At 46.1% G+C, this 57,671-nt stretch carries 48 protein-coding genes (1 of these 48 running past the window's edge); 7 read left to right on the plus strand and 41 right to left on the minus strand.

From position 1 onward, the window contains the following. Positions 1–326 precede the first annotated feature (326 nt). Positions 327–611, minus strand: coding sequence for a hypothetical protein (locus NV381_RS18955; RefSeq protein WP_258214843.1), 285 nt, complete (start codon positions 609–611; stop codon positions 327–329). Positions 612–1,005: 394 nt separating this feature from the next. Between NV381_RS18955 and NV381_RS18960 the strand changes: the two genes are divergently transcribed. The 4 genes from NV381_RS18960 to NV381_RS18975 all read left to right on the plus strand — a co-directional run bounded on the left by NV381_RS18960 (position 1,006) and on the right by NV381_RS18975 (position 7,257). After that, the gene (locus NV381_RS18960) at positions 1,006–2,703 is read left to right on the plus strand and encodes an efflux RND transporter periplasmic adaptor subunit (RefSeq protein ID WP_258214844.1); all 1,698 of its coding nucleotides are present in this window, start codon (positions 1,006–1,008) and stop codon (positions 2,701–2,703) included. 29 nt (positions 2,704–2,732) lie between these two features. After that, positions 2,733–3,449 (plus strand): ABC transporter ATP-binding protein, encoded by a 717-nt coding sequence (locus NV381_RS18965; RefSeq protein ID WP_308862032.1) that lies wholly within the window; start codon positions 2,733–2,735, stop codon positions 3,447–3,449. After that, positions 3,446–4,624 carry an ABC transporter permease gene (locus tag NV381_RS18970; RefSeq protein ID WP_258214845.1) on the plus strand — a complete coding sequence of 393 codons (1,179 nt, stop codon included), beginning with the start codon at positions 3,446–3,448 and terminating at the stop codon, positions 4,622–4,624. Before NV381_RS18965 ends, NV381_RS18970 begins: the two co-directional genes overlap by 4 nt. A gap of 227 nt (positions 4,625–4,851) precedes the next feature. Further along, a complete protein-coding gene (locus NV381_RS18975) occupies positions 4,852–7,257 on the plus strand; it encodes a hypothetical protein (RefSeq protein WP_258214846.1) in 2,406 nt (801 codons plus the stop codon). Between the two features lie 86 nt (positions 7,258–7,343). Here the strand turns inward: NV381_RS18975 and NV381_RS18980 are convergent, their stop codons facing one another. The 17 genes from NV381_RS18980 to NV381_RS19060 form a co-directional block, all read right to left on the minus strand. Further along, the gene (locus NV381_RS18980) at positions 7,344–10,523 is read right to left on the minus strand and encodes an alpha-mannosidase (RefSeq protein ID WP_258214847.1); all 3,180 of its coding nucleotides are present in this window, start codon (positions 10,521–10,523) and stop codon (positions 7,344–7,346) included. Between the two features lie 53 nt (positions 10,524–10,576). After that, a complete protein-coding gene (locus NV381_RS18985) occupies positions 10,577–11,602 on the minus strand; it encodes a LacI family DNA-binding transcriptional regulator (protein WP_258214848.1) in 1,026 nt (341 codons plus the stop codon). Positions 11,603–11,810: 208 nt separating this feature from the next. Beyond that, a complete protein-coding gene (locus NV381_RS18990) occupies positions 11,811–12,932 on the minus strand; it encodes a YheC/YheD family protein (RefSeq protein ID WP_258214849.1) in 1,122 nt (373 codons plus the stop codon). 201 nt (positions 12,933–13,133) lie between these two features. Beyond that, positions 13,134–14,291 (minus strand): chorismate synthase, encoded by a 1,158-nt coding sequence (gene aroC / locus NV381_RS18995; protein WP_258214850.1) that lies wholly within the window; start codon positions 14,289–14,291, stop codon positions 13,134–13,136. 197 nt (positions 14,292–14,488) lie between these two features. Beyond that, positions 14,489–15,079, minus strand: a complete 591-nt coding sequence (locus tag NV381_RS19000) for a hypothetical protein (protein WP_258214851.1) — start codon at positions 15,077–15,079, stop codon at positions 14,489–14,491. A gap of 279 nt (positions 15,080–15,358) precedes the next feature. Beyond that, on the minus strand, positions 15,359–15,565 hold the full coding sequence (locus NV381_RS19005; protein ID WP_258214852.1) for a hypothetical protein: 207 nt from the start codon (positions 15,563–15,565) through the stop codon (positions 15,359–15,361). A gap of 57 nt (positions 15,566–15,622) precedes the next feature. Next, entirely contained in the window at positions 15,623–16,417 is a 795-nt protein-coding gene (locus NV381_RS19010) for an SDR family NAD(P)-dependent oxidoreductase (RefSeq protein ID WP_258214853.1), read from the minus strand. Positions 16,418–16,478: 61 nt separating this feature from the next. After that, complete coding sequence (locus tag NV381_RS19015) at positions 16,479–17,639, minus strand: UxaA family hydrolase (protein ID WP_258214854.1); 1,161 nt, start codon at positions 17,637–17,639, stop codon at positions 16,479–16,481. Positions 17,640–17,712: 73 nt separating this feature from the next. Further along, positions 17,713–18,033, minus strand: coding sequence for a UxaA family hydrolase (locus NV381_RS19020; protein ID WP_258214855.1), 321 nt, complete (start codon positions 18,031–18,033; stop codon positions 17,713–17,715). A 36-nt stretch (positions 18,034–18,069) separates the two neighbouring features. Continuing rightward, on the minus strand, positions 18,070–18,996 hold the full coding sequence (locus tag NV381_RS19025; protein ID WP_258214856.1) for a fumarylacetoacetate hydrolase family protein: 927 nt from the start codon (positions 18,994–18,996) through the stop codon (positions 18,070–18,072). Between the two features lie 35 nt (positions 18,997–19,031). After that, complete coding sequence (locus tag NV381_RS19030) at positions 19,032–19,805, minus strand: SDR family NAD(P)-dependent oxidoreductase (protein WP_258214857.1); 774 nt, start codon at positions 19,803–19,805, stop codon at positions 19,032–19,034. Positions 19,806–19,833: 28 nt separating this feature from the next. After that, positions 19,834–20,589 (minus strand): IclR family transcriptional regulator, encoded by a 756-nt coding sequence (locus NV381_RS19035; protein WP_258214858.1) that lies wholly within the window; start codon positions 20,587–20,589, stop codon positions 19,834–19,836. Between the two features lie 252 nt (positions 20,590–20,841). Continuing rightward, entirely contained in the window at positions 20,842–21,933 is a 1,092-nt protein-coding gene (locus tag NV381_RS19040; RefSeq protein WP_258214859.1) for a mandelate racemase/muconate lactonizing enzyme family protein, read from the minus strand. A gap of 50 nt (positions 21,934–21,983) precedes the next feature. Then, positions 21,984–23,522, minus strand: a complete 1,539-nt coding sequence (locus tag NV381_RS19045) for an extracellular solute-binding protein (RefSeq protein ID WP_258214860.1) — start codon at positions 23,520–23,522, stop codon at positions 21,984–21,986. Positions 23,523–23,587: 65 nt separating this feature from the next. Beyond that, positions 23,588–24,499, minus strand: coding sequence for a hypothetical protein (locus NV381_RS19050; RefSeq protein ID WP_258214861.1), 912 nt, complete (start codon positions 24,497–24,499; stop codon positions 23,588–23,590). A 152-nt stretch (positions 24,500–24,651) separates the two neighbouring features. Beyond that, entirely contained in the window at positions 24,652–25,533 is an 882-nt protein-coding gene (locus tag NV381_RS19055; RefSeq protein WP_258214862.1) for a carbohydrate ABC transporter permease, read from the minus strand. Between the two features lie 56 nt (positions 25,534–25,589). After that, on the minus strand, positions 25,590–26,447 hold the full coding sequence (locus NV381_RS19060) for an ABC transporter permease (RefSeq protein WP_419182283.1): 858 nt from the start codon (positions 26,445–26,447) through the stop codon (positions 25,590–25,592). Positions 26,448–26,863: 416 nt separating this feature from the next. Between NV381_RS19060 and NV381_RS19065 the strand changes: the two genes are divergently transcribed. Next, positions 26,864–29,194, plus strand: coding sequence for a helix-turn-helix domain-containing protein (locus NV381_RS19065; protein WP_258214864.1), 2,331 nt, complete (start codon positions 26,864–26,866; stop codon positions 29,192–29,194). A 1,094-nt stretch (positions 29,195–30,288) separates the two neighbouring features. On the opposite strand, the gene NV381_RS19070 is transcribed toward NV381_RS19065, so the two are convergent. The 4 genes from NV381_RS19070 to NV381_RS19085 form a co-directional block, all read right to left on the minus strand. Next, positions 30,289–31,080: a LutC/YkgG family protein gene (locus NV381_RS19070; RefSeq protein WP_258214865.1), complete on the minus strand. Its 792-nt coding sequence runs from the start codon at positions 31,078–31,080 to the stop codon at positions 30,289–30,291. Then, on the minus strand, positions 31,077–32,579 hold the full coding sequence (locus tag NV381_RS19075; protein WP_258214866.1) for a LutB/LldF family L-lactate oxidation iron-sulfur protein: 1,503 nt from the start codon (positions 32,577–32,579) through the stop codon (positions 31,077–31,079). Before NV381_RS19075 ends, NV381_RS19070 begins: the two co-directional genes overlap by 4 nt. After that, on the minus strand, positions 32,560–33,306 hold the full coding sequence (locus tag NV381_RS19080) for a (Fe-S)-binding protein (RefSeq protein WP_258214867.1): 747 nt from the start codon (positions 33,304–33,306) through the stop codon (positions 32,560–32,562). Before NV381_RS19080 ends, NV381_RS19075 begins: the two co-directional genes overlap by 20 nt. Positions 33,307–34,172: 866 nt before the next feature. Beyond that, positions 34,173–34,886 carry a FadR/GntR family transcriptional regulator gene (locus NV381_RS19085; protein WP_258214868.1) on the minus strand — a complete coding sequence of 238 codons (714 nt, stop codon included), beginning with the start codon at positions 34,884–34,886 and terminating at the stop codon, positions 34,173–34,175. 266 nt (positions 34,887–35,152) lie between these two features. Between NV381_RS19085 and NV381_RS19090 the strand changes: the two genes are divergently transcribed. Beyond that, entirely contained in the window at positions 35,153–35,806 is a 654-nt protein-coding gene (locus NV381_RS19090; RefSeq protein WP_258214869.1) for an HAD family hydrolase, read from the plus strand. A 231-nt stretch (positions 35,807–36,037) separates the two neighbouring features. Here the strand turns inward: NV381_RS19090 and NV381_RS19095 are convergent, their stop codons facing one another. Together NV381_RS19095 and NV381_RS19100 are read right to left on the minus strand one after the other, a co-directional pair. Continuing rightward, on the minus strand, positions 36,038–36,340 hold the full coding sequence (locus tag NV381_RS19095) for a YunC family protein (protein ID WP_258214870.1): 303 nt from the start codon (positions 36,338–36,340) through the stop codon (positions 36,038–36,040). A gap of 285 nt (positions 36,341–36,625) precedes the next feature. Beyond that, complete coding sequence (locus NV381_RS19100) at positions 36,626–36,814, minus strand: YqaE/Pmp3 family membrane protein (RefSeq protein WP_258214871.1); 189 nt, start codon at positions 36,812–36,814, stop codon at positions 36,626–36,628. A gap of 335 nt (positions 36,815–37,149) precedes the next feature. Between NV381_RS19100 and NV381_RS19105 the strand changes: the two genes are divergently transcribed. Continuing rightward, positions 37,150–37,638 (plus strand): hypothetical protein, encoded by a 489-nt coding sequence (locus tag NV381_RS19105; RefSeq protein WP_258214872.1) that lies wholly within the window; start codon positions 37,150–37,152, stop codon positions 37,636–37,638. A 161-nt stretch (positions 37,639–37,799) separates the two neighbouring features. Here the strand turns inward: NV381_RS19105 and NV381_RS19110 are convergent, their stop codons facing one another. From NV381_RS19110 to NV381_RS19190, 17 genes are all read right to left on the minus strand, one after another. Next, positions 37,800–39,731 carry a putative bifunctional diguanylate cyclase/phosphodiesterase gene (locus NV381_RS19110; protein ID WP_258214873.1) on the minus strand — a complete coding sequence of 644 codons (1,932 nt, stop codon included), beginning with the start codon at positions 39,729–39,731 and terminating at the stop codon, positions 37,800–37,802. 189 nt (positions 39,732–39,920) lie between these two features. Then, the gene (locus NV381_RS19115) at positions 39,921–40,301 is read right to left on the minus strand and encodes a DUF423 domain-containing protein (protein ID WP_258214874.1); all 381 of its coding nucleotides are present in this window, start codon (positions 40,299–40,301) and stop codon (positions 39,921–39,923) included. Between the two features lie 160 nt (positions 40,302–40,461). Then, positions 40,462–40,764, minus strand: a complete 303-nt coding sequence (locus NV381_RS19120; RefSeq protein WP_258214875.1) for a hypothetical protein — start codon at positions 40,762–40,764, stop codon at positions 40,462–40,464. Between the two features lie 116 nt (positions 40,765–40,880). Continuing rightward, the gene (locus tag NV381_RS19125) at positions 40,881–41,897 is read right to left on the minus strand and encodes an HD-GYP domain-containing protein (protein ID WP_258214876.1); all 1,017 of its coding nucleotides are present in this window, start codon (positions 41,895–41,897) and stop codon (positions 40,881–40,883) included. A gap of 161 nt (positions 41,898–42,058) precedes the next feature. Further along, entirely contained in the window at positions 42,059–44,425 is a 2,367-nt protein-coding gene (locus NV381_RS19130; RefSeq protein ID WP_258214877.1) for a glycoside hydrolase family 95 protein, read from the minus strand. 279 nt (positions 44,426–44,704) lie between these two features. Next, on the minus strand, positions 44,705–44,896 hold the full coding sequence (locus NV381_RS19135) for a PIN domain-containing protein (protein WP_258214878.1): 192 nt from the start codon (positions 44,894–44,896) through the stop codon (positions 44,705–44,707). Then, positions 44,889–45,143 (minus strand): hypothetical protein, encoded by a 255-nt coding sequence (locus tag NV381_RS19140; protein ID WP_258214879.1) that lies wholly within the window; start codon positions 45,141–45,143, stop codon positions 44,889–44,891. The genes NV381_RS19135 and NV381_RS19140 overlap by 8 nt, the downstream gene beginning before the upstream one ends. A 256-nt stretch (positions 45,144–45,399) precedes the next feature. Continuing rightward, the gene (locus NV381_RS19145; RefSeq protein ID WP_258214880.1) at positions 45,400–46,434 is read right to left on the minus strand and encodes a zinc-dependent alcohol dehydrogenase; all 1,035 of its coding nucleotides are present in this window, start codon (positions 46,432–46,434) and stop codon (positions 45,400–45,402) included. Positions 46,435–46,542: 108 nt separating this feature from the next. Next, complete coding sequence (locus tag NV381_RS19150; RefSeq protein WP_258214881.1) at positions 46,543–47,991, minus strand: CoA-acylating methylmalonate-semialdehyde dehydrogenase; 1,449 nt, start codon at positions 47,989–47,991, stop codon at positions 46,543–46,545. Next, the gene (locus NV381_RS19155; RefSeq protein ID WP_258214882.1) at positions 47,988–48,833 is read right to left on the minus strand and encodes a class II fructose-bisphosphate aldolase; all 846 of its coding nucleotides are present in this window, start codon (positions 48,831–48,833) and stop codon (positions 47,988–47,990) included. Before NV381_RS19155 ends, NV381_RS19150 begins: the two co-directional genes overlap by 4 nt. A gap of 48 nt (positions 48,834–48,881) precedes the next feature. After that, positions 48,882–49,877 carry a 5-dehydro-2-deoxygluconokinase gene (gene iolC / locus NV381_RS19160; protein WP_258214883.1) on the minus strand — a complete coding sequence of 332 codons (996 nt, stop codon included), beginning with the start codon at positions 49,875–49,877 and terminating at the stop codon, positions 48,882–48,884. A gap of 57 nt (positions 49,878–49,934) precedes the next feature. Then, positions 49,935–50,759, minus strand: coding sequence for a 5-deoxy-glucuronate isomerase (gene iolB, locus NV381_RS19165; RefSeq protein ID WP_258214884.1), 825 nt, complete (start codon positions 50,757–50,759; stop codon positions 49,935–49,937). Positions 50,760–50,784: 25 nt separating this feature from the next. Next, a complete protein-coding gene (gene iolG, locus NV381_RS19170; protein ID WP_258214885.1) occupies positions 50,785–51,795 on the minus strand; it encodes an inositol 2-dehydrogenase in 1,011 nt (336 codons plus the stop codon). Positions 51,796–51,876: 81 nt separating this feature from the next. Continuing rightward, positions 51,877–52,758, minus strand: a complete 882-nt coding sequence (gene iolE, locus NV381_RS19175) for a myo-inosose-2 dehydratase (protein ID WP_258214886.1) — start codon at positions 52,756–52,758, stop codon at positions 51,877–51,879. A gap of 48 nt (positions 52,759–52,806) precedes the next feature. After that, positions 52,807–54,669 (minus strand): 3D-(3,5/4)-trihydroxycyclohexane-1,2-dione acylhydrolase (decyclizing), encoded by a 1,863-nt coding sequence (gene iolD, locus NV381_RS19180; protein ID WP_258214887.1) that lies wholly within the window; start codon positions 54,667–54,669, stop codon positions 52,807–52,809. Between the two features lie 1,695 nt (positions 54,670–56,364). Further along, positions 56,365–57,372 (minus strand): LacI family DNA-binding transcriptional regulator, encoded by a 1,008-nt coding sequence (locus NV381_RS19185; protein WP_258214888.1) that lies wholly within the window; start codon positions 57,370–57,372, stop codon positions 56,365–56,367. A gap of 36 nt (positions 57,373–57,408) precedes the next feature. Beyond that, positions 57,409–57,671, minus strand: partial view of an MgtC/SapB family protein gene (locus NV381_RS19190; protein ID WP_258214889.1) — the 3' end only. The gene runs 421 nt beyond the window's last position; only the last 263 of its 684 coding nucleotides appear in the window; its start codon lies beyond the right edge, outside the window; the stop codon is at positions 57,409–57,411.

Below are 57,671 nucleotides of genomic sequence, written 5' to 3' on the forward strand. Positions count from 1 at the left end.
CAGCTCCCGCGCCTTCGCTTGGGCTGCACCCTCACCCTTTATAACGTCTGAATATTCAAACAACTAACTTTTCTTATCCATCGTCCCGATGGATAAACCTACCTTACACAAACTTCTTGACGCTACCCCTAAATGTGCTATATCGACCTAAATAGAGGTAGTTTTTCCAGCTAAATGATCGATTTCGAGAATAGAGACAAAATTAGCGTGATGTTTTCCAGTTAGTGGTGCTAGCTACCATACTAGAGTTCAGTTTATACACTAAAGTCAAGTTCAAATTTTGGGGTCGAGCCTTATATAATGTTTTTTAGTAACATACTCGTTCTCTAATTCTTGGTTTGTCCTTCTTGGTTTGTCCTTCTTGCTTTGTCCTTCTTGCTTTGTCCTTCTTGCTTTGTCCTTCTTGCTTTGTCCTTCTTGCTTTGTCCTTCTTGCTTTGTCCTTCTTGCTTTGTCCTTCTTGCTTTGTCCTTCTTGCTTTGTCCTTCTTGCTTTGTCCTTCTTGCTTTGTCCTTCTTGCTTTGTCCTTCTTGCTTTGTCCTTCTCGGTTTGTCGTTCTTTATTTCTTCTATTGGTTTGTCCTTCCCGTTCTCTCCTACCTTGGTTTATCATTCTCGCTCCCTCCCGCCCCTATCTCGCCCACGCGCTTAGAATCCCGGTCTCGCCTAAGTGTTTCATCACACTTGTCCTGTCATCCTAGCTCTCTCCTACCCGCTTCAGATCTTTCTCTCCTACATGTTTCGTTTCCAATCTCCCCTACGCATCAACTCCCCCCTTATCTCCGAGGTGTTTGCAATCTCTCACGAGCTTTTTACACAGCTGCCTTTCTCCTTGTGACATACATGGATTTCAGTGGATAACTTTTCATCCTGATGTATTTTCGATTTTTTTTTACACTTTTCGATCATCAATCATGGGGAGATTCACACTTCTTTCACAAAGCATTGATAAAGTAAATGGAAATAATACAATAAATGTTGAAAGCGCTTTGAAAGGAGAAGCTTAAATGGCATTGCAGCGCAATAAAAAATGGATCCTTATAATAATTGGATTGGCCGTGGTTGGAGCAGGCACTTATCTTTACATGAACAAAAATACTAAACAACAAGCCTCCGCTCCTCAAGAAAAAATCACTGAAATCAAAAAGGGTACCATTCGTTCCACTGTGTCCGGTACATCCCAATTTGAAGCAAGAGATATTCAGAATGTGATCGCTCCAGCCGATGGCACTATCAAAAGAATGAACCTGACCCGGAATCAAGCCGTTAAAAAAGGCGATGTATTATTGGAAATCTCTGATCTTACCCAAGAAATAACCTTGCAGGAAGCTCAAGTCAATCTCCAACAGCTGGAAAATGATCTGAACGATTTGCTCACCCAGCAAAGCAACATGAAAATCTACACTCCAAGAAGCGGAATATTGACGCTTGGAAGCAATCTAGAGACGGGCTCTAGTGTAAATAAGACAAGCAGGATAGCTACTATATCCGATCAAACGATTTTGAGTGCCAAGCTGCCTTTTTTATTAGATGACGCAACTCAATTCTCCATCGGTGATTCCATCGATTTGACGGTGGACGGATTTAACTTGACCAAAACCGCTACTGTAGACTCGATAAGCAATCAAATCAAATCCGATCCTAGCGGCGGAAAGCTGCTCGAGGTTGAAATTAAGGTAAAAAATGATGGAACCCTGACATCTGGCATGAAGGTGAAGGGAAAAGCAAAGCTCGGTAGCAGAACCGTAGAATCAACCGATAGGGGAACGTTGGACTATGTAGATGTTGAAACTGTGCTGGCTAATACAAGCGGAACGATCAAAGAACTGAAGCTGAAGAACGGAAATTACATAACCAAAGGCGATTTAATTGTGACTGTCGTGAATGATACGCTGCAAAAAGATATTAATACCAAGCAAGCAGCCGTTGACCGTCAGAAAAATACAATAAACAGTCTCCAGGAGAAATTTAATAAGCTTACAATTACCGCGCCTTTTGACGGCGTGTTTTCTACGGATTTTGCCAATAAGAAAAGCAATGTGCTTGCCAGCTATCCTGTAGGATCAACAGTGGAGGTCAATACGTTGTTTGGTGCCGTTGCCAGTCTTGATTATATGCAATTGCCTATTCAGGTAGATGAGCTCGATCTTCCGAATGTCAAAACAGGTCTGAAAGCGACAGTAAAGGTTGATTCCTTGCCCAATAAAATTTTTGAAGGCGAGGTCATACAGGTTTCAACTGTAGGTACAACTACCAACGGTGTAACCTTCTTCGATGTGGTCATTTCGGTAAAAAACACCAGTGAGCTGCGGTACGGCATGACAGCTACTTCTGAAATTATTTTTCAGGATAAAAAAGATATTATTACTCTACCAATCGAAGCCCTTCAGCAGCAGCAAGGAAAACGGTATGTAACGCTGCAAAATCCTGACGGTACAAGAGAAGATAAGCACGAGGTAAAAATAGGCATTCGCAATAAAACCGATATTGAAATTACCGATGGCTTGAAGGCTGGCGATAAGGTAGTTATTCCACTCCGTCAGCAAAAAACGCAAAATGCCAGCCAAGCGGATATTGACCGAATAAGACAGCAATTTCAGCAAAGCGGCGCTGCAGGTGGTCAGGCTGGTCCTGGTGGCGGTGCAGGGAATCCTCCTGGCGCTGGTGGTGGCGGCACACAGAGATCAGGTGGAGGCGGACGGTAAGGAAATGTGCGGAAAGGAAGGACTCCGGAATGGCTGAAATGATTGAATTGCAGAACATCACGAAGGTGTATGAACGAGGCGCGGAAAAGCTGCACATCTTAAACGATCTCTCCTTGTCTGTAGCAAAGGGCGATTTTGTGGCTATTGTCGGGCCTAGCGGATCGGGGAAATCCACACTTATGAATATGATCGGTTTGTTGGATGTACCTACTTCAGGAGCCTACACACTGGATGGCGTGGCAACCGAAAACATGAATGATAATAGCCTTGCAGAGCTTAGAAACAAGAAAATCGGCTTTATTTTTCAACAATTTAATTTGCTTCCCCGCCTTAATGCATTGGAGAATGTGGAGCTGCCCATGATTTATTCCGGTCTAAATAAAAAGGCTCGCAGGGAAAGAGCACAGCAAATGCTGGAGCTGCTCGGCATGGGTCAACGCGGACATCATAAGCCAAGCGAACTGTCAGGCGGTCAGCAGCAGCGGGTTGCTATCGCAAGGGCCTTATCGATCGGGCCGTCACTGCTTCTAGCGGATGAGCCGACAGGCGCTCTCGATTCAAAGACCGGCAACGAAGTGCTGGAGCTGGTTATGCGGCTTAATGAGGAAGGCAATACTATCGTGCTCATTACCCACGACTCCCATATAGCGGATCATGCGAGAAGGGTCATTTCAATCCGTGATGGGGCGATTGTAGGAGATCAACGATTATTGGAAATTCCTGCAGCACCAGAGGTGACATTATGAATCCAATCGAGCTTGTCTCAATGGCGCTTCGGACCATCGCTTCCAGTCCTATGCGGACATTGCTCACCATGCTAGGTGTCATTATCGGTGTGAGCTCTGTAATCACTTTGGTTTCCATAGGGCAAGGTACTTCAGCGCAAATTGAAAAGCAATACGAAAGCCTAGGTACAAATCTGCTGGTTGTGAATGTGCTAGGTAATGGCCGTGCCACTCAGCTGGATTATAATGATTTAATGCAGCTCGAGCAGCTGCCCGAAATCAACTCCATTGCTCCGACAATGGTCAAAAGCGGCTCCAATATTAAATATGACCGCAGGCAGGAAAAGTACACGGTCGTCGGTACTAATGACCGGTATTTACCGCTCATGAAAGGCGAGCTGTCGGCAGGCCGATTTGTAATAGACGCGGATATGGAATTCCGCAATCCTGTAGCTATATTCGGCAGCACAGTGGCCAAAGATTATTTTGGTTCGCTCGACCCAATAGGTGAGGATATCAACATCGATGGCATCGTGTTTACTATAGTTGGTGTCCTCAAGGAAAAAGGCTCCTCCATAAGCGGGGTATCCTTGGACAACTCCGTGTTTGTTCCTTTGGAAACGGCACGTAGAGCGTTCAAGCTCGGGAACATCCGTACAACGTACCTGGAGGCTCCAACCAAGGACCAACTGTCTATGACTCAGAGTACGATAACCCAGTATTTGACTTATAAATTCAAAAGCAGCTCCGGCTTTCAAATTATGAATCAAGACGAATTAATGAAAGCGCGTGTGGAAGCAGCCAGCACACTTACGAATCAATTGATCGCAGTAGCCTGTATCTCGCTTTTGGTTGGCGGTATCGGGATTATGAATATTATGCTCGTTACTGTCAGCGAACGGACTAGAGAAATCGGCATCCGCAAATCGATAGGCGCCAAACGTCGCAATATCCTAATGCAATTTTTAATAGAGGCTACAGTAATTAGCGGTCTTGGCGGAATTATCGGACTGCTGCTTGGAAGCGGCTTGTCGCTCGCATGGCCCATGATTAATCCAAAGCAACCTACACAGCTTTCATTGGAGGTCGGCTTGTATGCATTTCTGTTTTCGGTAGGAGTCGGAATGATTTTTGGATTGTATCCGGCCAACAAAGCTTCCAAGCTTCGGCCCATTGATGCTCTTCGTTCCGATTAGCGCTTGATCATAGCCATATATTTAATAAATGATTTGCCAACATAAACGTCAGTAAATTTTTAAGAGGCAGGTTTTCCAAACGGATCGCTTTTAACATATGCTTACGAAATTGGCTTTCCAATCGGATTGCAACAGCATTTGCTTACCAGGCTGCCCTTCGAAATGGATTGCACCGCATATGCTTACGAAGCTTGCTTCCTTCGGAAAGCCTTTAGGAGGAGATCAAATTGAAACGCCAACTGCTACATTCAATAAAATCAGGAAAAAAAGGATTGCTTTACGCTCTAATTGCAGGCTCTACTTGCTTGCTCGCCTATATGCCCTCGGCCTATGCCGGCAAGGAAGGGGTATTTCTGGCTAATGATACTTACTTTACGCTGGAGAATGCTGCCTTTTCAGCTGGCGTAGATACTTCTACTATGCAGTTTACACTTAATTTGCATAACGGTGGAGAAAGCGACATTGACTTCAATAATTATGGAGTTCTCCTTGTGGATGACCAAGGCAACCGTTACCCTGCCAAGCTAACGAGCAAGCAAACAGCCCGTGTTATACCTGGACATGATCAGCAATTCCGCTTTTTGTCCGAGGTTGTTTCTAATGTGACACCTGAGCAGCTGAAGGTGAATCTTTATAAATGGGATGCCAGTCAGTCCGATTCCTCGGCAAGCTTAGGAGAACTATCGGTGGCGGCCGTATCTGCGACAACAGAACTCGTACCTTCAGAGCCGGGAGCTTCCGATCAGCTGCTAATCTCTTTGCATGATATCAGCTCCTCTTACTCTCAGGAATCCATAGTTTCGTTAAGAATAGGCAGCAGCTATGAGGTTGCGGAGAGTGGAAGCTCATATCTCTACACAGATCTATATGTACAAAATGGGGGAAGTTCCAGCGTTCAGCTTCCCTCCGGTCTTCAGCTGCGATTGAAAGGCAAGGATTCTAGCACCTACTCCGGCTCAATTGTTGGCGGCAGCTCAGCTACGCTGCTTCCCAAAAAGATGACCAAGCTATCGCTTCGAACTTTGATTCCGAATACATTCGATGCACATCAATACACACTTGAGTCACTATATGAAGTTTCCTCCGAAGAGCGGATACTGGGAAGCTTCCCTATTTCCGGGACGCTAGCTTCTTTGCCAATCGGCAAAGAGCAGCCGTACGCGTTATACGACACAGGTAATGGTCTTACAGTTAAAGCTGATAAAGCAGTGGCTATTAAGCAGGCGGATGGGTATCTGGTACAAACAACCGTTAAAATCCGAAACAGCAGCGCTAAAATAGCAACACTCCCTACCCTAAGTGCCGCTTATCAAATTGGTACGGAGAGCATCAACGCCGCAGGACAGGATCAATCGATTCGAAGCGGTTTTCTTTCTCCTGAGCAAACCGCATCCTATCGCTATGCAGTAGTATTACCGGAAGGAGTTGATCCTGCTGCTGTGAAATTTACGCTTTTTGAACAAAAGTCGAATGCAGCAAGCTCAGAATCAACCTCCAGCTCCACCAATAATAATTCTGGCAGCAATACTAACAACAACCAGAATCAAACAGCAACCACTACCAACAATACAAGCAGCAACACGAATTTGAACTCGGGTTCCAGCAATGGCTCCAATACTAATTCCAATTCCAATTCAACAACCGGTTCCAGCTCGGCTTCCGGCAATAATAACAGTACTAACACAAGCTCTAACACAAATAGCTCCAATACTAATTCCAATTCCAATACGACTAATAGTTCGACCAACTCATCTACAAATTCTAGCAACAACAAGTCCAGCTTATCTGACAAAAATCCTGTCATGCTTGTTTCTTTAAGCAATATCGATCAGACGGACAACATGATCAGACAAGCATTGTCTTATCAATTTGGAACGCCGTTTTCTTTTGCACCTAATGGTTTGATTGATAAAAATCTGGAAATATCGCTTGTTGAGCTGCATATGCATGAAAACAGCGATTTCGGGTACAAAACAGCCGTCGCCAAATACAAGCTGACAAATCGTGGTCTCTCTACTCTGCCATTGCCCAATCTAGGGACTGAGCTTATTAACGGTCAGGGCCTTGCATTTGCAGGAGAACGACAAACCTCGGCAGCCGATAAGCTTGCGCCCAATACAAGCTATGTTGTTAGCTATTCCTACTTATTACCGTCCGCTGAGGATGGCAAACAGCTTGCATTGAATTTCACAGATCCGAAAGCATCCGCATCTGGTAAGCTGTCGATTGGCACTTATCAAGCGTCCGTTCAGCCGGAATCCAACGATGAACGCATCAGCTTCTTCCCGTTTGAAGTCAGCTTCGATGATTACAGAATTAATACTTCCTACAGCAGCTCAAATTACACATACCGACTGGATCTTACGCTTACTGTAAATATGAAAGAACCTGTCATTGTGGATCAAAGCTTTTCGCAAATGGAATTCGAGCTGGTTGACGGTTTGAAGCGAGTTCTTGGCTCACAAACGATGGCTTTCACAGGCACGCAAAAATTAATAAGCGGACTGCAAAAAATTTCATTCTCCAATATTAAAACCGAGCAGTTCGAAACCGGTCTGCTCATCAATGTATACGAAACGATCAACACACCGTCAGGCCCAGCCAAACGTCTTGTTAAGCAGCTAAAGCAGTAGCTTTAGCAGTGCAATAAACAAACTTAACCCGCCAGTTTCCTATAAGGGTACTGGCAGGTCTATTATCATTTCAGCTATTATTGGATTCAACCAGCACTTACGATCTCGATCAGCAGCGTTTTGATCTCATAAGGCTTGACCGCAAGACGAATTACGGCATCGCTGCTAACCTCACCGATAGGTCGCTCCATCAGGTCGCTCTCCTGCCAGCTCAGGATTTGATAGTCGCTTGACAACTCTACCCATCCGCGTTGACCGGCAAATTCGTGGAAACGCAAAACGATGAGGCTGCTGTCCTCCGCTTTTTTCACAGCATCGATATGCACATGCTCGGACGATAACCGGAAGAGCGATGCTCTCGTTTGAACTGCCACGGCTCCTTGCTTGATTACCAGCGGCACATTCAAATCCCAAGCTTCCTGAACCGTACGACCTTCCAGCCAGTCTCCGGAATGTGGAAGCAGCGAGTATGTAAACTCGTGATGTCCCTGATCTGCTTGAGGATCTGGAACAAGCGCGGACTTAATTAAAGTTAGTCGCATCAGATTATCTTTGATGTCATAGCCATACTTGCAGTCATTCAGCAAGCTGACACCATATCCGCGTTCGGACAAATCAGCCCACTGATGTCCTACTACCTCAAATCGGGCATAATCCCAGCTTGTATTCCAATGGGTAGGACGTTTAACATTGCCGAATTGAATGTCATAGGATGCCTCTGTGGAACGGATCTCTACCGGGAATGCAGCCTTGAGCAGCTTCCTTTGCTCATGCCAGTCCACGATGGTTTTGAAATCGATCCGGCGGGAATCACTATATACAATTAGCTGCTGTGTAATTGTTGAATCTTTATACTTCCAAGCAAATCGTACAACTGCTCTTACAGGTCCGTTTTCCACTACTTCAATTGAGGTCAGCTCACGGATTTCTTCCGTTTTTTCCTGATAATAAATATCGATATCCCATGCCTCATGACGGCTCTTCGGCTTATCTTCGAACACTTGCAGCACATTTCCGTTAGAGCCTGCCGCGAGCACCTCACGTTGGGACATTTTATCCCAAATCGATGTCAATTGACCTGTTCCATTCCAGTGCAGCGAGTAATGCGGTGTTTCTATTCCATTGCCGGTAGTAATAAATGGATGCGGCTTCTTATCCGTATTCTCTGATTCCTCTGAACAGTAGCGAATTATACTAGATCCCAAGGACGGCACCGCTTGTACCTGTACCAGCCAACCGTCAACACTACGCTGGGATGCTAACACATTCCCTTGCTCATCCTTCCATACCCCTTCCGTGCCTGATGCATCAAGGCTGCGGTCTGATTGTACAAGCACCAATCCCCCACGCTCCCAGCCTGAGCTGTTCCATACGGTATATTCCGCTATTCCGGTTTCAGTCTGCCGGACAGTCAATACTGAAGCCGCATGATTGTTTGCAGCTTGCAATAAACGTTCCGCTTCTTCATATTCAAGGCGCGAATCATCATAAACCTCCTGAATCGATGAGCCTGGGATAATATCGTGGAACTGGTTGCGCAGCACGATTTTCCACGCTTCAGCCAGCTTGCTCCGGTCGTAGAACGACCAGTCGCCTGCCTCCAGGCTGCCCATAATGCCAAGCCACTCCGTCTCACGCGCCAACAGCTCCAGCTTCCGATTCATCCGCTTATTATAAGCTTGACTCGTATAGGTACCCCGGTGAAGCTCCAAATACAATTCGCCATCCCATGTATGCACATATTCATCCGTTTGGGCAATTGTTTGCTGCAGCTCTGCGAAATACTCATCCACGCGTCCGGTTGTCACATTCGGAACTCCCGGCAGCTCGCTCAGCCTGCGCCTCAGCTCCAGCATTTCGCGGTTTACACCGCCGCCGCCATCACCATAGCCATACGCAAGCAGCAATTCACGGTTTACTGGCTTATCTCTGTATGTTTCCCATATGCCGTTCACCGAGCTTGCCGTAACTTCTCCGTTATACGTATACAACCAGCCTCCTGCATTATCCGGTGTAGTAATGAAATGGGTCAGCACCTCGGTCCCATCAATACCACGCCATTGGAACGTGTCATGAGGCATCCGGTTATACTGGTTCCAGCTAATTTTGGTAGTCATGAATGTATCGATGCCGGATTTTTTCAAAATTTGAGGCAAAGCCCAGCTATAGCCAAATACATCGGGCAGCCACAGGTACGTACACTCTGTACCAAACTCATCTCGCAGAAAACGCGTTCCATACAGTAGCTGCCGCACCAGCGATTCTCCTGAGGTCAGATTACAGTCTGCTTCCAGCCACATGCCGCCGCCTGCCTCCCAGCGTCCTTCCTTAACCCGCTCCTGGATTTGGGCGTAAATATCCGGATAATCCGTTTTGATATAATCATATAACTGCGGCATTGTTTGTAGAAATACATAATCGGGAAAAAGTTCCATCAAACGCAGAACAGTCGAAAAGGATCTCGCCGCTTTCTCTCGGGTATGCTTCAGCCTCCACAGCCAAGCAACATCGATATGGGTATGGCCGATACAGCGAACGGTAACCGCATGCTGTTTGGGCAGCTGCTGAACGGAGGTACGCAGCGATTCTGCCGCAGCCGTTAATGAAGCATAGAAATCGGCTGACCCGGGCCTCGACCAATCAACCAGCAAAAAAGCGCGATCTGCCGCGGACAACAGCAATTGCCGTTCGGGCGAATGCTCATGAAGCACCTTAATAACCTGTAACGCCGCACGTGCTGTATAATACAGATCATCCGCGTCCGCATCTAGCCAGCACAGCTCTGCCCGCTTCAGCTGATGCTCCATAATGGCAAGCGGCTTATAACCGCCAAGTCCGGACCACAACCGGAAGCACAAGCTTACCGTTGTTCCAGCTGACTCCTCAGCAAAAAACACCTCTTGATGGTTCGTATCCACACCTTGATAGGGCTGACCGTTCACATATAGTAAAGACTCAAAGCCTGCATTATTACCGCCACCGCCCTTGCCAAAATCAAAACGTCCTACGATTTTACGGCCTTGCCAGGAAGCCGGCACATCTACCTGAGCTGCCAGCCACAAATAACGATCCCTGCCTTCCCATCGTTCCCCCAGCTGCATTTCTCCACTGCCTTTAACTGAGCTTAACGGAAGCAACGGACGTTCCCCAATATTCCCCTCGGTATCCTCCAGACTATGGAAGGAGGGAATCGATTGTTTATCTCTATAACGAAACTCGTCAAGTTCCTGAATGCGGGCTGTCAGTTTTTCCAAAGTAAAAAGCATTTCTATCACTCCCTAATGAATGTTATAACACGTGTTATTAAATATGAAAAAAATTAGCTTCCCACGCTTTGGCGAACGACCAGCTGTGAGGAAACCGAGATTGTGCTTTTGTCTTCATAAGTTCTCTGTCCGTCAATATATTCCAATAACCGCAATGCTGCCAGCCGGCCCATCTCACGATAAGGGATCTCTATAGAAGTAATGGCGGGAAATAGATGCTGATTGATCCGTTCCGTATTGTCGGCTGCCATTACATGGATATCCACGCCAATCTGTATGCCTTGTAATTGTGCTGCTCTGCATATATAGACCGCCCCACGTGACCAGTTGCTTAAAATCGCAAAAGGCGTGGTGCGTTCCTGTATCCACTGCTTCCAATAATCGGATCGCATCTCCCATGGGCCATCTGCAGCAGCATACACTTGCGGCTGCAAGCCTTTGTCTTCACACCATTGCAGATAGGTTTGATTCCTCTCCCTGTCACCCCATCCAAGAGGCACATGCTCATGGAACATTTCCAAGTAAGCCGGAGGAAGTCCGGTTTGCTCCCACAAATAATCCAACGCTCGGCGGATACTGTCACCGTAATCCATCAATACGGATGCTATCCGATTATGATCCGGGTAGCCCTCCACTGAAACATAGGGCATATTATGCTGATTTATTAGCGCCACCCATTCCTCGGAAATGTTATGCGGCCGATCCAATGCTACAATGCCGTCAATCCGCCGCTGCAAATACAAATCCAGCAGTCCCTTTTGCTCAGTTAAAGGACCTGATGCGTATAACAGTAAGTGGTAGCCATTCGCGGCGCATACCTCTTGCATCCCTTCAAGCACCTGCAAAAAAAGCGGGTTCGAAACATTGCCGTAAGCAGCAAGACATTGACTTCTGCCCGTCTTCATACCCCGAGCTTGAGCATCCACCTGATAGTTCAATTCACGAATCGCATCCAACACGGCTGTCCGCTTCTCAGCACTAACACCTATGCCCTGTGTACCGTTCAGCACAGCAGAAACTACGCTTCGTGAAACTCCTGCCCGCTTGGCTACATCAAAGCTGGTTACCCTTTTGGCCATTTATGTAACACCTCTAACCCAATATAACACGTGTTATAGAGAGAGACAATCATTATTTGAACAGCTTATTTTGCTGTTTAGAGGGAATGTTCTGAAGGAACCGGAAGCTAGCACGTACATATACGGCCGGCCCCGGTTCTCTTCCCACTTAAATGTCGCCGCCATTAATGTTGCAAATAGCGTTGCCTACATGACATATCATACCTTATCATTTGGACGGTTTCCTTTTAGCTAAATATAGGCAGTATTGAATTATTCTTTGAACCGACCTTCGGCGGATTCCGGCCTCGTCGAATCTCATCGGTTTTGAATTCGCTTCGAAAAACCATAAACGGCCGTTCGTTTCGACGCCAATATCCATGGACATCTCACCTAACGTTCGAGCAGATGCCCTCTCAATCTGCTTGGCAACGATGAGGGCCAATTTACGCGAGCTTCCGATAATTTTATTGGCTTTGGCTGCACCGAAATTAGAGTTAAGAAGCTTTTTCGGGTCTTGAATGGATCCGCCTCGGGGCACATGGGTCGTGATGCCTGCTTTCCCTGCGGATCGTGCGCCAATGCCGCTTATCGACCATTTGCCTTTATTGTTTTTTTGCACGAGCAGCCGCAGATCAAAAGGCCTCTTTCTAAACCGTGCCAGAGCAATACCTTGCTGAGCGATATATGCCCTTCTCCCTGTTTTTCCCTTAAGCTTCCTCCATAGGCTGGATACATTGGTAAACTTAAAGATCAGCCGCTTGCCGTTTTCTTGTTTTATAAGTCGGTATTGAGCGCCCGCTCCAATCATTTTGCGTTCCACCCGCATGATACCTTTCCCCGCTTTCCCGCTCACCGGCTTTATATAAACGAGCGGACCGCGTTTGAATAACGAAACCAAGCTGTCTAATGTGAGCAGCTTCTTCGTTGCCGGAATGAAATGCTTCGTCTTGGACGACCGTGACAGCCACTTATATTGCGTCCATTTATCAAAGAAAAAAGGATTGAATAAGTGCACGCGCCGATCCCGTAAACAAGATCGAATTTCCCGCTGAGCAGCTGGCCGTTTTTCGTCTTTACGTTCCGGAATCCGGTTGTATACTACGTCAGGGAATGGAAATGACGTTCTGATGAACCCGTTCTTTTTACGCCTGTTATAATCGTACCCGATGATCTTTTTTTGTGATCGATTCAGATTGCCGACTGTCGTTACGAATACGGTTGCCTTTCTGGAATGTCCTTCTTTTATCAGTTCGCGATAATACTGCAAGTTTCCCCGTAATCGGTTTCTATTGGCGACAGTTAAGATCGCGATCACGGGGCGTCTTTTGTATGCTTGTACTGACGGCATATGCCTCATTTACCCCCTCGCTAAAAAATTTGCTGAAATGCCACGCAGGCACAAACTCAGCTTGTGTAACAAATTTATTTAGTTTCAACAGTCTATGGAAAGTTATTGTGGAAGGATATGGGTAAAAGTCCAATTGTAAGAACTACAGTACATTAAAACAAACAGACGCCCGTGCAGCATGGAATGTGCCCGGGCGTCCGGTTAATAACTGCGGACCTGCTGTATATAATGTTTATAATTCCGTTCTATCTCCTCATAGGAATCTCCGCCGAATTTTTCCAGAAATGCGCACGCTAGCTCCCAAGCGACCACATTCTCCATCACCACTGCGGCAGCAGGAACAGCGCAGCTGTCAGAGCGCTCGATCTGTGCGGCATAGGGCTGCTTCGTTTCAATATCAACACTGCTAATCGGCTTATATAGAGTTGGTATGGGTTTCATTACGGCACGCACAATAATCGGTTCACCCGTCGTCATCCCACCTTCGAACCCACCTGCCCGGTTGCTGGCACGTGAAAATCCGCTCTGTGAATCATACATGATTTCATCATGAACCTTGGAACCTCGTAACCTCGCCGCTTCAAAGCCAACCCCGAACTCACAACCTTTAAACGCTTGAATGGACATGACAGCTTGAGCAATTTTGCCATCCAATTTGCGGTCCCACTGCACATGACTGCCCAACCCGACAGGCACTCCATCGGTTGTTACCTCTATCAAGCCGCCAACAGAGTCTCCCGCTGCTTTTACCTCATCAATGTGCTGCATCATAGCCGCTTCAATGTCCTTATCTGCTGTACGCAGCGGCGACACCTCAGTGACCTGTCGAAGCTCCTTCGCCGACAGAGAGGCGCGCTTAGCCGATACTTCGCCAATCCGCAATACTTGGCTTCCAATATGAATGCCGAACAATTGAAGCAGGCTTTTTGCCGCTGCGCCGCATGCAACTCGAATCGTCGTTTCTCTAGCACTTGAACGCTCCAAAATATTACGCAAATCAGACTGATTATATTTCAACCCGCCATTCAGATCAGCATGTCCCGGTCGTGGTCTGGTAACAGCGCGCTTGACAGCCTCCTCTGTCGGCTCCACTCCCATAATCTGACTCCAATGATTCCAATCCCTGTTCTCAACCACAAGTGCGATTGGAGCACCGGTTGTCTTGCCGTGCCGCACTCCTCCGACAATTCGGACTTGATCACTTTCAATCTCCATCCGTCTGCCTCGTCCATAACCTTTTTGCCTCCGCTGCAGCTCTATATCGATCTGTTCTGCAATAAGACCAATATTGCTGGGCATTCCTTCTATAATTGCCGTCAACTGTGGCCCATGCGACTCGCCTGCTGTTAAATATCTCATTTTCCGTATCCCCCAATTGAGTGTTCTTTTGATAATTCTGATTATAAGTCCAATTGTAGACATAAAGAAAATAGATATCTTTAATGAAATACATAGACATTTTAAATGTCTAGTTCAAACAAAAAAACCGCCGGAATTAATTCCGGCAGTCCTTATTATATATAACAAGCAGGATCGAATCTTAAGTGCAAAGTTCCTTACACAAGCATAAGCTGCTTGAAATTCTGCATCACAATGAAATAGCGAAATTTATTTAAGTCAGCTGCCGAAATGTAATTAATTTCAGAGCCGTAGCGGATCGTCTTCTCCATAATGTGCGCATAACGTACAATTAATCGCATTCGTATAGTTTCATCATCGCAAAATATCGTACTCTCATAAACCTCATTTAATTTTACAGTAAAATCATCAATCTCGAACCCAAGACTTAAACAGCTCACATCGGATATACGTACAGCTCTTGTCTTAAAATCTTCAGTGATCGTACCAAAGGTGTTTAATTTAAAGCTCTTGACGGTTTTATGCTCTTCCCCGAACAGCTCATCATACTTTCTGGCAGGACTAGCCTCTATATGAAAAATTTCAGAATCAGCAGGAGCCAAAACGACCTTTAATTTAGAAATATGCAATACTATGGAAAGCTGCCGTCTTTGAAAATCAAAGCATAACACTTTTTCACCTAAACCAAATGCGGGTGATTTCGAGAGCTCAATTTCCATAAAATCTTCTTCGTAACCAATTATGCCGTGATAAATCTTACCTTTGTGCAGAATTTGAATCTGTTTCATAAAATCACCTCCCTGTCTTATATCTCTAATATAGAGGATAAACTTTTAAAAAGTTTGAGACAGATATTAGGAGATTATTAGATTTTATGACTGAATCGTCGATAATTTGTCGGAATTCCTTTCAAACGTTAAGAAATTATTTTATTTTAAAGGCTCCCCTTCAGGAAAAAACTATTGGGGGCTGTCCAAAAGTCCCCACACAAATAACAGGAAAATGTCGAGTTAATGGCTCCGAAAATATCGTTCCAAACCATTTAACTGGAATTTCTCATGCTAATTCTACGTATTTTGGCTCATATCATCCATAGCGCCTATATTAGCCTGAGCTTTTCCAGTTAGATTGATTTCAAACGATATCCAGGCTGAATTAACGTGAGGATTTCCATTTATTGTATTTCTTTCGGCAGCCGCCCGAAAATCCCAGTCCCCTCGAAAGCAACCTTTGAACATCGGTTCTCTCGCCATCACCTTAAGCAGCATCCACAAGGGGCAGCCACCTAATAGCTTAAGCTATTAAGTGGCTGCCCCTTTGTATAAACAATATTAATGCTCCATGTGGTCTTCAGGCTGCGCTGCCTTAACAGTCAAGCCTCCGTCTACCATCAGCAAATGTCCATTAATCTGCATGGCCTCATCTGATGCCAGGAATACAACTGCGTCACCGATCTGCCTGGCTGTTCCAAGCCGTTTCATCGGATTAGCCTCTACTTCTTGGGCACGAATACGCGGATCTGCCAAGAAGTCTGTGCACATATCCGTATCGACCGTGCTTGGTCCTACAGCATTCACGTTAATGTTATATTTACCAAGCTCAATAGCCATTCCCTTGGTAAGCATATTAGCTGCTGCTTTGGAGGATTGATAATGCGGAATAACCGGGCTTGTAACGACAAGGCTTGCTGTCGACAGCACATTGATAATTTTGCCGTAACGCTTCTCAATCATCGATTTGGCAGCAAGCTGTGAGCACATAAAGATGGACTTTACATTGGTGTTGTAAGTCCGGTCCCAAGTTTCCTCGGTAACCTTCATAAAAGGTTCAAAAGGAGCAATACCAGCATTATTAACCAAAATTTCGATATCCCCAAGCTCCTGCTGAACCTTCTGGAACATGGCCTCCACCTGCTCCTTATTGCCCACATCCGCCTGAACAACAATTGCTTTACTACCCAGCGCTTCAACCTGCTCCTTCACATTCTCTGCTAAAGAACGGGAACGGTCGGACGTATAGTTAATCGCAACAAGGGCTCCCTCTTCAGCCAACCTAATTACGATTGCTTCGCCAATCCCCCGGCTCCCGCCCGTTACTAGAGCTACCTTACCACTTAATCTGGCCATTGCTGATTTCCTCCTATTAATTTTGCGTTAGCAAAACTAGCATCGAACGTACTATTTTATATTAAAGACTAGGTCCAATTCGGTTAATGCTGAACTCCGTATGGCCGAGAATTTCTGCCTTAGTCAGTTTACCGTTTGCCACCTCTTTGATTTCATTCCAGATCAGCTCTCCGGCATCCTCCAGGCTTATTGTGCCAGCCAGCATGTCGCCTACATTAACATCCATGTTATCGCTCATCCGCTCGAACATCCGCGTGTTTCCTGTGATTTTAATAACAGGAATAACCGCTGAACCTGTCGGCGTACCGCGTCCGGTTGTGAAACAAACCAGATGAGCTCCACCTGCAGCCATTCCCGAAACGCACTCAATATCGTTGCCGGGGGAATCCATAAAGTATAAACCATTTTTCGGGATCGTCTCGGCATACTCTACAATGCCCTGAATAGGTGCATTGCCGCATTTACTAATACAGCCAAGGGACTTCTCCTCGATTGTCGTCAAGCCGCCCGCAATATTACCGGGACTTGGGTTGCCTCCACGCATATCGGCACCCATCCGCTCTACTTCCTTCTCAAATCGGTTAACGATATGATACAGCTCTCCAGCAACTTCCTCTGTTGCACAGCGGGATGCCAGAACATGCTCCGCACCGATAATTTCAGTCGTTTCACCGATAACAACGCCGCCGCCCAATTGAATAAGCGAATCGGCAGCAGCACCTAAAGCCGGGTTCGACGCTAATCCTGAGGTTGCATCAGAACCGCCGCATTTCACACCAATGATAAGCTCGCTGAATGGAACCGGCTCAGGCTGCATCGCATTCAATTGCGCCTGCATCTTCTTGGCAATCTCAACACCGTGCTGAATCGCCTTAACCGAGCCTCCGACAGATTGAATATCGAATACTTCTACCAGCTTGCCTGTAGGCCGGATTGCATCGGCAAGCTCATTAGGATCTATAACCTCACAGCCCAAGCTGATAATGATAACTCCGCCAACATTCGGATTTCTCCCGGTCCCTGCCAACACATCGAATGTGCGCTCTTTATCCGCACCAATCTGGCTGCATCCATGCTGATGGGGAATTGCGACGGTTTCAGGTACCATCTGGGAAATACGGCTGCACACTTGATTAGCACAAATGACTGTCGGAATAATGAGCAAATGATTGCGGATTCCTACCGTGCCATCAGGTCTTCTATATCCCATCATATGATCCATTTTGTTTACCTCCTATGAGCTTCGCTTGTTGAGCGAAACTGACTTTCGTTAGCATGATCTAAGTATTGATTCTCTAAGACTTTACAGCCTGGTCTCCCCGGCCGCGTATACCTTCAACGTTGTGCACATGTACATGCTGTCCGGCCTGAATGCTAACTGTCGTTCGACCGATGACTTCTCCATATTTACGGATATCCGTTCCTTCCGAAGCATCCTCTATTGCAAATTTATGACCGAAAGGAATCGGATCAATTAGCGTCAGCTCTCGTACTTGATCCTGAACGCGGTATATTATTTTTTGCCCTTGCTGCAAATCCTTGATTGCCGTAGCTACGTGATCGCGCGCGTCCATTACCAATGCGTCAGCGCCCGCCTCGATATGATGACCTGCCATGTTTATTACACTCCTTCGTGTTTCGCCTGGCGAAACTTACTGTGCAAGCTTTTGCTCATCTACCAAACGATTGGTCAGAGAACCCAGCTTGTCGATTTCAATGGTCACAACATCGCCGTCCTTCAGGTATACCTGTTGAGACTCAGGCAAGCCCAGTACTACACCCTCAGGAGTACCTGTCAAAATCACATCGCCCGGAACCAAAGTCATGTGCTGGGAAATGTAGCTGACGATTTCATCACAATGGAAAATCATGTCAGATGTATTGGAATTTTGGCGAACTTCTCCATTAACGATACAACGGATACCCAAGTCGTTCGGATTGCCTACTTCATCTGCTGTTACAAGATAAGGACCTAATGGGCTGAAGCCGTCGCAGCTTTTGCCAAGCAGCCATTGCTGCGTGCGCAGTTGAAGATCACGAGCTGACAAATCATTAACATTACAATATCCGAATACATGGCTCAAAGCGTCCTCTTTGGACACATACTTCGCTTTCTTGCCAATAACGATTACAAGCTCCGCCTCATAGTCGACTTTGCTGGATACTTTTACAGGAAGCGGAACGTCTGCGCCATGACCGGTTAAAGTGTTATTAAATTTATTAAATAAAATCGGGTATTTCGGAATCGCTGCTCCCGTTTCTTCAGCATGCTTACGGTAGTTAAGACCTACACAAATGATTTTGTTAGGATGCGTAACGCAAGGTCCAAGAGTCAGATCCGATTCATTTAAAACATAGCCGGATTCAGCACCTGCTGCTGATAGAGCTTGGTTTACATAGGATTGAAGAGATTCTACGGCTGCTGCTCCGCCATCGATGACTTCATGCACCGTTTGTGCTACGGATTGGCCGGCTGCAGCAGGAACCTTTTGCAATGCAGCGGAAATATGTACAACGCCTTGTTCGGTTTTAACGCCCAGCTTTTGTTGACCATTTTCGATAAAAGTTAGCAGTTTCATCCTCTTCATTCCTCCATTAGTTAAATAATTAAATTCTAAGAATCCTTGCCAAAAACTACACCACCATCAATGTACAACGGAGAGCCCATCATGAAACGCGATTCGTCTGAAGCCAAGAACAAGGCCGCTTTAGCAACATCCTCAGGTCTGCCCAGATCGCCGCTTAATTGACGTTTCTTCAACCCTGCGATAGCTTCCTCAGGATCATCATACGAGGTGCGCAAATAATTTTCTACAAAAGGGGTTAAGATGGTTCCAGGCAGCAGCGCATTGACACGAATTTGGTAAGGTGCATAATCAACCTGCATCGATTTGGTCAAAGCAAGCACAGCGCCCTTGGTTGCCGAATAAGAAGCGCGGCGAGCCAAGCCGATCTCAGCAATACATGAGGACATATTAATGACAGAGCCTTCACGGCGTTCCATCATATGAGGAATCACATACTTGCTTGGCAAGTACACACCTCGGATATTGATGTTAATAACACGGTCCCATGCATCAGGCTCCACCTCATGGATCGCACCTACACCGCTAACGCCTGCGTTATTGAACAGTACGTCGATACGGCCATAAGCTGCGATCACTTGATCAACCATCGCCTTGACGGATTCGGGATCCGTAACATCGGCTTGGATAAAGATAGCATTGCCGCCAGCCTGTTTGATTAGCTCAACCGTCTCCCGGCCTTTTTCCTCCATTAAATCATTGACGATAACTGTAGCGCCTTCCTTTGCGAACAAAAGGGCTGAGCTCTGTCCGATTCCCGAGCCTGAGCCAGTAATTAAAGTGATTTTATCCTGCAATCTCATAACTGCACATCCTTCATAATAGATTGAATTATGACGTACTCTGCGATAATCTTGCTGCCAATGCACATATCTCACGTTGTGCCAGCTCTCGTTTCTGTTCCCACTCATGCTGGAACATGGAGCAGCTTATCGCAGCGATTGCCTTCCCTTCAGCATCATGCACAGGCGCTGCGACACAGCAAAAGCCCATGACCGCTTCTTGCAGGTCAAAAGCATAACCATCCGCGCGTACAATTTCCAGCTGAGTCAATAATTCGCTGCGCCGATTTATCGTATGCGCCGTCGGGCAAGGCTCCAGCTGCTCTTGCGGAAACAACTGCTCCAGCGTTGACATATCCAACGATGCGAGCATCGCTTTACCCAGCGCTGTAACATGCGCCGGCAGCTTCATGCCCGGCTCCGAGGCCAAGCGTACGGGAGACGGCATCTCCTCCTTGGCTAAATAAAGCACCTCGTGCTGCTCCAGCTTAGCCAGTTGGATCGTCTCTTGAATCGTGTGCTTCGTCACAGCAGCTTCCTTGCGGAAACGATCAATCAAGCTGAACTGCTTGAAAAAAGCGTTTCCAATGAATCCCAGCTTAGCTCCTAACGAGTAAGTGCCTTCCGACTCCCGCACTACCCACTCCAAAGTCTCCATGGTGTTCAACAAAGAGAACATCGAGCTTTTGTTAATGCCGAGATTGTTCGATAAATCAATAAGTCTAAGCTTCGAAGGCTGTTCCGAGATCATCTGCAGTACATCGTTGGCCTTTTCCAAAGCCGGAACCCAATATTTCTTTTCCATTGCGTCCTCCCAAGCTGAAAGACAATTACGGTTTACTATAATAAACCTTAGTTTTGTATAATCTACAACTAGATCGTACCACCGATAAAAAACGGTGTCAACTGGTTTTAGCCTTTTTCAAACAACATTGTTTTCAATCATTCTAATCATCATTAAATCAGCAAAACGAGCACCCCCTCCACCTGTTCAGTGGTCTGAAGTGCCCCTCTCAATAAATCCGTTATCCTATTAAATTGTTATCCCGATTTCACCTTATTTGACTACATGCAGTACACTTTCCATCTTCTCTTCATCCAAATCTATTCCAAGTCCAGGTCCATCCGGAACGTGAATGAAACCATCCTCGATGACAAATTGCTGAGTTAAAAATTGCTCTCTGATGCTTTCTTTCTCAATGGAATATTCATAATAGCTGGTACATTCCGGTGTGCTCGAGGCCAAATGGAGGGCAGCGGCAAAGCCCACGCCACGGGTTGTATTATGCGGTACATAATGAATATTAAACGCACGGCATAACGTAGCAGCCCGCTTCGCGCTCAATATCCCACCGCATTTGATCGGATCAGCGGCATACAGATGGCATGCGCCTTTGGCAATGAAATCGCGGAAGGTGAAAATATTCCAGTCCTGCTCGCCAACATGGATCGGAACGGGCAGCGTGCTGCACAGCCGCACATAGGTATCCACATCGTAATAAGGGCATGGCTCTTCATAATGATGAATATCATACTGCTTGATCTTATCAAAGAGCTGAACAGCTTGAATGTACGTGTAGGAGCTGTTGCCATCAACCATCAGCTTGCAATCGGGTCCAATTTCCTCTCTGACCCTCCGCACTTTCTCGGCATCTTCATTCAGATCAACCGGCAGACCCGTGCCGAACCGCGGACCTACCTTGATTTTAACAGCCTTAAACTGAAATCTGTCCAATCCTTCACGCAGCTTGCCTGTCTCCTGATCGTTACTCAGATCTCTGCTCATGCTTGAGCCGTATAAAGGAATCGTTGCTCTATACTTCCCGCCGAGCAGATTATACAAGGGCTGGCCCAGAAATTTGGCTTTTGCATCCCATAATGCAATCTCTACACCGCTATAGGCTGCTGCCAGCAATTGTCCGGATATTTTATAATGCTTTCTCATAATCTTTTCTTCAATTCTTTCGATATCAAAAGGGTCCATTCCAATCAGCTGCGGCTTAATAACGCTCTCGATGATTTGCAAGACCGAGTCGACCTGCATGGGACTGCATTCGCCATACCCTGTAATCCCTTCGTCCGTCTCCACTTTTACGTAGAACATTCTTTGTTCAATCCCCACATAGGAAACTACATTAGTGACCTTCATTCCTCGCTCCTCCAGACCCATATCAGCACTTGGTTAAACAGCTGCAATGGTTACTTTTTATTGGGATCTTTCGCATATTCCTGACTGAGCTCCTCAATCACCTTATCTCCGCCAGCTTTAGTCCACTTATCCAATACATCCTTCCAGCCCTTCTCGTCCAGCTCGCCCATGATGTATTTAACGCGGCCATCTGTAATAATTTTGTTTAATTCGGACCCTTTGCTGACCAAGGTAGGGGTAATGTAAGCAGCTGCGGGGTTGATCACAAGGTTTTTCTCTACAGCCTTTTTGGCAGCTTTATATTTAGTCGTATATTTGTCGAATTCTCCTGGCATCGCACGCGACCCATCCGCTACCTGTAAAGCCTGTTGGAGATGGATGACCTCCGAAGCATATTTCGTATCCTGCTCCGGCGTGCGCTTCGCCTTACCGTTATCTACCGAATAATGAACACCCTGAATGCCCCATTCAAAAATATTTTGACCGGTCTCATCAGACAGCTTATCGAAATAAGCCAAAATTTTACGAAGCTCAGCCTCTGTTTTCACACTTTGCTTTGGAATCAGGAATGCCCCGGACCAGCCATTATCCATAAGCACCTTAGTCCCCTTCGGACCATTCAATGTACTCGAAACATCCAGCTCCGCTTTAGGGTTAATTTTGAACAACTCGGAATGTCTTGTAATAAAGTCGGGATCACCCAAGCGAAGGCCGTACAAACCTTTGTTAACATTATCAATATTTTTCACTCTCGTTGTAATGGCAAAGTCAAGATTGATCAGCTTCTCCTGATAAAGCTTGCGATAAAAATTCATAGTATCCATGTATTCCTTGCTGAATGCGGTTGGAATCAGCTTACCGTCCTTAATATCATACTCATTCCCGCCGCCATATGCCGCCATAATAAACTTGAAGCCGCGAATCGACATTTCCTCGCCCATACCTAAAGTATCATTTTTACCGTTTTTATCCGGATCGTTCAAGGTATAAGCTTTGATAACATTGTAAAGCTCATCAACTGTAGTTGGCGGCTTTAAGCCTAAGGCATCCAGCCAGTCCGTCCGGTAAATCATCCCGTCTCCTACCAGGGATCTGCTTCGGAACATATAATAATTTTTACCATCAACGGCCGTGTTCCTCAGAACATCCTTATTCATCGCTCTTTCCAGATTCGGATAATCCTTCAGATACGATCCAATTTCCCAGAAGTGGCCCGCACGAATCGCATTGATGATAGGCATTGGCTTATTATTGACCAGGATCACCATAGGAAGCCCGCCCGAGGCGACTGTTGCATTCAGTTTCTCATCATAGGTGGAGCCCGGTACCCATTGAATTTCCAGCTTCGTGTTGGTATGCTTCTCAATTGCTTTAATGATCGGATCATCAGGGCGTGGCGGCTCGGCCAATACACTCTGGTTCATCATCGTAATGCGAAAGGGTTCATTACTCGTTGCCGTCGGCTGCTTGTCTCCTTGAGGAGCCGTACTTCCACTACTTCCTGCGCTGCAGCCAATAACGCTTACACTGAAGGCTGCAACTAAGCTTATTAACGATAGATTGCGCAATTGATTTTTAGATTTCAACATACTTGATCACCCCTTAGTTGATTTATTAAAACTGCGATCTCTATAAGGCCAGCCCCTGCTCCAGCTTAAACCGAAATGCCATCACGGCCTTTTTTACCAATATCCAGCTTGTCTCTAAGTGCTTCTTCTTCCAAATTGCCGGAGAAAAACTGGCTCGCATTATAAATATAATGAAACCCGGTCTTGATCGCGATAGCATAATGGCTTCTAGGCTCTGTATCAAGAACTGCCGCCAATTCCTGCTGTGACACCTCAGCACCATTCCGGAGAGCTGCTGTCAGCTGCAAAATCGGCTCATTCCGATCATAAAAATTCGGTTCAACAACAAATCTTTTGACTTTAGCAGGGTCAGGAGTCACTATCGCATTGGCATAACGGTCCATATGAATAATTTGCTCCTGATGACGCGCGTACAGCTTATCCATCCAGCCTTCGATATTTTCGGTATCCGGAATAAAGGTGTGCATTTCAATTAGCGCTCTTTGATGCAGAATCCGATAAAAATCCGTCAATGCGGTTATGTTAAATTCGGCGGCAATCGGCAAGCTCTCTATCCCTTTCTCGAAGCTCGCCATTTCAAAATGAAACGGAGTATTGTGCCTCTTGGCATAGAGCTCGCTAAAAATGAAGGCATCATGATAAATACTGCAATCGGTCGGAAATTCCGTAGATTCCGGTTCATGCTCTCTGAATACCGGCTTCATCTGCCGGTCCGCTGCTCTGTGAGAGAGCCATCCCAATATAAAAACCAGCTTGTAATCCAATCGGTCCTCAGCTGTTCTCGTTTCCCACCTCGACCGGTAATCCTTCAACAAATTTACAGTGAACTTATCGCCAGACCGTGTCACACTCCCGAATTGAGCAAACTGTGGAAATTTTTTACCAACCTCCTTGAATGAAGCGTGGATATTTTCCGACGCATACATAAGATTAAAGCAATCCTCCAGCACCGCTGTATGTGTTACGTGTTCTGACAATGAAATCACTCCTCTGATTCATTTTTGTATTTCGACCGCTGGTTAAGCTTCCTTCCAAATTCTAGGGCGACCGGACTCTCACCATTGAGCTGGCTGCTTTCATCTCTCATCACCTTCGTCTATGAATTAAATGTGAGCTTGCTTGGTGTATGCTAGCCTTTTACGGAACCTATCATTGCCCCCTTGGCAAAATGCTTCTGAAGAAACGGATACACACAAAGAATAGGGAGCGTGGAAATAACGATGACGGCCATCTTGATGATTTGAGCAGGAGGAACGATATAATTTTGATCAAATGCGGTGGAATCTCCAATTCCTCCTTGCGCTAATATAACGATTTGCCGCAGCCATACCTGTACAGGCCACATGCCGTTATCATTGATATAAAGCACTGCCGAAAAGAAGGAATTCCAGTGTCCAACTGCATAGAACAAAGAGAACGTAGCAATCGCCGGCAAAGAAAGTGGAATGACAATCTGCCACAGTATCCGCAAATCGTTACAGCCGTCTATTTTAGCCGCTTCCTCCATGCCCTCGGGCATCTGTTGAAAAAAGTTTTTCAAGACGATTAAATTAAAAGCGCTTATCGCTCCCGGCAATAATAGCGCCCAATAGCTGTCCAGAAGACCTAAGGTTTTGACAACCAGGAAGGTCGGGATCATCCCCCCGCTGAAAAGCATCGAGAAAATAACCATCAGCATGAGCGGCTTCCGCCCGTCCAAATCCTTTCTGGACAACGGATAGGCCATAAGGCAGGTGAATAACAGATTAATCAATGTCCCGGCTATCGTTATGAAAACCGTCACACACAGACTTTTCAAAATCACATTCGAAGAGAAAATATACCGATAGCCCTCCAAAGAGAATTGAGTTGGAAACAGGACGAATTTCTTCATGATCATTTCTTCCGGGGCCGTTAAGGAACCGGCTAATACATAAATAAAAGGCAGGATCGTAGCTAAAGCAAATAAGGATAAAAAAACATAATTAAACGCATCAAACAACCTGCTGCCCCACGAGCGGTCTTCTACCATCAGCCTGCACACCTTTCTTTCTTTTTGTATAATCTCCTATTGACTGACGAGCGGGCTTAGTAGATTCCCTCTTCACCGGCTTTTTTTGCCAAGAAATTAGCGAGCAGCACTAAAATTATGCCAACTATAGATTTGAACAAGTTAACAGCCGTCGCATAGCTGAAATCGCCGCCTTCAATTCCTTTTCTATATACATAGGTATCGAATACTTCCCCAACCTCCGTATTCATCGGATTCAGCATAAGAAAAATTTGTTCAAAGCCCGAGTCCAGAAAGTTGCCTAATCTTAGTATTAACAGAATGACGATCGTGCTTTTAATCGCCGGAAGTGTCACATGCAGAAGCTGATGCCAACGATTAGCCCCGTCAATTCGCGCAGCTTCATATTGTTGAGGATCTACGCCTGCTAAGGCAGCAAAAAACAGGATTGTCCCCCATCCGGTTTCCTTCCAGATAACCTCGCTGATGATCATGCTTCTAAACCATTCCTTACTTAGCAGGAAATTGATTTTATCTCCGCCAAAATAGACAAGCATATTGTTCACAATTCCGTCTTCTGTAGTAAACAAGATGTAGGCAATCCCTACTACAACTACCCAGGATATAAAGTGGGGAATATAAATCAGAGTCTGAATGAACCTTTTGAACAATTCCTTGCGCATTTCGTTCAACAACAGAGCAATCATGATGGGCAATGGAAAAAAGAAGAACAGGTTGTACACAGCCAAAATAATGGTGTTCTTAAAAATTTGAATGGTAGACTCATTGTCAAAAATCGTTTGAAAATGCTTCATGCCAACCCAGCTGCTATCCCAAAAGCCTGAAAAAGGCGAATAATCCTGAAAAGCAATTAACACACCCCACATGGGCAAATATTTAAAAAGAATGAAATATAGGACGCCTGGAAAAAGCATGAAGTACAACCACCGATTTTTGATGACCCTTTTTATCCATGGCGTGCGTAAAGTTCGGGCTTGGCTCAACCCTTTGGTTAAACTAATATTCAAGACAAGACCCCTCCTGTTCTGTTCTATTGTGTAGATTTCTATTCGGCTTCGGCGGTTCGAATCGGTTTATAAACTGACCTTAACATGAGCGTGAATGACTTGATAGAATCATTAGAGAACCTTTTAAAAACCCTTACACAAGCAGCCATGCAGCCTTGAAATAATCCATAGCATGTCAGCGCATAATCCTTAAAGAGACAAATACTTATCTATTACAAGACCAATTAATCCTTAGGTGACATCATTAAATTCTTTATTAAAAAAGCAAGTATGCATATAATAAAGTAAGCGCATTCAAATCAATCAGAAAATAGGGGTGCCCCATGTTCCGCTTGAATAAATATTTGACAAAGCTGCTTATATTTAGCCTTTGCTTGAGCACGGTTCCTGTTATTTTACTCGGAAGCATCTTCTATAACCGTGCAACAAATTCCATTCAAGAAAAAGTTAATGAAGGAAATGTGCACATTCTGGAGCTAACACGCCTGCGTGTAGAGCAAGTATTACAAACCGTAGAACGATCACTCGAAAGATTGGCGGATAGCAGCAGTGTGGTAGAATCGCTCGACACCTATATAACTCCCACCAAATTTCAGCTATTCGGCGAGCTGACCCAAGCCATGTACCGGGTGCAAACTTTTGATGTAGGTGTTCAGGATGTGCATTTAATCAATTTGCAAAAAGGATGGATCATCAATAACAGCGGCTTTTACAGCTTTGATGAAATCAATTATAAGGAGCGCTTCAATCAGTACGTCAATATGACGGAATCCAAGTTTTGGACTAGTGAGCAGAGCGGCTTAACCAAGGACAACCGTTCAAGCTCCAACCGAGTAATAAGTCTTGTGAAGAAAATACCGGCCAATTCAGATCATCCCTCAGCCATGCTCATTGCTGAAATCTCCAGCCGGGAGCTATCCAATTTAATCAGTAAAAACAATTCGCTTGGCGAGGTTATCATTTTCGACCGAACCAATCATATTTTAGCGATGCAAAACGAGAATTTCAGCGGTCAAAACTCGGATATACAATCGCTTTACGATCAGCTGTCGGGTTCAAAGCTATTGCCAGGAAATTTGGTAACCTCTCTCAATGGAAATGAAGTAGGCATCGTGCATCAGCAATCTACTTATAACCAATGGGGTTATTTATCGATCATCCCTCTGGAGGAAATATACAAGGAATCCCGTAAAACGGGGTGGATTGTGCTTATCTCCTGCCTGCTTCTGCTGCTATTAAGCATTCTCATCTCCCTGCTGGTTTCCAGGAAACTGTATACACCGATCCGCAGGCTGCAGGAATCCTTCAAGATGCCTTCCGGTTCCATTCATGCAAGCGGGGATGAACTCCCTGACAAGCAAGACAATGAATTCGATATGATCAACAAGAGCATTTCGCATATGCAAACGCTGCACAATCAAATGTCCCAGCAAATCAACGGACAGGTTAAGCAGCTTCAGGAGCTGTTCGTTCTAAAATTGCTGCAAGGGGAGCTTAAACCATCGGAAATTAAAGAGAAGCTGCCCATATTAATGAGCGCTCCTCCCTATCAATTAGATTGGTTGGTCGTGTTTGCCTTGCAAATCGATACGCTGGAGGGAAGCCGTTTCAAGGAAAGGGATCGGGAGCTTCTGTTGTTTGCCATTAACAATATGATCAATGATATTATCCCTTACAAGCAGCGCCTTCTTCCCATCACCATCCACAAACATCAAGTTACAATCGTCTACACCAATCATCATTCAGCAGAGCAATTCAAAGATTTTACCTACGCTATGGTAGAAAAAATCAAATTGGAAATCGGCCGCTACTTGGGCATTCCTATCAGCATAGGAATCAGCAGACCGTATAAGGATATTAAAGATGCGCCTCACGCCTATGATGAAAGTTTGAAAGCTTTGAAAAACAGGCCGTTCACAGGACAAAATACTATTTTGTATTACGACCTTCAGCAGACAGGGAAAATCGAGCTTGGACACTTTCCTGAGGAAACGGAGAAGGCGTTAATTCAAGCTATTAAATATGCCGATGCAGATAACATCGATGTGCTGCTGGATCGTTTTCTCGATGAAATCGCTCATTATTGTACTACCTACAGCGAGTACCAGGTATCTCTGGTCCGATTCTTTGTTGATGTAACCCGGCTTATTCAGGATTCAGGGGCTGCATTCCATAGCGTGTTCGAAAATGATAAGCCATCCTTCGAGGAATTGTTGGAATTAAAGACAAAATCTGAAATTCAAGCCTGGTTTCAGCATCAAATGATTCAGCCCCTTCTCCCCTTATTTGAGGAAAGAAGAAGCACTAAATTCCAGAATATTTCCAGGGAAATCATTCGCATGGTACAAGAGGAATACGATACTGACCTTACGCTTGAAATTTGCGCATCCAGACTGAATTATCATTCCAGCTATATAAGCCGCGTGCTCAAAAATGAATTGGGGGTTAATTTCAGTGAATATTTGTCGCAATACAGACTGAATGTGGCCAAGGAGCTGCTGGAGGAAGGAAGTATGAAAATTTCAGCAATAGCAGAAAAGCTTCGTTACCATAATCCGCAAAACTTCATCCGTTATTTCCGTAAAATGGTTGGGATAACTCCCGGCAAATACCGGGAAATGTATGCTAATGAAGCGGATAGTCATGCGGAGTAGGCATGTTGCTGTAAAGGAAAAATGCCTTACGGCGTCCTTGGTGTACAATTTACGTTTATGCATTGGAGGGATAGATGTGGGATTTCGGCCGCTGTTGAAGTCGTGTTCCTTTGAATTGTAGGCTTGCAGTGGTTGGAACACGATCTTCAAAGGTAGGTTGCAGCTGCATACCCGAGCAGTCACCGAAGGTGACGACCAGGGCGGAGGCGACGACCAGAGCGGAGGTGACGACCAGAGCGGAGGCTATCGCTCCTCCCCAGTCTAGGAGGCGGGGCCGTTTCCCTCAGGAATTGCGCCCCATACCCATGCCCTCTTTTGTTCTACTCTTTGCTTGGCGCTGCTTCCTTGCTTATTAACCCGTAATCAAAGCATTCGCTTTACTACAAGACTCCATGTCGTGGCTGCTTCTACTGTGAGGAGGGGATATCAACTACCCTTTTCTTTCCAACGCGCGCTCGGGATCCGTGCGCGTTGTGGCGTTGCATGGTGGTCGGTCGAACCCCACAGCTTTCGGCTTTAGAGCTTGGGAATCGCTCCCTCTAGCTTACGCTTACTCTTACTCTTACACTTACTCTTACGGAACGTCACGCCGCTATTTGTCTTGTATCCTATCCAATTCATGATTTCACGGAACTACGATCCGCTATTTCGTCTCCAAACGGCCAAATTGCCTACATTTCAAGCAAATAAGGGATCGTACTTCCGTTTCACATGAATGTTCACGTGTGCACAATAAAATAGCGTACCCTCGTTCCTCAATCCTTTCAATTGGGGGCTAACCACGCTCAGTTGTTCGGGAGTTAACCTCTTTTGCCCATAATTGAGATAAATACGGAGCATTTCGAAGACGATGAACTATTTAAATTAGGGGTAAGCATAGCTCACTCCATACCCAAAAATATATAAATGGGGCTGTCCCAAAAGTGTTCGTATGAGTAAGCAAGTCCCAAATCTTATGCAAAATGACCTCCAATTCCACCTATAAAGTGGAGGTTGAAGGTCATTTTTACATAATAAATCTAGCATAAAGTGGGGGTTGAAAAATCATAAAATGACTTTTGGGACAGCCCCTATCCATCTTGTGAAAGGAGACCTCACTTAATTATTACAGCATACACCTTACCGGGACCATGAATCCCGATAGTCAGATCATTCTCAATATCGGCACTGCGGCTTGGGCCGGTTATCAGGTTTAGCGATGACGGATATTGCCGCGCATCGGATTTGCCTTTAGTAACATGGCCGAAGGCTTCGCCCATGCGGGTAACCAGCTGGTCCGCCCTGAAGACGGCGAACAAAATATCCGTGAGCAGGCTGACCGAGCGGCCATGCTCCGGCGAGCACTGCAGCACGAGTGTACTCGTGTTGGCGACAGCATAGTCCGGCCAGATGATCCCCATCTGGCATCGTTCCGTCCGCTGCAGCAGCTCGCTGCGCTTGGACCAGTTCGAGCTGGACTCCGCGTCATCGACATCGTCCAGCGGCAGAGCCGTCTCCGCTGCAGCAGCAGCCTGCTTCCACGGCACCACAGCGATGCCGGCGGCGGACAGCGCCTCATCCAGGCCAAGCCCGATGAGTCCCTCGTTTTCCCAACGGGAAACCTGAGTTACCTTAAGCTCAGCAGCTACCTCCTGAAGCCAAGCCCCAATCTTCTCATTCGCTTCAGCCTCATCGACGACAAGCACCTTTCCCGTCAACGCAGTCCAATTATCCGTGAATAATTCAATCTTTTCATCCGTTGTGCGCTCGATTTCCTTATAGAAATCGGGTGCTCCACGAAACGGATGCTCGGGAGCAGCCGCAGCTGGAGATTTACGGCCCAGCCTCGAAGAAATATTGCCGATAAACGCTTCGCGCCCGGTTATGTTACCTATGTTTGCACTCATTGGTTGTCACCTCTTTTATCAGCCGCGGACCCTGTAGGCGCCGACTTTCCTTTTGCCCCGTCTGCCAGCTCCTGCTGCAGCGCTGACCAGCGGTCGCGGAAGGATTGCTTCGGCTTCATAGGGAAGAAGCGCGATTGCGTCCAACCGGACATGGGGCCCGGTCCATTCTTGATGAAGCCTTTGCTGATGAAAGGCTTCTGCAAATAGTAGGCGGACTTCGTCGCCACTTTGTAGAGCGTGACGTTCCCAAACGCCGTTTGGAACGTCTTGAAGGCAGCGCGCTCGGCAAGTGGGGTCAGCCCCATCTTGACCTTGCGGGCGCGCAGCTGCACGAGCATATCGTGCAGCGGGATCTTCACCGGGCATGCCTCATAGCATGCCCCGCACAGGCTGGAAGCGTAGGCCAGCTGGCCAGCTTCCTTCATGTCCTGCTGCAGCAGCGGCGTCAAGACGGCCCCGATGGGGCCGCTGTACACGCTGCCATAGGTGTGCCCGCCCACGTGGCGGTACACGGGGCACACGTTCAGGCACGCTGCACAGCGGATGCAGTGCAGCACCTCCTGGAACACCGGATCGCCGAGCTGCGCCGAGCGTCCGTTGTCCAGGACGATCAAGTGCAGCTCCTCCGGTCCGTCGAGCTCACCCTCGCGGCGCGGTCCCGTAATCATCGACGTGTACGTCGTCAGCTTCTGTCCGGTCGCGCTCCGCGCCAGGAGGTTGAGTACGACCTCCAGGTCGTCGAAGGTCGGAACGAGCCGTTCCATCCCCATGATTACCACATGGGATTGCGGGATTGTGCTGACCATCCGCCCGTTCCCTTCATTGGATACAAGCGTGATCGAGCCCGACTCGGCAACACCGAAATTACAGCCTGTCAGGCCAATTTCAGCCTCAAGAAAATAATTGCGCAGCCGCTGCCTAGCAAAGTTGGCAAGCACCTTCGTCTCCGGCGGAAAGGTTTCGCCCGATTCCGTATTAAACAAATCGGCAATCTGTTGCTTATTTTTATGGATTGCCGGAATAATCAGATGCGACGGCGTTTCCTTCGCCAGCTGCAGGATGTATTCACCCAAATCCGTCTCAATCGCTTCTATGCCATGCTCTTCCAGATGATGGTTCAGATGGATTTCCTCTGACACCATCGACTTGCCTTTCGCCACCAGCTTGGCTTTCCGCTTCTCAGCAATATCCATAAATACCTTCACTGCCTCATCGGCCGTTTGGCAAAAGTAAACATGGCCCCCTGCCTTCGCAACATTATCGGTAAATTGAGTCAAGTAGTAATCGAGATTATCAATTACATGCTTACGAATCAGCCTCCCGCGTTCGCGCCAATCTTCCCATTGCCCGAAATCATCTGTCGCCTTCAGCTTTCCTGTCTTCAGCTTATCGGTTGTGAACGCAACCGCTTTGCGCAAAAACTCATCAGCCAGCGCTTCTTCCGTTCTTTTTTTCAAGCCTGTTCCGATCAGTTCCTTTTCATTTACGACCTGACTCACTTTGCTTCACTCCTTCCTCTAGCAGCTGCGCCAAATGCATGACACGAATCGGTTTATTATCTTTATTTAAACGTCCGCCGATATTCATCAGACAACCCATATCCGTACCTACCAGCACCTCGGCGCCAGTAGAACAAACATGGTTCGCTTTTTCGCATACCATAGCTTCCGACATATCCGCCATTTTCACCGCAAAAGTACCGCCGAATCCACAGCAATCTTCTTTTTTAGGCAGTTCAATCAGCTCGAGTCCTTTTACTTCAGACAAAAGCTTCCCCGGCTCTTCCTTCACACCCAATAAACGCATCGCATGACAGGACGGATGATAAGTTACCTTTTCATTCAAAACAGCACCGACATCCGTCACACCCAGCACATTCACCAAAAACTGCGAAAACTCATACGTTTTTTCTACCAAGTCCTCCGCCTTCTTCAACCATTCCGGTTCATCGGCAAAAAGCTGCGGGTAATAATGATGCACCATGCCTGTACAGGAGCCTGAAGGCGATACGACATAATCACTATGCTCGAATGCACGGATTAACCCCCGCGCTACCTCCCTGGCCTCATCCTGGTAACCGCTGTTAAAAGCAGGCTGGCCGCAGCATGTCTGCGCTTCCGGAAAATCCACTGTACAACCATATCGATTCAACAGCCTTACTACACTTTCCCCTACCTCCGGATACAATTGATCCGCCAAACAAGTAATAAACAAAGAAACGCGCATCGGATAACCTTCCTTTACTTTAAAGACTTTAGTTTGCTATTTCATTACAGTTGAGCAGCTTGATAAGATTTGTTCGCTCTACCAAGCTTCGATTTATTAGACGATTCAAATATCTAGTTATCAGGTTATCAGATAAGTTGTTTTTTGTGAAGTCCCAAGTGTATTTAGCATTCCGCTTTCCATATAAATACATACAAAGGCCCCTGTCTATTTTTCAATAAACAGAGACCTTCATTCAGAATTACTATTCACTTTTTTAAATTGCAGCTCCATTCATAGAACCTAAACAGCTTCTTGGGTTCAAAATATAACATTCATAATTGTTGGGTCCCCGCATGTCCTAATAGATTGAACATGCTTCGCTAACATTCTTCAATGGACTATCCCCTTTCCTCTCAAAATGTTTATTTTACATTCGACCACAGGGGTTCAGATTTGTTTTGGTACGCTTGCCTGCTGGGAGGTCAAGACTTGTACCCAAAAGCCCTGGATCGAAACTGGTAAACGAGGTGAAAGTAGCTGTAAGGTTTGTCCTTTTGTTAAGATAATATTAACGTATTGTTTGAATATTGTAAATATTCAGAATACTTTGTAATACAGCCTGAGACGCTGTTATGTCAAAAGAAATATGTATTTTCATGCCTATATTAACCATTTCTCCGTTTTATGCAGTGGTCTGCTGCTTGATTTTTACGGCACATTGCCTAATTTACGATTTGAAGTTTTATCTTATGTAAGAAAAGCTTCTGATCGAAGCCCTTTCGAGGAAGATACATTCGTGTCCTGGAGGTGGCTTTTCTTGCAATATTAGAAAGGTGAACCTTCGGTTCAAACTTATACTTCCTAATATTATAAAATAAACAAGATTACCTCTTCAAAAATTTCAACAGTACCTGCTCGACATGAAATAAATGACGGCGCATTGCTTCTTCAGCTCCTGCGGTGTCCTGATCGCGGATGGCCTCGAAGATCGCTTTATGCTCCTCCCATAGCTGCTTGGATACCGTTTTACTTGAATACATCTGCAGCCGTCTCGTTTCTCGTATCGCAGTCTGCATTTGTGTTGAGATGGAGTCAATCATTCGAGCCATAATGGAGTTGTGTGAAGCTTCCGCCAAGGTAAGGTGGAACAGCATATCCGATCGCTCACCTTCCTCTTCGTTACCCAAGAAATCCTCCATATTTTTAAGTACCGCTTCAAACTTGGCAATATCCTCATCTGTCCGCTTATCAGCAGCAAGCGCGGCATTAGATATTTCTAAAGCTTTGCGGGCCTCGATCAGCTCAATGACGGTTTCCCGGTTCATCAGCAGCGAATCAAATACGGGCAGATCTACATCCTGCGATTCAATGCTTCGAACATAGCTTCCTTCTCCTTGATGAATCTCCACCAATCCCATCGCTTTCAATGCGCTTAAAGCCTCACGCAGCGTAGAACGCCCCACCTGGAAGCTCTCTGACAGCTCCTTCGTGGATGGCAGCTTCTCACCCGGTTTTAAAGTGCCGTTGATGATTTGCTCTTTGATCTGATCGGCGATTACCTCATATATTTTACGTGATGAAATTTTTTGTATTTCCAAAATGATATCCCTCCTAATAACTCCTATTATACCGATCTGCCGACTTCAGTCCAATTCCCTACCTGAAATGGGCAAATCAATTAGAGCTATATGAGTCATTTCCATCTCCCCTTCATATTTCATCCAGTTGACATTTTACATATACTACCATATTTAGACTACAATTTTTTTGTCCCTACTGCATTTTTTTACTGCAATGTAGGGAGAGGCTGCCTAACTATGATAGGATTAAATAAATTCATTGGCGGAGGCAGGTGCAAGTGCGGATGGGCGAACAACGAAGGCGCATTCAAGGAATTATTTTTGATATGGACAACACATTATTAAAATCCTCTATAGACTTTCCAGCCATGAAGCATGCAATTTTCGATTTTTTGGTAGACCGGAAAGTACTTCCGGGTACCCTATCTATCGAGCAGCATACCACGGCCACTCTAATTGAACATGCCAAACAATTAGACATTAATGTCGAGTTGGAACAACAAGTTTGGAGCATAGCCTCCAGGTATGAGCTTGCAGGCATGAGAGGGGCCGGACTTGAGGTCGGAGTCCACGACTTTCTTGCTTCCATTCATACTAAGTATACGTTGGCAGTCGTGACGAATAATGCTCTATCAGCCGCTATGCATGCTCTGCAGGAAACGGGGATTGCCGATTATTTGGACCTAATTATTGGCAGAGAGCAGATGACCTCACTCAAACCGTCTCCTTCCGGCTTTCAATATGTGCTTGACCATTTTGCGCAAATTCCCAGCAATGATTGGATATCCTTGGGCGATTCGTGGATCGACGGCAAAGGCTCTATGGATGCAGGGATTCCTTTTGTCAGCTATCAAACCGATTTAAGCATCATGAAAAGCAGAGGTGTAGATGCAATTGGCCGAATTGATGAGATAAAGGAATTAGAGCAATTTCTCTAAAGAGTGGTGGCCACTATTCCAGTTATCGGATAAAACATAACAAACGCTATCAGTACAAAATATCCCCACAAAGTGGGGTCTTGCTTCGTAGTTGATTCAGAACCTTTGCGGGGAGCCCCGAAACATATAATTTCTATATATGCAAAAAAAGAGCATGCAGTTGAATAACAACAGCGCGCTCTTGCTCTTTGAATAAATTTCATTTACCTATGAAATAGTTAAAACACCTTGTTATTTCATTTTCAAGACAGCCTCTCTGCCTTTCATTCCCGGCACAATTCCAAGTTGCTCTGCTTCGTATGTCACCATTTCCAACGGAGCCTCCAGCAACTCTTCAATTGTACGCACACCGGTTGCCCGGGCAGCTATTATGTGTCGATCCTTGAGCCGCTCATTCAGCAAACCTACATCCAGCGCACCGCACATAATATACCCTTTGTCGGTAGTTACAACGAGCAGGGTTGTTTTCGGCAGCTTGACTTCAATAGCTAATGCTGTATAGCCGTCCAAGGAAATGGGTTCCACGCGCATCATTGTCAGCATCTCCTTTAGTCAGGAAAATAGTTGTATTATAACTATATGAATCTGGGCCGATGCACGTGAATCCCTATGCGCAATAAGGGCTAATGCTAGAGATAATATCGCAAAAAGCCGTCAGGAAATTGACGGTCCTTTTATGTGCAAACGCATACGTTTGTGGGGGAGGGAAATACGTTCGAGTCCATGCCTCAACCTTACCCGAAATTAAAATAAGGGATGAGCTTCGCTCACCCCTTAAATATAGATTCTGACGTGTTAAAAAACCTCCATCGCTGGAGATTAATTTCTCATAGATCTTGCCAGCTTTTCCATTCGTTTATTACTCTTGGCTTCACTCACAACCATAATTGCATGTATAACACCAGGGATCCAAAAAAAGCAGGTTAAAATTAAATTTAATAGAGCTTGAAATGGCTTTCCACAAAATAGCACAGCTACAGGAGGCAACAAGATAGCTAACAGATACATCTAATTCACCTTCCTCATCCATTAAAAATAATAGCTTCACATTTTTATTAATGCTAATTGTACCATAATCCAGCTATTCTCGACAGTCATTCCGACGGATGAGAGCAGCCTGATTTTTGCTGTTTTGATGGGAGAACAAGAAGATTTTAGAAATTAATATGGAAATCTGAATGCATGACCGTGCTAAAATTAACTCTCATTACGAATACTTATAATCTGGTGTTTTCTACACCGAACTCACGATTTCCAATGAAATAGGAAATACTTAAATGACATGCTACATTTTTCCTAGGAGAAATGATATAGTATGTAGTAGGTCAAAAGGAGGAGGCGCCATGAATCCGGGACAAAACGATAAGCGCAAATTTTTATTCAACGTAGATATCCTGATCGAAGAAGACAGCAACGGGCGTGCTCTTGAAAAGCTCCTTCATGTGCTAAACTCAACTGATATTCAAGATTATCTGATTAAAGAAGGGATTCTGTTAGGGAAAACCATTGAGATAGCATTGAGAGAAACTATTAGCAAAAAGAAGCCATCATCTAAAGAGACTCCGGCACTAACACCCAAACAGGATGTAGAACCCAAAGCGGGGAATGAAAATCCGCATCGTGATATATGGAAGCAGTTCCAGCACTTCAAGCAGAACAATACGTTAATCCGTTTAACCATCATCAAGGGGAAAGGTATTAAGCTAAGTATCCCTTGTCGAATTCTCAATGTCGATCTATCTACTGATAATGTTTCTGTCTATCATGTGGATGAGAAACAGGTTTACTTATTTAAAATCAATGAAATTGAAGACTTTGCCGTTTCCTCCTGACACTTGCTAGCACATAACATTCATTATTTATGCAAAAGGCGATAGGTTCGCATAAGGAGCACAAGCCCCTTCATGTAAACCTATCGCCTTTTTATATGTAGTTCTTATCTGTACTATATGTATCGTGGCATGCTCCTTCCGCCCCACTCACTCGTTGTTCATTACGCTTGTCGCGTAGCAGCGGCTTGCTGATGGTTCATAAGCATCATTTCTAACTGCTCTGCAGCGAGAGGTCTGCTAAAGAAATATCCTTGAATTTCGTTGCAATTGTTCAAATGGAGAAATCCGAGCTGCTCTTCCGTCTCTACGCCTTCAGCAATAACCTTTAAATTCATATGCCTTGTCATCGCAATTATAGAAGCAACAATCGCCGCATCATTCGGATCCGTCATTATATCCCGGACAAATGATTGGTCAATCTTCAGCTTGTCTATAGGGAAGCGTTTCAGGTAAGAAAGAGAGCTGTAGCCGGTACCGAAATCATCAATACTGATTTTGATCCCAAGCTCCTTCAATTCAAGAAGGACGCCAATAGCATAATCAACGTCCATTGTGCTGCTCTCTGTAATTTCCAATTCCAGATAGGATGGGTCCAAGCCAGTCGACTCCAGCACCTCCGCTACCTGAGCGCATAAATTGGGCTGCAGAAATTGACGTGTGGAAATGTTGACCGAAACGGGCAAATGCGGATATCCCAGGTTTTGCCAAAGCTTGTTTTGACGGCAAGCCTCCCGCAGCACCCATTCGCCGATCGGTACAATCAAGCCGCTTTCCTCGGCAAAGGGGATAAAGTCCATTGGAGAGACCATCCCTCTCTCTGGATGCCGCCAACGGATTAGCGCCTCAAATCCAACGATATTACCGCTAACGATGTCCATCTGCGGCTGATAATGAAGAATCAGCTCATTTTGCAAAAGCGCCTTTCTCAGCTCATTTTCCATCGTCAAACGTTTTAACGAGATCGTCTTCATCTCTGAATTGAACACCTGGTAGTTATTTTTCCCTTTTTCTTTGGCTCGGGTTAATGCGATGTCCGCACATTTGGTTAAAGAGGCGGCGTCTTCTTGTTCTTCCTGGGAAAGAATCGCTACACCAATGCTTGCTGTAATATGCAATTGATACTGGTCATAGCTGAATGGCTCTTCGAGCACCTGACGAATGCTTTTCGCCAGATCATTAACCTGACCTGGATGAGCAAGGCCGGAGAAAAACAGGGCAAACTCGTCACCTTCCGTACGAGCCAAATAATCTTTGTCCGTAATACACCGGGTAAAGCGTTCTCCCAATTGCAGAAGAAGCATATCGCCGTAATCATGTCCGAAACTCTCATTAATGATTTTAAATCGATCGATGTCCAAATAAAATACGGCTACTAACTGATTAGTTTCGACAGCACTGGCAATAGCTTCGTTCAAACGAGTCATAAACAGCCTGCGGTTAGGCAGCCCTGTCATATCATCATAATAGGCCATGTGACGTATCTGCTCTTCGGTCCGTTTCCTTGCTGTAATATCTTGGCCTATGACTATAACCCCATTCACTTCTGTGCCATCCTGGATCGGAGCCGCGGTAATGTCAAGATCGACACGGTAGCCCTCCTTATGCTGAAGCATTGTCCTGAAGGATTGAGGCTCCCCCTTGCGGGCATCGCTCAGCCTCTCAAGAGTATGGTTGACGCTTTCTTTGCATAGTAAAACGTAAAAATGACTGTTTTCCAGCTCATGCTTGTTATAACCAATAATCCGTTCTATATTTCCGTTAACTTTGGTGATCATGCCATATACATCAATTATACAAACGACATTAGGATTGTGCCTGAATAAAGATTCAAATAATGCTCCGCTATCCACTAAACCGTCTTCCAAAGCCTTCTTTCCCTCAATAGAAGCAGGTTCGGAAATATCTTTCACATTACTTCGAATCCAAAAATTTCGATAAATGAAGCCAGCCAGAACAAAAAAGGTAATAATACAAAAGCCCCATGCCAATGGATGTTGAACTCGCCATGCCATCCAAACCGAAATCGAAAAATACACTAAGAATGGCACATAATACTTACTCGGCACTGTTCTGGTACCAGCCGCTTTTCTCATCTTGAGCTCCCCTCTGATGACATGCTTCGACAAAGAAATCAATTACCAATTTCTACATCTATAGTCCTAATTCCTGCATGAATGTATAAAAATTAACCTTGACCTAATAAATCCCGCTTAGGGAGCCCCGAAACATATAAATGCTATATATGCAAAAAAATCCGGCTGCATGAGTCAGCCGAATTTTCATTATTTCTGTTTATGACGAAAAGCAGCTACAGCTACTAAAACCCAGCCTACCAAAAATGATACTCCTCCAAAGGGTGTGATAGCTCCCAGTATCTTAATATCCGTAAGACTAAGTACATACAGACTTCCTGAAAACAGCACAATGCCCGTTAGCAGAAACCAGCCCGCTCTGATGAGGTACTTACTGCCCGGCATAAAACCGGCTGCAATACCAAGTGCAATCAAACCTACAGAATGCATCATCTGATACAGCACACCCGTTTGAAAAACAGTCAGATTGCCCGGCGTCAACACATCCTTTAACATATGAGCCCCAAAGGCACCAAAGGCAACCGAAAGAAACGCACAAATACTCCCTATTGCCACAAATCTTGCATTCATTTATATTCACCTCCGGTTCAAATAGTTGCTGCCTTTTATCATAAAGGATTTTGTTGAAGTATGCCAATTTAGCTCCAAGCAAGCTCCTCAAGCAAAACCGGCCCATAAAAAAGAGACTGCACGCATAAGCGTACAGCCGGAATTCAATACTTTAAAATTTTTATACTATCTCGCCAACGTCATGCTGACCGATAATCAGTACGACAGGCTCAAGATATGCACGGGTTGTTGCAGGCTTTACCAGCAGATCGATTTCAATATCAACAATTTTACTGCGCTGCTGCTTGCCGGTTCTTTTGTCCTGAACGACTTCAAACTGCTGCAATCCCAATTGATACGTAATAACAGATGAACCTACCGCAATAGCGGAAAGCTCATGCTCGCCGTGCTCAAACAGAACCTCCGAGATAATCTCATCATTCATATCAACAATTTTGACGGACTGGCAAATGGAATATTTCATACATTTTATCCCCTCTCAGGTTCACTGATGCTTTTATCCCTATTCGACACAATATGTCAAAATTCCTGCAAACTTGAGTACTTCGCATCATATTTTTAAATAAAGCGCTTAGAAGCTTAACCTAAGATTTCTTGTAAGTTAATAGATCGTTCTTTGCTTAAATCAATAAAATAACTGTCTACCTTCATCAAGGGTCTGATTGGATCGAAACGGTTCGCCATGACAATAGTACCTTTTCTTCCGTCTGTCAGCAGCGCTTCATTTCCGACCATCGACTCCATCATTCTGTTCATAAACACAAAGAAAATTTTAGCGTTAAACTTGCCATACACATCGGAATGCATCTGTCTGATAACTGAAAATAATGAAGATGCCGCGTGATAGGATCTTTGTGAGGTCATTGCGTGGAATACATCGGCTATACTGACAATTTGGGTGAGATCATCAAGCTTGTCCGCTTTCACTCCAAAGGGATACCCGCTTCCGTCCTCACGTTCATGATGCTGCAAGGCAATTAATGCAACTCGGTGAGGAGCGCCGGCTATGTTTTTTAGCATCTCGTAGCCAAGGATGGTATGTCTTTTCATTAATCGGTACTCCGTATCCGTCAGTTTCCCAGGCTTATGTAAAATTTCATTCGAAACTTTCATTTTACCCACATCATGCAGCGTTGCACCCAATATCAGCATATATAATTCGCTCTCATCCAGGTTCATCCATTTGCCGATAAGTGTGGCTAACACACCTACTCCGATGTTATGCTTGTACGTATAATCATCCTTGGACCGTAGCCCACTGAGTAAACGAAACAAATTAGCTGACTCTGCCACCTTTCGGATTCCAGGTACAAGTGATTTCATAATCTGCTTTAATGGGATGGAGTTTTCATAACGAATCGCCTCGAAAATTTCTTTGACTTGGTTGGAAGCATCTTCAATTAGACGGGCAACAGGATCGGGGACGGCTTCATGATCTTTTTGGACCCAATACTCAATCTCTCTAAGATCAACCCGATGGTTCATCAGTTTGCGGATGTCCTCTTCCTTTAGCTTCGTATTCGCCGGTACCAACAGGTTGCCTACCCGATTGTAAATGTCTTTTTTAATCGAAACTCCGATCTTGACCTGCGCCATACATCCACCCCCAAGGTTTTTTTCGTCCTCCAGATTAGATCATGCTGCGCAAATAATTACTAATATAAGTAAAACATAACAAAATAAAACAACCCTGTCGAGGTCAAAAAGAGCCGTTCGACAGGGTTCTGCTAAAGTTCTGATTTTATCTTACTTTTCGCTTAATTGATTGGAACAAGGCGGTAGGTTTCGCCTTTTTGCACATCGAATTCGAGCACTGATCCATCAAACACCGCATTTACTTTCTCATCTCCAAGACTAACGGCAAGCTCAGTTTCAGAATAGATTCGGCATAGCCCAGCGCTGGAAGCTTCAATAAATGCTTGCTGCAATGATCCATTGCGCCATTCAAGATCAACCTCGTATCCTCCTCTGGCTCGAAGCCCTTTGAGACTTCCGTTCGCCCAAGCTTCAGGAAGCGCAGGAAGCAGAGCTATGACTCCACCATGCGATTGCAGCAGCATTTCTGCAATTCCAGCCGCGCCTCCGAGATTACCATCAATTTGGAATGGAGGATGGGCGTCCAACAGATTCGGATAAGTCGATTTGATCAGCAACTGACGTACATTCTCATATGCAAGGTTACCTTCGGCTAATCTGGCCCAGAAATTAATAATCCAAGCCCTGCTCCAGCCAGTATGCCCGCCCCCATGGGAAAGACGTCGTTCAAGTGTGCGTTTGGCTGCCAGAGCCAACTCCGGTGTGCGGCGCACATCGATTTGCTCGCCCGGATGCAACGCAAACAGCTGGGAAATATGGCGATGCCCTGGATCATACTCCTCGTAATCCTCCAGCCATTCCATCACTTGACCATGCTTGCCCGTTTCAATACCTGGAATACGTTCCAAAGCGCTGCTCAGCTCCGCTCTGAATGATGGATCACAGCTTAATAGGTCCGTTGCTTCGATACAAGCATTAAACAAAGTCCGTACAATTTGCAGGTCCATTGCCGGACCCATGCACACATTCCCCGTAATTCCATTGGGTAAAATAAATTTATTTTCGGGAGATATGGAAGGTCCTGTAATTAAACGCCCCTTCTCATCTTCCACCATATAATCCAGCAGAAATCTGGCTGCCTCTTTCATTATCGGGTATGCGCGCTTGGAGAGGAACTGCTGATCCAGGCCGAAGCGGTAATGCTCCCACATATGAAGAGATAACCAAGCCGCTCCTAATGGCCATATCGATGCGGTTACGAGAATTCCTTCGACATGCGTGTCGCCCCAGAGATTCGTATTATGATGAGCAACAAAGCCGCCGCAGCCATAAACTTCCTGTGCCGTCAGCCTGCCGTTCGGAAGCATGCGCTCTATTAGCTCAAATAAAGGCTCATGGCATTCCGTTAAATTGCACAGCTCTGCAGGCCAATAATTCATTTGAGTGTTAATATTAATTGTATATTTGGACTCCCATGGGGGAGTGTAGCTGTCGTTCCAAATCCCTTGCAAAGTAGCTGCAAGACTTCCCGGACGTGAGCATGACAGCAGCAAATATCTGCCGTAATTGAAGTATAGCTGTACTAAACCAAGATCGTCTTCACCATCGCTATCCTGGAGACGTTTAAGACGGGCATCAGTGGGAAGAGATACAGGTAAAGCCGCTTCCAACACTTCAGATGAAGCAACTGCGATTGCATCCTGTTCTACAGCCCCGGACAGCTTCAGTCGTACTCTGCCGAACATAGCCGAGTAATCTGCTATGTGCACTTGCTTAAGCTGCTCATAAGGCTTCAGTGACGCTGCTGCCAGCTGCTCCAAACATACCTTCTCCGGATCTTCATAACGGAAGGTGGTTTGAGCTGCAAGCAGCAATGTTACAGCGTCTGCATTTTCAATAGATAGAAAGTCACCGATTGTTTGAACGCGGCCTCCTTCTACAACTGCTTTCAGACCCGCACGAAACTTAACTCCCTCTGTGCCGCATTCTCCCAGCAGCATAATGGTATCGTCGGCCAGTTTCTTAGTTCCGGCATCAAAGGGCCGTCTCATAAGATGAGCACCGAACGTTAGACCGCCAGGTTTATTTGTCGTAAATCTGACCGCTACAATTTGGTCCACTGCACTGCTGAAATATTCGCGTTTATATTCAAATCCATCAAGCTTGTATGTAACGCTGGCTATAGCAGTCTCCAAATCAAGCTCCCGATGGTAAACCTCGGGCTGACGCTCATGGCCCAGCATATAGATCAACAAATCACCCAGAGGCTGATAGGGGTGTAAATATTTAGGCGCGGACATTAAGCCCATCCGGCTCAAATGCTCAGCTTCCTGCTGCTTGCCTTCAGCTAGAAGGCGCCGAATCTCCGGCACGTATTGAAGGGCCTCCGAATTATTGGCCCGTTTGGGCCCCCCATACCATATCGAATCCTCATTAAGCTGAATTTTCTCTTGTGCTATGGTTCCAAATACCATCCCTCCGAGTCGTCCATTACCTATGGGCAGCGCTTCCTGCCACTTTCCCGCCGGTCCCTTATACCATAAAGTATTTTGACGGTTGTCCACCGCTTGAGTTTGCTTGCTGAACATAACTAAAAAGCTCCTTTCACTTAAAACCGCATAAAATTTAATGAATCACACTTTATCTGATCTATTCTACCCTTTTCATCTGTGAATACCATGCAGTATTTTCACTTATATTTGCATAATAATAAGATGTTACTACTAAATAAATGCAAGTTTTCAATTAAAGACAGCTTCGGATCAGACATAGAAACCGCCCCGCCACCAACAAAGTTCTGGGGTCTAGGACATTTGAACTGAATATTTAAAAACCTCCGCCAATGATCGGGGAGGTTACCGGATTAACTATGCAATTCTGTAGGTTTTTTCATCGTCGAGATTAGGGTACGAGTATATCTCGATGTAGGTCACAGCTGCGTACAATATGTCTGTGTCTTGCTGTTCCACTAACTGGATTAAGTATTGCACTGCACTAGGTATGCCTGCAACAACATATAGCCAAATATTTGTATCAATGACGACTTTATTTCTAAGCATCTCGATCCTCTTCGTCCTTTCTTGAACGCAGAGCTTCTTTCATAAAAGGATCAGATAATGGGATTTTACCTGCTACTTGTTTAATGATATCGCATTTATTAAGTGTCGGTAATCGAATGATGGCTTTACCCTCTGAGAATTGAATCTCCACTTCATCATTTGATGATGCATGCAAGCCCTCCATCAAGAAATCTCTTAATGACGTAATATCATTTAATGTCATTTTCGTTACTTCTCCGTCATTCATATACGTTCACTTCCCCTTTATAATACCGTTTAATAATGACACATCACTACATTTATTATACATTACAAACCGTATTATTTCATGCAGCAATAAAGGCTATAGCTACAGAATATCTATCTCAAACCTCCAGCCTGATTATCCATAACTCAAGTTCACACAGCTTTTTGTATTTATAAAGAAAACAGAGGAAAGGATTGAAGTGTAAGGGGCTCACCCTCGCATCTTGCCTCCTTTCCTCTATTTTCTTGTTCACTACTTACTCATCATAAGTCAGAAGCACTTTCAAACCGCGCTTCATTTCACAAATGTCGAAGCCCTCTCTCCACTGACTTAATGGAATCGTATGCGTGACCGTTTGCAGCAGGGGCAGCCTGCGCTGCCGCAGCAGCTGAAGCGTGCGGCTCCAGGTTTGCATCGAATGAGCGAGAGAACCAACTACTTGCAGCTGCTTGTACAGGATTGTATCAAAGGCCAGGCGAATCTCCTTGCCCAGAATACCTACCTGGACGTACCGTCCGCGCCGCTTCACAGCCTGCAAGCAAGCAGCAACGGAAGCTTCGACTCCGGCGCATTCCATCGCTACATCGACCCCGCGGCCATCCGTCTCGCGCTGAATGACCTCCTGCAGATTCTCCTGCAGGACGTCCACAGTCAGCGCCGCCCCCAGCTGCATCGCCATATCCAGACGCAGACGGTCCTGCGTCGTTCCGGCGACGATCACTTTGCAGCCTTTGGCAGCGAGCAGCAGAAGGCAAAGTGTGCCTATGGGACCTGGCCCGGACAGCAGAACCGTATCGCCGAGGTGGATGTCCGTCAGCTCCTCCACTGCCTGCACAGCGCAGGCCAGCGGTTCGGCTAACGCTGCCTCCTCCAAACTAACGTCATCAGGCAGCTTATGTACCTGATCGTCCCGCACCACAGCGTACTTCGTAAACGCTCCGTTCACTCCATGCCCCATCCCGCGACGGATCGGGCAAAACATATAATACCCCTGCCGGCAATAGTCGCAATTGCCGCAGGTAACCGCCGTAGAAGGATTAACGGCTACACGGTCTCCTACGCTTATATTAGTTACAGCAGCTCCTATTTCGGCAATTACACCCGAAAATTCATGCCCCAGAATGACCGGGGGATAATTCTTGAATGAATCATGCAGAACATGCAGATCTGTACCGCAAATACCTGTGAACTTAACCTCGATTTTGACATCGTGGTCACCGCAGCTCGGTTCAAGTACGTCGATTAACTCGACATGACCCGGCCCTGGCTCTGTTTTGACAAGAGCTTTCATCCGTTCTTTCTCCTCTCAGGGAACCTAGATGCTTAGGATGCAAGGAAGCGCAGAATAACGGTTTAGAGGTTATTCCACGCTTCCATTGGATAGTTTGAATATTTCTATTTAATAACGGGCAACAACCATTTTTTTGCGTGTATAAAACTCTACGCCGTCTTTGCCATTGGCATGCAGGTCGCCGTAGAATGACTTTTTATAGCCGGAGAAAGGGAAGAACGCCATAGGTGCGGGAACACCGACATTAATGCCCAGCATCCCTGCATCGATATTATCGCGGTAATGTCGGATCGCCTTGGCGCTGTCCGTATACAAGCAGCCGCCATTAGCAAATTCCGAACGATTGGCGATAGCAATAGCTTCATCCAAGCTTTCCGCACGAACTACAGACAGGACGGGAGCAAAAATTTCGTCGCTCCAAATTTTCATATTCTCATTTACCTCATCAAAAACAGTAGGTCCGACGAAATAACCGGATCCTTCTGCTGCTGCCACATTCCGTCCATCCAAAGCAAGCTTGGCGCCCTCTTGCTCACCACTTTCGATGTACCCAAGGGTACGGGCTTTGTGGGTATCGCGGATAACAGGACCGAGGAATACGCCTTCGTCCATTCCATTACCGATGGAAATAGCTTTGGCCGCTTCGACTAGCCTGTCAACCAACTCGTCTCCAACAGAACCTACAGCAACAACAACGGAGGTAGCCATGCAGCGCTCACCCGCAGATCCGAAAGCAGCATTAACGATCTCTTTGACCGTAAGATCCAGATTGGCATCCGGAAGTACGATGGAATGGTTTTTGGCGCCAGCAAGAGCTTGCACTCTTTTACTGTTGGCAGCTGCGGTTTTGTACACATATTCGGCAACCGGCTGCGAGCCGACGAATGAAATCGCACTGACATCTGGATGTTCCAGCAAGCCGTTAACGACATCGTGAGCTCCATGTACGATGTTCAACACCCCTGCTGGCAGACCCGCTTCCGTGAACAGCTCCGCCAAACGGTTGGCAAGCATTGGCGTACGCTCCGAAGGCTTCAGCACGAACGTGTTACCGCAGGCAATAGCAAGCGGGAACATCCAGCACGGCACCATCATCGGGAAATTAAACGGCGTAATGCCGCCTACTACCCCGATTGGATAACGGTGGAAGTTGGATTCAAGCCCTGTTGCGATATCCGGCAGCGTGCTGCCCATCATCAGCGTCGGTGCACCGGCAGCGAACTCGACGCATTCAATACCGCGCAAAACTTCGCCTTGTGCTTCGGATAATGCTTTGCCGTTCTCGCGAGTTACGAGCTCAGCCAGCTCCTGCCAATGATCGACCAGCAGCTGCTGGTATTTGAACAATATTCTGGCGCGTCGAGGAACGGGTACCAGCTTCCATTCTTGAAAAGCAGCTTTGGCTGCAACGACAGCGCGATCCACATCTTCCTTCGATGAATGCGGTACTCTGGCAATCGTCTCCCCTGTAGCCGGATTCGGTACAGCGTCTGTATGTGCGGAAGCGGCTTCAACCCACTCGCCGCCGATAAAATTTCTCAATGTTGGTATTGTCATTGCCCTTTCCCCCTGCATCCCATAATAATCAATTTCTGTTTGGCTGTTGCTTCCACTGCGGCCATTGGCTCTTGAAACAGGCTGACCCGGTCAAATGCCTTTGGATTTTTTTCCATTTCTGCCCGCATGGTATGTCCAAAAGCCATACGCAATGCGGTTCCGATGTTGATTTTGCCAACTCTTGTTTTAACAAGCTTCTCCAAATCAGGATCCGGTACCCCGCTTGATCCATGAATAACGAGCGGCACCGTGACACGGTCTTGAATCCGCTGCAGCAGTTCAAAATCTATGCTTGCTCCTTGTGTTTCCATCCGATGCACCGTTCCAACGGACACGGCTACGGCGTCAATTCCTGTCTCACGCACGAAAATCTCAACTTCCTCCGGATTAGAGAGGATATGCTTCATTGCGATGGATGGGTCGGTGTAGCCGACAGATCCTATTTCCGCTTCTACGGATACGCCATGAGCATGAGCATAATCGGCGATTTCCTTCGTAGTTCGGATGTTATCCTCAAGAGACAGCTGCGAGCCGTCATACATAACCGAGCTGAAGCCATGGCTGATTGCGTCCATGCAGGATTGCAAATCCTTGCCGTGATCCAGATGAACGCATACCGGTACGGATGCGTTCCGCGCGGCCACCAGCATCTGCGGGGCCAAATAAGCCAAAGGCATATGCTTCAATGCCGGCAGGTTCGCAGCAATGATAACCGGAGCACCTACCTCCTCGGCTGCCCGGATCACCGGCAATATATCCTCATAACCGTAAACATTGAAGCCCGGTATAGCGTAATCGCTGTCCGCAGCACGGTCTACGATTTCTTTTAACGTAACTAACATGATGATCTTCTCCCTTTCCCTTCATCCAACGCTTGCTTGCAGCCGTACTTATTTCGCTGGATTCGCGTCAATGATTGCTTGAATTTGCTCGACAGTTGGCATGGCATCCGAACAGCTGTGGCTTGACACGACGATCGAAGCAGATGCGCTTCCGAACTCTTGACTGCGATCTACTTCCCAGCCATGCATAATGCCGTAAATAAATGCCCCGGCGAACGAATCGCCTGCACCAAAGGTTTTGACGACATTGGCAGGGAACGTTCTGCCCGTCAGCACCCGTCCATCCTTCGTAAACGCTACAGAGCCATCTCCACCGTGTTTCACCAGCACAATTTGGGCATGATGACTGAACCATTTTTGCGCGGTTGCTTGATCATTATGCTGCAATGGCCCATGAACGGCCTCCATCAAGTCAAACTCTTCTCTGCCGCCTAAGATGACATCGCTCTTCTCAGCGACTAGTCCGCAGTACACGCCCGCTTCCTCACGCGTTGTCCAGCTATAAGGGCGGTAATCAATATCGAAGAACACAACTACATTATGCTTTCTAGCCAGCTCAATAGCTTTAAACGCAGCTTCTCTGGACGGACTTTTGGCGAGAGCGGTACCGGAAATCAGTATGGATTTGGCGCTTTTTATATAGTCCTCGGATACGTCGCCTGGCTCCAGCTTAAAGTCTGCCACATTATCGCGATACATCAGAATACTGCATTCGGTCGGTGACAAAATCTCGGTAAAAGCCAACCCTGTTACACTGCCTGAACGGTCAGTAATAACACTTGAGGTGTCGATGCCCTCTTTTTCCAAATATCCGGTAATAAAACGACCGTGCTGATCATCCGATACGCGGCCAATAAAGCCTGTCTTCATACCCAAACGGGCCATTGCGATAGTAATGTTAGCCGGAGATCCTCCGACATATTTGGTAAAAGTGCGGGTTTCTTCCATAGGACGATGAATTTCATTAGCGTTCAAATCGATACATAAGCGCCCTAAACCGATGAAATCAACGGTGCGATTTGGTTCAAAAGATAACAGGCTCATAAGAGATAAGAGTCCCCTTCCATGACATGATAGATGCAAAAGTGAGTATAGACGTAGTTACTTCTTCCACTGCTTCATAATCCACTCATGATCCGGATCGTTATGAAACTTCCAGGTACGGATCGGTCCGGCCATGACATTCAAGTAATATACATCATATCCGGGCGGAGCTGAGACGGGATGGTAGCCCTTCGGAACGAGCACCGTATCACCGTTACTTAAAATCAATGTTTCATCCAACGAACGATCATCCGTATAAACACGCTGGATGGCAAAACCATGCTCAGGCTGTATTTTATGATAGTAGGTTTCCTCCAGATAGGATTCCTCTGGTAAATTGTTCTCATCATGCTTATGCGGTGGGTAGCTGGACCAGTGGCCATTCGGCGTGAACACCTCAACTACCAGCAGGCTTTCTGCGGGCTTATTTTCAGGCAAAATTTGATGTATTCTCCGCTCCGTATTGCCTTGCCCACGAATCTCAACCTCGATATCTTCAGGGGCAATTAGCCGTGCTTCGAGCTCGCCTTTGGCCGGTGCGCTGCATATTGCCAGCTCCACAGCCGTCACTGCTTCAAGCTCAAGCTCAACACCTGGGGGAACATAAACGCTATAGGGCTGCTTTTGCTCAAACACGCTCATCCGGTCACCGATTTCATTCCAGCTTTTTCCGCCTGCCGCTGCGTTTGCTTTTCCACTCAGAAGCACCGCGCACAGTTCAGTTGAATCTCCTGCTTGCCTTTTAAACGATTGCCCAGGTGTTAGCTTGAACACTTCAAAACCAACATAAGTCCATCCCGCGGAAGCTGGAGTCACGGTTACTATATTGCCGTTAGCTTCCGGCTCTGGCGCGCTTGATACGATCAGTTCGGATTTTGCCATGGTTGACTATTCCTCCTTGTACTTCCTAGATTTCTTCCAGTTTAACCGGTCTGCCTTCCAATAGAGAACGTTTCGCCGCCGCGGCAATACGTTCAGCTTGCAATGCATCGTTGCCGTCAACCGGCACCCTCGTACCATTCACTATGGCGTGAAGAAATGCCAAAGTTTCCTCTGCATACGCTTGCTCATACCGTTCCAGGAAAAAGTATTTCGGATTGTCACGATATACGGCATCCTTCGTGCTGATTTCTGCCGTATTCGGATGATCATTAGCTATTTGAATGCAGCCCTTCGAACCAAATACTTCTACCCGCTGGTCATAGCCATAGACCGCTTGACGGCTGTTATCAATTACACCCAACGCTCCGTTAGCAAATTTCAACGTTGTTATCGCCGTATCGATATCACCAAGCTCCCCGATCACAGGATCGACCAGAACCGCCCCCTGAGCATATACCTCTTCAACCTCACTGTTCGCTACAAAACGCGCCATATCAAAGTCATGGATGGCCATATCCATAAATAGCCCGCCAGATACTTTGATATAGTCTGCCGGAGGCGGAGCCGGATCACGCGAAGTAATTTTGATCAGATGAGGATCTCCGATCTGACCTTCGAGTACGCAATCACGGACCCGCTTGAAGTTATGGTCGAATCGTCTGTTAAAGCCGGTTTGCAGCAATACGCCATGCTCTTTAACCGTCTCCAAAGCTTGCTGAGTTTGTAAATAATCCATGCTGATCGGTTTTTCGCAGAAAATATGCTTGCCTGCCTTTGCCGCTTCTTCTATTAAAGGAACATGGGTATGTGTTGAGGAACAAATGTAAACCGCTTGAACTTCCGGATCCTGCAATACATCACGATAATCCGCGGAAACATGGGGTATGCCTAGCTCAGCAGCCCACTCCTTAAGAGAGTCCGAAATCATCACATCCGAAACAATGTGCAGCTCAGCCTGCGGATGACGGGCGATATGCCCCGCGTGCAGCTTCCCAATTCGGCCAACGCCGATAATGCCAATTTTTATTTTTGTCATAAGTGCTGAACCTCTTTCAAAATAAAGATGGAATTCATTAAAAGTAAACGTACAAAAAGTTAATTTAATTGAACATTCCGCTTAAGCAGGAGTGATCTCTGCAATATATTGTTTAGCTATACGCGCATACTCTACAGGCTCTGCGATAGCAGGATCCTGCTCGGCCTCAATAGTGACCCAGCCTTCATAGCCGCGTTTGGCCAATTCTTCATAGATCGGAGCGAAGTCGATAACCCCGTCACCTGGCACGGTAAATATTCCTTTGCGTACTGCCTCACGGAAACGAACACCCTCAGCCTGCTTCCATTCAAGCACATCCTTACGGACATCCTTTAGGTGAATATAGGGAATTCGATCGTAATAGGTCTGTAAAATCTCGAGCGGATCGCTCCCTCCAAAATAGGCATGACCCGTATCGTACAGCATATGAACCAAATCAGGGTCGGTAGAATCCATCAATCGTTTGATCTCTTCCCCGCTCTCTACAACGGTTTCCCCATGGTAATGGTAGACCAGCTTCATTCCCAGCTGCTTGCAGTAACGGCCCGCCTCATGAAGTCCTTCCACCATATTGCTCCATTGTTCATCCGTCAGAGGTTCGATGTGAACGCTGTTCTTGTTTAAATCTTCAAATGCATTGCCGGTTTCGCAGGTAACGACATGCTTGCAGCCCATCTCATGCAAAAAATCAGCATGCTCACGAAACGCTTGCAATTCTTCAGCGTGCCGGGACTTGTCGCTAAAGTGCACCGATTTCCATTGCGACGTTAGCTCCATTCCATAGCTGTCCAGCAGTTTTTTCAAAGCCTCGGTGTCACGCGGGAACTTGCGGCAAAACTCCGTTCCAACAAAGCCCAGCTCGGACATTTGGGACAAAACCTGCTCTGCCGTGTAATGATCTCCAAGCGCCATAATATCTTCATTCACCCAATTGATAGCGGATATGCCGTACTTGATTTTCATTGATTGGCCTCCTATTATCCATTCATAAGTTAACTTGCAGCTATTTGTTTACCATGCTTTGGCTGTTTCTTTCTTCCGCTTCATGCTCTCGTGCGCTGCCTGGACGCTATCCGATTCTGAAACCTCGGCCACTCCAACATGCCACCATGACTCATACCCATCCGTATTGGTTCCGGGAAGCACCTTGATGTCTATTAAGGTCGTTCCTGCCTCCGCTTTGGCGCTGGCAAGCGCTTCGCGCAGTTCTTCCACAGTGCGTGCAGAGTAGGATGCAGCCCCTAAGCTGCGGGCATGAGCGGCAAAATCAATCTTCATATAATCACCGTTCAATTGAGATGACTCTGCACTGCGGCCACGGAATTCATTACCGAAGCTTCCTCCGCCTTGTCCTCTTTGCAAGTTGTGAATACATTGAAAGCCATGATTATCAAAGAGCAGGATAGTAATTTTGCGACCTTCCTGCACACTCGTAACAAGCTCGGAATGCAGCATTAAGTAGCTTCCATCTCCAACCATCGCGTACACCTCACCAGCCGGTTCAGCCAGCTTCACGCCAAACGCGCCGGAAACCTCGTAACCCATGCACGAAAAACCGTATTCCATATGGTATGTCTTCGGCTGAGTCGTTCTCCATACACGGTGAAGATCCCCTGGCAAGCTGCCTGCTGCACATACAATTACATCCTGAGGACTGATGAATCCATTAATTTCACCTAACACACGAGTTTGTGCAAGCCCTTGCTCGATGTCGATATTGTACAAACGTTCTACTTCGGCATCCCATTGCGATTTTAGCCCTGAGAGCATTTCAGCTTCGTAAGAAGCATGATAATTACGCTGTGCCAGCTCTTGCAATAACGCTTGCAATCCAGCCTGTGCATCAGCCACTATAGCTGCACCTTCCAGCTTGAAAGCATCCATCGGGCTCACATTGATATGTACTACCGCTGCCTCTGGATGAAAGGCCGATTTGGAAGCCGTTGAGAAATCCGCGAGCCGTGTACCAACGCATAGCAATAAGTCTGCTTCCGCTGCCAGTCGGTTCGCTCCTAGCGTACCGGTTACTCCAACACCGCCAAAGGACAATGGATGCTCCCAAGAAATCGCACTTTTGCCGGCTTGAGTCTCTACTACAGGAATGCCGAACTGCTCCGCGAATCGCACAACCTCTTCAGTTGCCAGAGAATAGTGAACGCCTCCACCACATAGCAGTACGGGACGCTTTTTGGTAGAAATAATAGCTGCAGCCCGTTCGATGGAAGCGGTCGCTGCTGGTTTACGGTCAATGCGATGTACGCGCTTACTAAAGAACTCGGCTGGGTAATCGTAAGCCTCGCACTGCACATCCTGCGGAAGAGACAAGGTTACTGCCCCCGTATCGGCAGGGTCTGTCAACACACGCATGGCTTGCATCACAGATGACATAAGCTGCTCGGGTCTTACTATCCGATCCCAGAATTTACTTACCGGCTTGAAAGCATCGTTAGCTGTCACTGTATAATCGAGAGGATATTCGATTTGCTGCAGTACCGGGTCAGGCTGGCGACTAGCAAACGTATCGCCTGGAAGCAATAGCAATGGAATCCGGTTTACCGTTGCAGTCCCTGCTGCCGTTACCATGTTCAAAGCTCCAGGGCCTATGGATGAGGTGCATGCGAACATTTCGAGCCTGTTTTTTTGCTTGGCGAAAGCCATAGCTGCATTGGCCATTCCTTGCTCATTTTTCCCTTGAATAAATAAAATTTCATTCTTGTACTGCTCCAGCGCTTGCCCTATGCCTGTCACGTTGCCATGACCGAAAATACCCATAACACCCTTAAAGCATTTGTATTCCTGTCCATCAAATTCAACATATTGATTATTCAAAAACTTTAACAGTGCCTGTGCCATTGTTAAACGGATTGTTGCCATTTTCTCACTCCTGTCATAACTTGATTAGTTATTTATATTGGTACAAAAAGTGATAAATTACGTCAAAGGAAAGAAGCTGGTTAAGCGCTTTCCCTTATGAGGAAATTATAGCATACTCAGTAGTATTCGTGTCAATTAAATATTTTCACTTTTAAGCTTATTTGATCGTCATTCCGGTATTCCTTGCCCTATTTCCCATTGTTGTATATTCCCTATGTACCTTCAAAGCTAAAGCGGTGGCATGCCTTCATCCCCTTTAGCGCAGCGAATTGCAAATCACTCGCTTAGACGGAAATAGGGTGCGCTATTTTATTGTTTTAACGGTATTATTCAAGTGAAACGGAACTAGGATCTCTTATTTGTTAATAAATAGGGCATTTCAGGCTATTTAAGTCGGAATAACGCATCGTAGTTCCCCGATATCATGAAATTGGATCGATTTTCAGACAATAGAGCATCGACGTTCCGTTAGTCAGCGGCATTCATGTCAGATGGATCCGAAGACAAAGCCTATGATGGATGAAAATGTTCATCATCATGCTCCCACCCCCGCAAAAGAGAGACTTCCCCTTTACCGTATATAGAGTCGACATTCGCCCGCGAAGACCCGTATGCTCATCGAAATCTATTTGGTTTCTTACGTTGGAGTCCATATCTCTACCTTACCCAAAATTGAAATAAGGGGTGAGCTTAGCTCACCCCAAAGCATATAAATTTTCTGACAAGAAAAATGCCTTACGGCGTCCTTGGTGTACGATCTACGTTTGTGCACTTTGGGAAGTATGGATGTGGGACTCCGGCCGCTATTGAAGTTGTGTTCCTTTGAATGGAAGTCTTGCGGGAGGAACACGAGCTTCAAAGGTAGGTTGCATACTCAAACAGTCACCGGAGGTTACGACCAGGGCGGATGCTTACGCTCCTCCACCATTCCCTCTTTTGCTCTACTCCGTGCTATGGGCCGCTTCCTTACTCCCATAAGCTGGTCTTCGAGCCGTTATTGATAGCCATGAACTCCTATGTAATGTTCGATGTACGTACAGTTAGCTTCATTATACTTTTAGCGAAGAGATTCACCTACACATAACCTTAAACAACACGATAGTACTGCTCCTCGCGGAAGTGAAGGGCAATGCGGAAGTAATTGTTCCTTTATCACCTGAGAAGTCCAAAAATCAGAGTGATAAGGGAACAGCCAGTTCCGTTATTGCTCTGTTTTGTGCATAAATGCTCCAATTTGGCCAATATAACGGAATTCCCGCTTCCGCTATTGCCCCAGATTGGAGGTGGCAGATGGAATAACGGAACTTTCAGTTCCGTACAAAATCCTCCTGGGCTCATCGCCGCTATCCCTATAAAAGTCCCCCTTGATCATGGGGGGCATTAAAGATCTTAAGCTCTAAGGTAGCTCTATGGTAGCTCTAATCTGAGCATAGTAGGCAGGTTACTCGCTCATTCTTCATTCCTTCGAAAAGCTTTCTTAGCGAAATTCTTTCATTGAGGAGACATTGCAACCTTATAGGCAGCTTGACTTGCGAGATAAATAGAGTACCCTCAGCAAACTTAGAAAGGGGACCTCACTTTAGTGCTGTAAAACACTTGAACTTTCATCAATTAGTTGTGCCTAGCTTGGCTAAGCGCGCTAAGTCTAAAAAAAAAGCTTCTTGCCCGATTGTTAACCGGTACAAGAAGCGCTTGCTAAGGCTCGATAGCCGCAGAGGATTGTCTTATTATCAGCTCGGGTAGCAGCACCGCCCGCTGCTTGATTGATTTCTCGTTGCGTATTTCCTGAATAAGCAGATCGACGGCTTGCCTTCCGATCTCCTGTATCGGTTGGGCAACTGTTGTGAGGGAAGGATCAATCATCGTAGCCAAGATCGTATTGTCAAACCCAACCACCGATAAATGATCAGGCACCTTAAGCCCCTGCTCTCGCGCAGCCTGAATGCTTGCAATAGCCAATAGATCATTGCAGGCGAACAGTGCCGTTGGCGGCTCGGAGCCGTTCAACAAGGATGTAGCCGCTGTTCTCCCGCTGTCCAGGGTAAAGCCTCCAACCTGAACCAGACTATCATCAATGGCAACACCATGATCACGCATGGCTTGGAGACAGCCCCTGATGCGCTCTTGATTGCTGATATGATCCAAATCTTCAGCCAATATGGCAATGCGTCGATGCCCTAATTCCACCAAATGCGATCCAGCCTGATAGCCACCGAGGTAATCGTCTACCATAACTGTATCTAAGGCAAGTGCTGGCATCTCACCGGCTATTAAAACTATCGGCACCTTTTTTTGAACCAGCTGTTTTAAGAAAAGCTCTTTAGAGGTGCGGGTAGCTACGATAATGCCATCCACTCTTTTTTGAGTAAGTAAAGAAAAATACCTGTCTTCCTTCTCCGGATCATTGTCCGTGCTGCAAATAAACAAATTAAATCCGTGTTCATGGCCGCGGTCTTCAACAGCCCGGGCTATTTCCGCAAAGTACGGATTGGCCAGATCAGGAATAGTAAGTCCTATTGTGTATGTGCTTTTCCCTGTTAATGCGGAAGCAACCATACTTGGTTTATACTGCAGCCGATCCATAACGGCAACAACATGCTTGCGAGTTTTATCACTAATACGCCCTGTTCCGTTAATTACTTTGGATACTGTCGCAATCGAGACCCCGGCGGCATCAGCTACATCATATATGGTACGTTTCATAACAAGCTTGGGGCTCCTTTCTGTTGTCCTGCTGACTTAAGCACTAATATTTTCCACTTCTACGGTTAAAACATGCTGCAGATGTCTTATTTTATGATAAATCTCGGTAATTGGAATTTTACTTGATGCTGAGATAATCAACTCAATTTGCTGATGATTATCAGCCACATCTTTAACCTTACTGTGTTTCACCCGCATCGAATCGCTTTGAAGCTGTTCAATAAGCGCTGTCATCCCATCGATATGCTCCACTACTACATTAAGAGAAAGGTCACGCTCATTCAATTTATTCGGACCAA

Source organism: Paenibacillus radicis (ex Xue et al. 2023), from assembly GCF_024722015.1.
Taxonomy (GTDB): domain Bacteria; phylum Bacillota; class Bacilli; order Paenibacillales; family NBRC-103111; genus Paenibacillus_S.

Coding starts and splice junctions, on each gene's coding strand:
- NV381_RS18955 (WP_258214843.1), bottom strand. CDS start 611: ATGATAAACCAAGGTAGGAGAGAACGGGAAGGACAAACCAATAGAAGA.
- NV381_RS18960 (WP_258214844.1), top strand. CDS start 1,006: ATGGCATTGCAGCGCAATAAAAAATGGATCCTTATAATAATTGGATTG.
- NV381_RS18965 (WP_308862032.1), top strand. CDS start 2,733: ATGGCTGAAATGATTGAATTGCAGAACATCACGAAGGTGTATGAACGA.
- NV381_RS18970 (WP_258214845.1), top strand. CDS start 3,446: ATGAATCCAATCGAGCTTGTCTCAATGGCGCTTCGGACCATCGCTTCC.
- NV381_RS18980 (WP_258214847.1), bottom strand. CDS start 10,523: ATGCTTTTTACTTTGGAAAAACTGACAGCCCGCATTCAGGAACTTGAC.
- NV381_RS18985 (WP_258214848.1), bottom strand. CDS start 11,602: ATGGCCAAAAGGGTAACCAGCTTTGATGTAGCCAAGCGGGCAGGAGTT.
- NV381_RS18990 (WP_258214849.1), bottom strand. CDS start 12,932: ATGCCGTCAGTACAAGCATACAAAAGACGCCCCGTGATCGCGATCTTA.
- aroC (WP_258214850.1), bottom strand. CDS start 14,291: ATGAGATATTTAACAGCAGGCGAGTCGCATGGGCCACAGTTGACGGCA.
- NV381_RS19000 (WP_258214851.1), bottom strand. CDS start 15,079: ATGAAACAGATTCAAATTCTGCACAAAGGTAAGATTTATCACGGCATA.
- NV381_RS19010 (WP_258214853.1), bottom strand. CDS start 16,417: ATGGCCAGATTAAGTGGTAAGGTAGCTCTAGTAACGGGCGGGAGCCGG.
- NV381_RS19015 (WP_258214854.1), bottom strand. CDS start 17,639: ATGGATCATATGATGGGATATAGAAGACCTGATGGCACGGTAGGAATC.
- NV381_RS19020 (WP_258214855.1), bottom strand. CDS start 18,033: ATGGCAGGTCATCATATCGAGGCGGGCGCTGACGCATTGGTAATGGAC.
- NV381_RS19025 (WP_258214856.1), bottom strand. CDS start 18,996: ATGAAACTGCTAACTTTTATCGAAAATGGTCAACAAAAGCTGGGCGTT.
- NV381_RS19030 (WP_258214857.1), bottom strand. CDS start 19,805: ATGAGATTGCAGGATAAAATCACTTTAATTACTGGCTCAGGCTCGGGA.
- NV381_RS19035 (WP_258214858.1), bottom strand. CDS start 20,589: ATGGAAAAGAAATATTGGGTTCCGGCTTTGGAAAAGGCCAACGATGTA.
- NV381_RS19040 (WP_258214859.1), bottom strand. CDS start 21,933: ATGAAGGTCACTAATGTAGTTTCCTATGTGGGGATTGAACAAAGAATG.
- NV381_RS19045 (WP_258214860.1), bottom strand. CDS start 23,522: ATGTTGAAATCTAAAAATCAATTGCGCAATCTATCGTTAATAAGCTTA.
- NV381_RS19055 (WP_258214862.1), bottom strand. CDS start 25,533: ATGGTAGAAGACCGCTCGTGGGGCAGCAGGTTGTTTGATGCGTTTAAT.
- NV381_RS19060 (WP_419182283.1), bottom strand. CDS start 26,447: ATGCTTTTTCCAGGCGTCCTATATTTCATTCTTTTTAAATATTTGCCC.
- NV381_RS19065 (WP_258214864.1), top strand. CDS start 26,864: ATGTTCCGCTTGAATAAATATTTGACAAAGCTGCTTATATTTAGCCTT.
- NV381_RS19070 (WP_258214865.1), bottom strand. CDS start 31,080: ATGAGTGCAAACATAGGTAACATAACCGGGCGCGAAGCGTTTATCGGC.
- NV381_RS19080 (WP_258214867.1), bottom strand. CDS start 33,306: ATGCGCGTTTCTTTGTTTATTACTTGTTTGGCGGATCAATTGTATCCG.
- NV381_RS19090 (WP_258214869.1), top strand. CDS start 35,153: ATGGGCGAACAACGAAGGCGCATTCAAGGAATTATTTTTGATATGGAC.
- NV381_RS19095 (WP_258214870.1), bottom strand. CDS start 36,340: ATGATGCGCGTGGAACCCATTTCCTTGGACGGCTATACAGCATTAGCT.
- NV381_RS19100 (WP_258214871.1), bottom strand. CDS start 36,814: ATGTATCTGTTAGCTATCTTGTTGCCTCCTGTAGCTGTGCTATTTTGT.
- NV381_RS19105 (WP_258214872.1), top strand. CDS start 37,150: ATGAATCCGGGACAAAACGATAAGCGCAAATTTTTATTCAACGTAGAT.
- NV381_RS19110 (WP_258214873.1), bottom strand. CDS start 39,731: ATGAGAAAAGCGGCTGGTACCAGAACAGTGCCGAGTAAGTATTATGTG.
- NV381_RS19115 (WP_258214874.1), bottom strand. CDS start 40,301: ATGAATGCAAGATTTGTGGCAATAGGGAGTATTTGTGCGTTTCTTTCG.
- NV381_RS19120 (WP_258214875.1), bottom strand. CDS start 40,764: ATGAAATATTCCATTTGCCAGTCCGTCAAAATTGTTGATATGAATGAT.
- NV381_RS19125 (WP_258214876.1), bottom strand. CDS start 41,897: ATGGCGCAGGTCAAGATCGGAGTTTCGATTAAAAAAGACATTTACAAT.
- NV381_RS19130 (WP_258214877.1), bottom strand. CDS start 44,425: ATGTTCAGCAAGCAAACTCAAGCGGTGGACAACCGTCAAAATACTTTA.
- NV381_RS19135 (WP_258214878.1), bottom strand. CDS start 44,896: ATGCTTAGAAATAAAGTCGTCATTGATACAAATATTTGGCTATATGTT.
- NV381_RS19140 (WP_258214879.1), bottom strand. CDS start 45,143: ATGAATGACGGAGAAGTAACGAAAATGACATTAAATGATATTACGTCA.
- NV381_RS19145 (WP_258214880.1), bottom strand. CDS start 46,434: ATGAAAGCTCTTGTCAAAACAGAGCCAGGGCCGGGTCATGTCGAGTTA.
- NV381_RS19150 (WP_258214881.1), bottom strand. CDS start 47,991: ATGACAATACCAACATTGAGAAATTTTATCGGCGGCGAGTGGGTTGAA.
- NV381_RS19155 (WP_258214882.1), bottom strand. CDS start 48,833: ATGTTAGTTACGTTAAAAGAAATCGTAGACCGTGCTGCGGACAGCGAT.
- iolC (WP_258214883.1), bottom strand. CDS start 49,877: ATGAGCCTGTTATCTTTTGAACCAAATCGCACCGTTGATTTCATCGGT.
- iolB (WP_258214884.1), bottom strand. CDS start 50,759: ATGGCAAAATCCGAACTGATCGTATCAAGCGCGCCAGAGCCGGAAGCT.
- iolG (WP_258214885.1), bottom strand. CDS start 51,795: ATGACAAAAATAAAAATTGGCATTATCGGCGTTGGCCGAATTGGGAAG.
- iolE (WP_258214886.1), bottom strand. CDS start 52,758: ATGAAAATCAAGTACGGCATATCCGCTATCAATTGGGTGAATGAAGAT.
- iolD (WP_258214887.1), bottom strand. CDS start 54,669: ATGGCAACAATCCGTTTAACAATGGCACAGGCACTGTTAAAGTTTTTG.
- NV381_RS19185 (WP_258214888.1), bottom strand. CDS start 57,372: ATGAAACGTACCATATATGATGTAGCTGATGCCGCCGGGGTCTCGATT.